The organism is Phenylobacterium sp. (genome assembly GCF_030698145.1).
In the GTDB taxonomy this organism is placed as follows: Bacteria; Pseudomonadota; Alphaproteobacteria; order Caulobacterales; family Caulobacteraceae; genus Phenylobacterium.
In genome coordinates this window covers 1-54,414 of sequence record NZ_JAUYNW010000080.1, presented here as the reverse complement: position 1 = coordinate 54,414, position 54,414 = coordinate 1, and the positions used below count along the sequence as shown (strand labels likewise).

56 protein-coding genes (1 of these 56 only partly in view) are annotated in these 54,414 nt (G+C 69.0%); 22 read left to right on the top strand and 34 right to left on the bottom strand.

The genetic code is table 11. The annotated features are described in order from the left end of the window. Together Q8Q77_RS11590 and Q8Q77_RS11585 are read right to left on the bottom strand one after the other, a co-directional pair. Nucleotides 1-747 carry the 5' portion of an NAD(P)-dependent alcohol dehydrogenase gene (locus tag Q8Q77_RS11590; protein ID WP_305583734.1) on the bottom strand. The gene continues 267 nt to the left of window position 1, outside the view, so the window shows 747 of its 1,014 coding nt (coding positions 1-747); it begins with the start codon at nt 745-747; the stop codon falls past the left edge of the window. 76 nt (nt 748-823) lie between these two features. Further along, nucleotides 824-1,984, bottom strand: a complete 1,161-nt coding sequence (locus tag Q8Q77_RS11585) for an MFS transporter (RefSeq protein WP_305583733.1) — start codon at nt 1,982-1,984, stop codon at nt 824-826. A 110-nt stretch (nt 1,985-2,094) separates the two neighbouring features. Here Q8Q77_RS11585 and Q8Q77_RS11580 point away from each other — a divergent pair, with 110 nt between their 5' ends. The 5 genes from Q8Q77_RS11580 (at nt 2,095) to Q8Q77_RS11560 (ending at nt 6,503) form a co-directional block, all read left to right on the top strand. After that, nucleotides 2,095-2,718 (top strand): exopolysaccharide biosynthesis protein, encoded by a 624-nt coding sequence (locus tag Q8Q77_RS11580; RefSeq protein WP_305583732.1) that lies wholly within the window; start codon nt 2,095-2,097, stop codon nt 2,716-2,718. Between the two features lie 67 nt (nt 2,719-2,785). Beyond that, nucleotides 2,786-3,301 (top strand): DUF1993 family protein, encoded by a 516-nt coding sequence (locus Q8Q77_RS11575; RefSeq protein WP_305583731.1) that lies wholly within the window; start codon nt 2,786-2,788, stop codon nt 3,299-3,301. A 111-nt stretch (nt 3,302-3,412) separates the two neighbouring features. Beyond that, nucleotides 3,413-4,690 carry an aminotransferase class III-fold pyridoxal phosphate-dependent enzyme gene (locus tag Q8Q77_RS11570; protein ID WP_305583730.1) on the top strand — a complete coding sequence of 426 codons (1,278 nt, stop codon included), beginning with the start codon at nt 3,413-3,415 and terminating at the stop codon, nt 4,688-4,690. A gap of 6 nt (nt 4,691-4,696) precedes the next feature. Next, nucleotides 4,697-6,127 carry an amidase gene (locus tag Q8Q77_RS11565; RefSeq protein ID WP_305583729.1) on the top strand — a complete coding sequence of 477 codons (1,431 nt, stop codon included), beginning with the start codon at nt 4,697-4,699 and terminating at the stop codon, nt 6,125-6,127. A gap of 1 nt (nt 6,128) precedes the next feature. Next, complete coding sequence (locus Q8Q77_RS11560) at nt 6,129-6,503, top strand: DUF423 domain-containing protein (protein WP_305583728.1); 375 nt, start codon at nt 6,129-6,131, stop codon at nt 6,501-6,503. On the opposite strand, the gene Q8Q77_RS11555 is transcribed toward Q8Q77_RS11560, so the two are convergent. Further along, on the bottom strand, nt 6,500-7,705 hold the full coding sequence (locus Q8Q77_RS11555; protein WP_305583727.1) for a multidrug effflux MFS transporter: 1,206 nt from the start codon (nt 7,703-7,705) through the stop codon (nt 6,500-6,502). The genes Q8Q77_RS11560 and Q8Q77_RS11555 overlap by 4 nt on opposite strands. Nucleotides 7,706-7,804: 99 nt before the next feature. On the opposite strand from Q8Q77_RS11555, the gene Q8Q77_RS11550 reads away from it, so the two are divergent. Beyond that, nucleotides 7,805-8,824, top strand: coding sequence for an alpha/beta fold hydrolase (locus Q8Q77_RS11550; protein WP_305583725.1), 1,020 nt, complete (start codon nt 7,805-7,807; stop codon nt 8,822-8,824). 9 nt (nt 8,825-8,833) lie between these two features. Continuing rightward, nucleotides 8,834-9,826, top strand: coding sequence for a prolyl aminopeptidase (pip, locus tag Q8Q77_RS11545; protein ID WP_305583724.1), 993 nt, complete (start codon nt 8,834-8,836; stop codon nt 9,824-9,826). Here pip and rodA read toward each other — a convergent pair. The 6 genes from rodA to Q8Q77_RS11515 all read right to left on the bottom strand — a co-directional run bounded on the left by rodA (nt 9,823) and on the right by Q8Q77_RS11515 (nt 17,301). Continuing rightward, nucleotides 9,823-10,977 carry a rod shape-determining protein RodA gene (gene rodA / locus Q8Q77_RS11540; protein ID WP_305583723.1) on the bottom strand — a complete coding sequence of 385 codons (1,155 nt, stop codon included), beginning with the start codon at nt 10,975-10,977 and terminating at the stop codon, nt 9,823-9,825. The two genes, pip and rodA, sit on opposite strands and share 4 nt — an antisense overlap. Further along, a complete protein-coding gene (mrdA, locus tag Q8Q77_RS11535) occupies nt 10,974-12,959 on the bottom strand; it encodes a penicillin-binding protein 2 (protein WP_305583722.1) in 1,986 nt (661 codons plus the stop codon). Before mrdA ends, rodA begins: the two co-directional genes overlap by 4 nt. A 10-nt stretch (nt 12,960-12,969) precedes the next feature. Then, nucleotides 12,970-13,485, bottom strand: a complete 516-nt coding sequence (locus Q8Q77_RS11530) for a hypothetical protein (RefSeq protein ID WP_305583721.1) — start codon at nt 13,483-13,485, stop codon at nt 12,970-12,972. After that, nucleotides 13,482-14,594, bottom strand: coding sequence for a rod shape-determining protein MreC (gene mreC / locus Q8Q77_RS11525; protein ID WP_371130448.1), 1,113 nt, complete (start codon nt 14,592-14,594; stop codon nt 13,482-13,484). The genes Q8Q77_RS11530 and mreC overlap by 4 nt, the downstream gene beginning before the upstream one ends. A 50-nt stretch (nt 14,595-14,644) precedes the next feature. After that, nucleotides 14,645-15,688 carry a rod shape-determining protein gene (locus Q8Q77_RS11520; RefSeq protein WP_305583720.1) on the bottom strand — a complete coding sequence of 348 codons (1,044 nt, stop codon included), beginning with the start codon at nt 15,686-15,688 and terminating at the stop codon, nt 14,645-14,647. Between the two features lie 209 nt (nt 15,689-15,897). Then, complete coding sequence (locus tag Q8Q77_RS11515) at nt 15,898-17,301, bottom strand: sensor histidine kinase (RefSeq protein ID WP_305583719.1); 1,404 nt, start codon at nt 17,299-17,301, stop codon at nt 15,898-15,900. Between the two features lie 217 nt (nt 17,302-17,518). Here Q8Q77_RS11515 and Q8Q77_RS11510 point away from each other — a divergent pair, with 217 nt between their 5' ends. Next, a complete protein-coding gene (locus Q8Q77_RS11510) occupies nt 17,519-19,045 on the top strand; it encodes an ABC-F family ATP-binding cassette domain-containing protein (RefSeq protein ID WP_305583718.1) in 1,527 nt (508 codons plus the stop codon). Here Q8Q77_RS11510 and modA read toward each other — a convergent pair whose 3' ends face one another. Continuing rightward, the gene (gene modA / locus Q8Q77_RS11505) at nt 19,046-19,807 is read right to left on the bottom strand and encodes a molybdate ABC transporter substrate-binding protein (RefSeq protein ID WP_305583717.1); all 762 of its coding nucleotides are present in this window, start codon (nt 19,805-19,807) and stop codon (nt 19,046-19,048) included. A gap of 49 nt (nt 19,808-19,856) precedes the next feature. After that, nucleotides 19,857-20,879 carry a hypothetical protein gene (locus Q8Q77_RS11500; protein ID WP_305583716.1) on the bottom strand — a complete coding sequence of 341 codons (1,023 nt, stop codon included), beginning with the start codon at nt 20,877-20,879 and terminating at the stop codon, nt 19,857-19,859. Nucleotides 20,880-20,946: 67 nt separating this feature from the next. Between Q8Q77_RS11500 and Q8Q77_RS11495 the strand changes: the two genes are divergently transcribed. Further along, nucleotides 20,947-21,567, top strand: coding sequence for a TetR/AcrR family transcriptional regulator (locus tag Q8Q77_RS11495; protein ID WP_305583715.1), 621 nt, complete (start codon nt 20,947-20,949; stop codon nt 21,565-21,567). Here the strand turns inward: Q8Q77_RS11495 and Q8Q77_RS11490 are convergent. The 4 genes from Q8Q77_RS11490 to Q8Q77_RS11475 all read right to left on the bottom strand — a co-directional run bounded on the left by Q8Q77_RS11490 (nt 21,564) and on the right by Q8Q77_RS11475 (nt 25,622). Continuing rightward, nucleotides 21,564-22,445: a DMT family transporter gene (locus tag Q8Q77_RS11490; RefSeq protein ID WP_305583714.1), complete on the bottom strand. Its 882-nt coding sequence runs from the start codon at nt 22,443-22,445 to the stop codon at nt 21,564-21,566. The genes Q8Q77_RS11495 and Q8Q77_RS11490 overlap by 4 nt on opposite strands. Before the next feature lie 38 nt (nt 22,446-22,483). Beyond that, nucleotides 22,484-24,061: a 2-isopropylmalate synthase gene (locus Q8Q77_RS11485; protein ID WP_305583713.1), complete on the bottom strand. Its 1,578-nt coding sequence runs from the start codon at nt 24,059-24,061 to the stop codon at nt 22,484-22,486. A gap of 211 nt (nt 24,062-24,272) precedes the next feature. Beyond that, nucleotides 24,273-24,893 carry a glutathione S-transferase family protein gene (locus tag Q8Q77_RS11480; RefSeq protein WP_305583712.1) on the bottom strand — a complete coding sequence of 207 codons (621 nt, stop codon included), beginning with the start codon at nt 24,891-24,893 and terminating at the stop codon, nt 24,273-24,275. Between the two features lie 3 nt (nt 24,894-24,896). Beyond that, nucleotides 24,897-25,622 carry a TVP38/TMEM64 family protein gene (locus Q8Q77_RS11475; RefSeq protein WP_305583711.1) on the bottom strand — a complete coding sequence of 242 codons (726 nt, stop codon included), beginning with the start codon at nt 25,620-25,622 and terminating at the stop codon, nt 24,897-24,899. Nucleotides 25,623-25,784: 162 nt separating this feature from the next. On the opposite strand from Q8Q77_RS11475, the gene Q8Q77_RS11470 reads away from it, so the two are divergent. Beyond that, nucleotides 25,785-26,816 carry a calcium-binding protein gene (locus Q8Q77_RS11470; RefSeq protein ID WP_305583710.1) on the top strand — a complete coding sequence of 344 codons (1,032 nt, stop codon included), beginning with the start codon at nt 25,785-25,787 and terminating at the stop codon, nt 26,814-26,816. Nucleotides 26,817-26,918: 102 nt separating this feature from the next. After that, entirely contained in the window at nt 26,919-28,121 is a 1,203-nt protein-coding gene (locus tag Q8Q77_RS11465; protein WP_305583709.1) for a pyridoxal phosphate-dependent aminotransferase, read from the top strand. Nucleotides 28,122-28,167: 46 nt separating this feature from the next. Here the strand turns inward: Q8Q77_RS11465 and Q8Q77_RS11460 are convergent, their stop codons facing one another. Next, nucleotides 28,168-28,404, bottom strand: coding sequence for a DUF2171 domain-containing protein (locus Q8Q77_RS11460; protein WP_305583708.1), 237 nt, complete (start codon nt 28,402-28,404; stop codon nt 28,168-28,170). A gap of 137 nt (nt 28,405-28,541) precedes the next feature. Here Q8Q77_RS11460 and Q8Q77_RS11455 point away from each other — a divergent pair, with 137 nt between their 5' ends. Both Q8Q77_RS11455 and Q8Q77_RS11450 read left to right on the top strand, forming a co-directional pair. Beyond that, entirely contained in the window at nt 28,542-29,129 is a 588-nt protein-coding gene (locus Q8Q77_RS11455; RefSeq protein WP_305583707.1) for a glutathione S-transferase family protein, read from the top strand. Then, entirely contained in the window at nt 29,129-29,305 is a 177-nt protein-coding gene (locus tag Q8Q77_RS11450) for a DUF4169 family protein (protein ID WP_305583706.1), read from the top strand. The genes Q8Q77_RS11455 and Q8Q77_RS11450 overlap by 1 nt, the downstream gene beginning before the upstream one ends. Nucleotides 29,306-29,307: 2 nt before the next feature. Here Q8Q77_RS11450 and Q8Q77_RS11445 read toward each other — a convergent pair whose 3' ends face one another. Beyond that, nucleotides 29,308-30,090: a Coq4 family protein gene (locus Q8Q77_RS11445; protein ID WP_305583705.1), complete on the bottom strand. Its 783-nt coding sequence runs from the start codon at nt 30,088-30,090 to the stop codon at nt 29,308-29,310. Between the two features lie 129 nt (nt 30,091-30,219). Between Q8Q77_RS11445 and Q8Q77_RS11440 the strand changes: the two genes are divergently transcribed. Continuing rightward, nucleotides 30,220-30,429, top strand: a complete 210-nt coding sequence (locus tag Q8Q77_RS11440) for a ribbon-helix-helix domain-containing protein (protein ID WP_305583704.1) — start codon at nt 30,220-30,222, stop codon at nt 30,427-30,429. Here the strand turns inward: Q8Q77_RS11440 and Q8Q77_RS11435 are convergent. Genes Q8Q77_RS11435 through Q8Q77_RS11425 form a run of 3 tightly spaced genes read right to left on the bottom strand, consistent with a single transcriptional unit; the run spans nt 30,426 to nt 31,041 of the window. Continuing rightward, nucleotides 30,426-30,629, bottom strand: a complete 204-nt coding sequence (locus Q8Q77_RS11435; RefSeq protein WP_305583703.1) for a hypothetical protein — start codon at nt 30,627-30,629, stop codon at nt 30,426-30,428. The genes Q8Q77_RS11440 and Q8Q77_RS11435 overlap by 4 nt on opposite strands. Before the next feature lie 3 nt (nt 30,630-30,632). Next, nucleotides 30,633-30,851: a hypothetical protein gene (locus tag Q8Q77_RS11430; protein ID WP_305583702.1), complete on the bottom strand. Its 219-nt coding sequence runs from the start codon at nt 30,849-30,851 to the stop codon at nt 30,633-30,635. Between the two features lie 4 nt (nt 30,852-30,855). Beyond that, the gene (locus tag Q8Q77_RS11425) at nt 30,856-31,041 is read right to left on the bottom strand and encodes a hypothetical protein (RefSeq protein WP_305583701.1); all 186 of its coding nucleotides are present in this window, start codon (nt 31,039-31,041) and stop codon (nt 30,856-30,858) included. Between the two features lie 103 nt (nt 31,042-31,144). Between Q8Q77_RS11425 and Q8Q77_RS11420 the strand changes: the two genes are divergently transcribed. Both Q8Q77_RS11420 and Q8Q77_RS11415 read left to right on the top strand, forming a co-directional pair. Continuing rightward, complete coding sequence (locus Q8Q77_RS11420) at nt 31,145-33,481, top strand: ATP-dependent helicase (protein ID WP_305583700.1); 2,337 nt, start codon at nt 31,145-31,147, stop codon at nt 33,479-33,481. Between the two features lie 76 nt (nt 33,482-33,557). Continuing rightward, nucleotides 33,558-34,460 (top strand): alpha/beta fold hydrolase, encoded by a 903-nt coding sequence (locus Q8Q77_RS11415; RefSeq protein ID WP_305583699.1) that lies wholly within the window; start codon nt 33,558-33,560, stop codon nt 34,458-34,460. Here Q8Q77_RS11415 and Q8Q77_RS11410 read toward each other — a convergent pair. Further along, complete coding sequence (locus Q8Q77_RS11410) at nt 34,457-34,864, bottom strand: hypothetical protein (protein WP_305583698.1); 408 nt, start codon at nt 34,862-34,864, stop codon at nt 34,457-34,459. The genes Q8Q77_RS11415 and Q8Q77_RS11410 overlap by 4 nt on opposite strands. 84 nt (nt 34,865-34,948) lie before the next feature. Here Q8Q77_RS11410 and Q8Q77_RS11405 point away from each other — a divergent pair, with 84 nt between their 5' ends. From Q8Q77_RS11405 to Q8Q77_RS11395, 3 genes are all read left to right on the top strand, one after another. Beyond that, nucleotides 34,949-35,449: a hypothetical protein gene (locus Q8Q77_RS11405; protein ID WP_305583697.1), complete on the top strand. Its 501-nt coding sequence runs from the start codon at nt 34,949-34,951 to the stop codon at nt 35,447-35,449. Nucleotides 35,450-35,491: 42 nt separating this feature from the next. Next, complete coding sequence (locus Q8Q77_RS11400) at nt 35,492-36,358, top strand: 50S ribosomal protein L11 methyltransferase (protein WP_305583696.1); 867 nt, start codon at nt 35,492-35,494, stop codon at nt 36,356-36,358. An 85-nt stretch (nt 36,359-36,443) separates the two neighbouring features. After that, complete coding sequence (locus Q8Q77_RS11395) at nt 36,444-36,893, top strand: hypothetical protein (protein WP_305583695.1); 450 nt, start codon at nt 36,444-36,446, stop codon at nt 36,891-36,893. Here the strand turns inward: Q8Q77_RS11395 and Q8Q77_RS11390 are convergent. The 4 genes from Q8Q77_RS11390 to Q8Q77_RS11375 form a co-directional block, all read right to left on the bottom strand. Continuing rightward, on the bottom strand, nt 36,890-37,447 hold the full coding sequence (locus Q8Q77_RS11390; protein ID WP_305583694.1) for a GNAT family N-acetyltransferase: 558 nt from the start codon (nt 37,445-37,447) through the stop codon (nt 36,890-36,892). The two genes, Q8Q77_RS11395 and Q8Q77_RS11390, sit on opposite strands and share 4 nt — an antisense overlap. 358 nt (nt 37,448-37,805) lie before the next feature. Next, entirely contained in the window at nt 37,806-38,294 is a 489-nt protein-coding gene (locus tag Q8Q77_RS11385; RefSeq protein WP_305583693.1) for a carbonic anhydrase, read from the bottom strand. Nucleotides 38,295-38,415: 121 nt separating this feature from the next. Beyond that, nucleotides 38,416-38,760 (bottom strand): GIY-YIG nuclease family protein, encoded by a 345-nt coding sequence (locus Q8Q77_RS11380; RefSeq protein WP_305583692.1) that lies wholly within the window; start codon nt 38,758-38,760, stop codon nt 38,416-38,418. Further along, on the bottom strand, nt 38,761-39,216 hold the full coding sequence (locus Q8Q77_RS11375) for an ABA4-like family protein (protein WP_305583691.1): 456 nt from the start codon (nt 39,214-39,216) through the stop codon (nt 38,761-38,763). A 116-nt stretch (nt 39,217-39,332) separates the two neighbouring features. Here Q8Q77_RS11375 and Q8Q77_RS11370 point away from each other — a divergent pair, with 116 nt between their 5' ends. The 3 genes from Q8Q77_RS11370 to Q8Q77_RS11360 are packed head-to-tail and all read left to right on the top strand — an operon-like array spanning nt 39,333 to nt 43,239. Beyond that, nucleotides 39,333-40,502: an MFS transporter gene (locus tag Q8Q77_RS11370; RefSeq protein WP_305583690.1), complete on the top strand. Its 1,170-nt coding sequence runs from the start codon at nt 39,333-39,335 to the stop codon at nt 40,500-40,502. Nucleotides 40,503-40,552: 50 nt separating this feature from the next. Then, entirely contained in the window at nt 40,553-42,367 is a 1,815-nt protein-coding gene (locus tag Q8Q77_RS11365; protein WP_305583689.1) for an aminopeptidase P family protein, read from the top strand. Nucleotides 42,368-42,393: 26 nt separating this feature from the next. Next, the gene (locus tag Q8Q77_RS11360; RefSeq protein ID WP_305583688.1) at nt 42,394-43,239 is read left to right on the top strand and encodes a class I SAM-dependent methyltransferase; all 846 of its coding nucleotides are present in this window, start codon (nt 42,394-42,396) and stop codon (nt 43,237-43,239) included. Between the two features lie 8 nt (nt 43,240-43,247). Here the strand turns inward: Q8Q77_RS11360 and Q8Q77_RS11355 are convergent, their stop codons facing one another. The 9 genes from Q8Q77_RS11355 to Q8Q77_RS11315 all read right to left on the bottom strand — a co-directional run. Then, a complete protein-coding gene (locus Q8Q77_RS11355) occupies nt 43,248-44,978 on the bottom strand; it encodes a hypothetical protein (protein WP_305583687.1) in 1,731 nt (576 codons plus the stop codon). A 21-nt stretch (nt 44,979-44,999) separates the two neighbouring features. Further along, the gene (locus Q8Q77_RS11350; RefSeq protein WP_305583686.1) at nt 45,000-45,380 is read right to left on the bottom strand and encodes a hypothetical protein; all 381 of its coding nucleotides are present in this window, start codon (nt 45,378-45,380) and stop codon (nt 45,000-45,002) included. A 28-nt stretch (nt 45,381-45,408) separates the two neighbouring features. Then, nucleotides 45,409-45,924: a YdcF family protein gene (locus tag Q8Q77_RS11345; protein WP_305583685.1), complete on the bottom strand. Its 516-nt coding sequence runs from the start codon at nt 45,922-45,924 to the stop codon at nt 45,409-45,411. 10 nt (nt 45,925-45,934) lie between these two features. Then, complete coding sequence (gene ligA / locus Q8Q77_RS11340; RefSeq protein WP_305583683.1) at nt 45,935-48,277, bottom strand: NAD-dependent DNA ligase LigA; 2,343 nt, start codon at nt 48,275-48,277, stop codon at nt 45,935-45,937. Between the two features lie 165 nt (nt 48,278-48,442). Then, entirely contained in the window at nt 48,443-50,140 is a 1,698-nt protein-coding gene (recN, locus tag Q8Q77_RS11335; RefSeq protein WP_305583682.1) for a DNA repair protein RecN, read from the bottom strand. Between the two features lie 58 nt (nt 50,141-50,198). Next, nucleotides 50,199-51,191: an outer membrane protein assembly factor BamD gene (locus tag Q8Q77_RS11330; protein WP_371130447.1), complete on the bottom strand. Its 993-nt coding sequence runs from the start codon at nt 51,189-51,191 to the stop codon at nt 50,199-50,201. A 120-nt stretch (nt 51,192-51,311) separates the two neighbouring features. Continuing rightward, nucleotides 51,312-52,205 (bottom strand): UDP-3-O-acyl-N-acetylglucosamine deacetylase, encoded by an 894-nt coding sequence (gene lpxC, locus Q8Q77_RS11325; protein WP_305583681.1) that lies wholly within the window; start codon nt 52,203-52,205, stop codon nt 51,312-51,314. A gap of 248 nt (nt 52,206-52,453) precedes the next feature. Beyond that, a complete protein-coding gene (gene ftsZ / locus Q8Q77_RS11320) occupies nt 52,454-54,013 on the bottom strand; it encodes a cell division protein FtsZ (RefSeq protein ID WP_305583680.1) in 1,560 nt (519 codons plus the stop codon). 216 nt (nt 54,014-54,229) lie between these two features. Further along, on the bottom strand, nt 54,230-54,414 hold a 185-nt coding region (locus Q8Q77_RS11315), incomplete at its 5' end, for a hypothetical protein (protein ID WP_305583679.1).

Sequence of the window (54,414 nt, the reverse complement as noted above, 5' to 3'; positions counted from 1 at the left end):
GCGCAGGCTTTGCTGAATGGTGCCTCCGCCGCCGACCTCCATGATGAAATCGGCGCCGTCCGGTACGATCTCGCGCACCGCCCTGCCCCACTCAGGCGTCGTGCGATAGTTGATCAGGTGGTTGGCGCCGAGCGCCTTGGCCCGCGCCAGCTTCTCGTCGGACGAGGAGGTGATGACGGTGCGGTAGCCGGCCGCCTTGGCGAACTGCAGCCCGAAGATCGAGACGCCGCCGGTGCCCTGCAGGACGACGGTGTCGCCGGGCTCCAGCCGCGCGTCCTCGAACAGGCCGCGCCACGCCGTCAGCGCCGCGCACGGCAGGGTCGCCACCTGCTGGTCGGTCAGGAAGTCGGGGACCTTGGACACGCCGTCCTGGCTGAACACCGCCAGCTCACGCCCGGCGCCCGGGATCGGGAATCCGAGGGCCGAGGACAGCTTCTCCAGCGTCGGTCGGCCCGAGTTCCAGGCCTGGAAGAACAGGCTCGCCACCCGGTCCCCCACCGCCGCCCGCGTGACGCCCGGCCCCACGGCCTCCACGATCCCGCAGCCGTCGGAAAAGGGCGTAATCACATCGTCCGTATTGGTCGATCCGCGGCCGTACATGCCGTTGATCATCAGTAAGTCGCGGTAGTTCAGCGACACCGCCTTCATGCGAACCAAGACCTGGCCTGGGCCGGGAGTCGGGTCGGCCACCTCGGCGACCTTCAGGTTGTCGGCGCCCCAGGGCGCGGCGGCTTGCAGGGCCCGCATGACTGATCTCCCAACCTATCCGTTGGGCGCATAGTCGCCGCTTCCCAAGAGCCCGCAAGACTGTCGTGGCGTAAGCTCAGGCGTCCAGGCGCCGGAGGCCGTAGAGCCGCAACGCCCCGATCAGCCCCAGGGCGGCCATGGCCGACATGGCGAGATAGCCCTTGGCTCCGGCGACGTCGAACAGCCAGCCTGAGCCGATGGTCGCCACGCCCATCAGGATCCCGCCCGACAGCGCCGAGTTGATGGTCTGGGCGGCCGAGGCGTTGGCCGGGGTCGACAGCCGCTCGACCAGCTGCATCGACGCCATGAAGGTGGCGGCGTAGGTGAAGGTGTGCAGCGCCTGCAGCGGGAAGACCATCCAGAGCGGCGGCGCGAAGGCCAGCGCGGTCCAACGCACCACGGCCGCGGCCCCGCCCATGACCAGCAGGTTGCGCGGCCCCATCCGCCGCCGCCAGGGCTCCATGAACCACAGGAACCCCACCTCGACCGCGACCCCGAACCCCCAGAGCGCGCCGGTCATGCTCTCGGGCACCCCTTGCTGCGTCCACGCCAAGGTCGAGAAGGCGTAGTAGAACGCGTGCGCCGACTGGATCAGGCCGACAGACACCACCGCCAACATGAAGTCCCCGTCCCGCAGCAGGTCCTTGAGGCCACCCATCCGCTCGGCCAACCGGCTGCCCGCGCCGCCTTCGCGCACGGGATCGGGCGGCAACAGCAGCCGCGCACCCAGGGCCGCCAGCAGCGCGGCGGCCGTGATCCAGATGAGCACCAGTTCCGGTGCGTGACGGACCAGCAGGGCGCCGACAGTCACATTGGCCACGATGAAGGCCGCCGATCCGATGCCGCGCGGCCAGCCGAAGTTGAATCCGTCCAGGCGGGCGCGGCTGAACACGATGACATCGGCCAGGGGGATGATGGTGGCGAACACGCTCGAGGCGAAGAACCAGACCCCGAACCACCAGGCGAAGCCGAACGGCGCGGCCAGCAAGCCATAGGCGCCGGCCACGGCCAGGGCCATCAGGACCATTGGCGTGCGCCGCAGCTTGAAGCTGTCGGCCCACATTGCGATGGCCGGCGCCGTCACCGCGCGCGCCAGCATGGGCGCCGACAGGATCAGGCCGATCTCCGCACCCGAGAGCCCTCGGCTGGCGAACCAGACCGGAATATAGGGCGAGCTCGCGCCGCTGCCGACGAACAGGGCGGCGTAAAACAGGCCAAGGCGGACGGGCTGGTTCATCTAGCGACGTCAGCTACTGCGAGTCGTCTGCGCCATTCTTGCGACATCTCCAAAGACTCGCGCTCTTTGTCTTCCGCAACGCCCTCGACGCATGGTAGCGCCAAGCTGCGATGTCCGAACCCTCCAGAGCCGCGCGCGTTTCCGAACTGCTCGAGCAGATCGGCCAGCGTTCGACGCGCAAGGTCAAGGTCGCCCACGTCATAGAGACCTTCGGCGACCGCGCCTTCGGCGCCCTGATGTTCGTCTTCGCCGCCCCCCTGGTCCTGCCCATGCCGCCGGGCGTCTCGGCCCTGCTGGGCGCGCCGCTGATCTTCATCACCGCCCAGTGGATGCTGGGCCATCGGACGCTCTGGCTGCCCAAGGCCCTGCTCGAGCGCGAGATGAGCATGGCCGACTTCCGCGCCCTGTCGGCCAAGCTGAAGCCCTATCTGGAACGGATCGAGCGGCGCCTGCGGCCCCGGCTGACCTTCATGTACAATCCGGTCGGCGACCGGCTGGTGGGCCTGCTCTGCTTCGTGCTCTCGCTGATCGTCTTCCTGCCGATTCCGTTCGGCAACATGCTGCCCTCCTTCGCCATCGCCGCCTTCGCCATCGGCGGGGCCGAGCGCGACGGGCTGGCGGCCATCATCGGCTGGATCTTCGCGGTCATCTCCATCGCCGTGTTGTGGATCTTCTCCAAGGCGATCCTCGCGGCGATCATCGCCTTCTTCACCACCCTGGTGGGCATGTTCTGAGGCGCCATGGCGAAGGTGCTCGCGCCGCCCTATCTGGCGTGCACAACCCCAGCCATCGGAGCCTGCCTTGTCCCTATCCCTCTACGACGCCTCGATCCCCGGCTACCTGCATATGCTGCGCAACCTCGCGGCCATGCTCGACAAGGCCCAGGCCCACGCCGAGGCCAACGGTGTCGCGCTCTCGACCCTCGCCGAGGCCCGGCTCGCGCCCGACATGCACAGCCTGGTCGGCCAGATCCAACTGGCCAGCGACGCGGCCAAGGGCGGCGGCGCGCGCCTGGCGGCCATCACCCCGCCCAGCTTCCCCGATGAGGAAACGAGCTATCCGCAGCTCAAGGAGCGGGTCGCCAAGACCATCGCATTCCTCGAGACCATCAAGCGCGAGCAGGTCGACGGCGGTGAGGACCGGACCATTGAGCTGAAGTTCCCCGGCCGCACCATGACCTTCACGGCGACGGACTTCCTGCTGCGCTTCTCGCTGCCCAACTTCCTGTTCCACGTGACCACCGCCTATGGCGTGCTGCGCAGCCAGGGCGTCCCGCTGGGCAAGATGGACTTCCTGGCCGGCGCTCAGCCGGTCTAACCTCCTCCGGGTCCGCCTCGCGCCTCGGCATGGTTGCCGAGGCGCGAGGTCGGGGTAAGGTCGACGACGCTTAGGGCCACAAGAAAACGCGCCGGGCGGAGGGAGACAGCGATGGATCGCGCCAACAGCCTCGACAGAGCCTTGCGGGACCGCGCCCAGGCCGTGATCCCGGGCGGCATGTACGGCCACCAGGCCGTGGGCCTGCTGCCCGACGACTATCCGCAGTTCTTCTCCAAGGCCGAGGGCGCCCATATCTGGGACGTCGACGGCAACCGTTATCTCGACCTGATGTGCGCCTACGGGCCCAACCTGTTCGGCTACGCCAATCCCGAGATCGACGCGGCCTATGTCCGCCAGCTCGGCCTGGGCGACACCCTGACCGGACCCACGGAGCTGATGGTCCGTCTGGCCGAGGAACTGACGGCCATGGTCACCCACGCCGCCTGGGCCATGTTCTGCAAGAACGGCACGGACGCCACCTCCATGGCGCTGGTCACCGCCCGCGCCCACACCCGGCGCAAGACCATCATCCGCGCCCGCGGCGCCTATCATGGGGCCGCCGCCTGGTGCACGCCCCGCCCGACCGGGACCATCGACAGCGACAAGGCCCATCAGGTGTTCTGCGACTACAACGACGTCGCCAGCCTGGAAGCGGCGGTGGCGGAGGCCGGCGACGACCTGGCCGCCATCTTCGCCGCCCCCTTCAAGCATGACGCCTTCATCGACCAGGCCGCGCCCGATCCGGCCTATGCCCGCCGCGCGCGGGAGCTCTGCGACCAGACCGGCGCCCTGCTGATCGTCGACGACGTGCGCGCGGGTCTGCGCATGGCGCGCGACTGCTCCTGGTCGCTGCTGGGGATCGAGCCGGACCTCTCCACCTGGGGCAAGTGCATCGCCAACGGCCACCCGATCTCGGCCCTGCTGGGCTCGGAAAAGGCCCGCAAGGCGGCGGCCTCGATCTATGTCACCGGCTCGTTCTGGTACCAGGCCGCGCCGATGGCCGCGGCCCTGGAGACCCTGCGCCTGGTGCGGGACACCGACTATCTGGAGCGCATCGAGGCCCTGGGCGACCGGCTGGCGCACGGCTTGACCGGGCGCGCGGCGGCGGCAGGCTTCGGCCTGCGCTGCTCGGGCCCGACCCAGATGCCGCTCTACCTGTTCGACGACGACCCTGACCTGCGCAAGGGCTTCTGCTTCGTCAGCCAGATGCTGGCGCGCGGCGTCTACATGCATCCTTGGCACAACATGTTCCTGTGCGCTGCGATGACCGAAGCCGACATCGACCAGGCCCTGGACGCCGCCGACGGCGCCTTCGCGGTGCTGAAGCGCGAGGCCCCCGGCCTGGCGCCGGTCGAGAAACTCGCATTCCTTTCCGCCGGCCAGAGGTAGGGCGACATGCCGATCAGCGACTATTCCGAGCACGACGGCCTCTCGCTCGCCGCCCTGGTGGCCAAGGGCGACGTCACGCCGCTGGAGCTCGTCGACGCCGCCATCGAGCGGATCGAACGCCACAACCCGACGCTCAACGCCGTGGTCTACAAGGCCTATGACGAGGCCCGCGAGACCGCGAAAGGGCCCCTGCCCGACGGGCCGTTCCGGGGCGTGCCCTTCCTGATCAAGGACCTGGGCATGCCGGTGGCCGGCTGGCCGCGCAGCTATGGCAGCAAGTTCGCCGCCAGCGTGGTGGACACCGACGACGGCGACCTCACCGCACGCTATCGCGGGGCCGGCGTGGTGCCGCTGGGCAAGACCAACACCCCGGAATACGGCATCACCGGCACGACCGAGGGCGCTCATCTGGGCGCCTGTCGCAATCCCTGGAACCCCAACCATATCTCCGGCGGCTCCTCGGGCGGCGCGGCCTCCTCAGTGGCCGCCGGCATCGTGCCCCTGGCCCACGCCAGCGACGGCCTGGGCTCGATCCGCATCCCGGCCGCCTGCTGCGGCCTGGTGGGGCTTAAGGTCACCCGCGACCGCAATCCCAACGGGCCGGACGACACCGCCTACGCCATGGGCTTCACCGTCGACCATGTGGTCACCCGCACCGTGCGCGACTCGGCCGCCATGCTGGACGCCACCGGCACGCCCCGCGCCGACGCCCCCTTCGCCGCGCCGCCGAAGGAACGGCCCTATGTGGAGGAGATCGAGCGGAGCCCTGGCAAGCTGCGCATCGCCTGGTCGTCGGAGACCCCGTCAGGTCGGCCTATTGAGCCGCAGATCCAAGCCGCCTTGGAGCGCACCGCCGATCTGCTGAGGCGCCTGGGCCACGAGGTGGTGGAGAAGGGCCTCGGCATCGACTACCGCGCCCTCTACGCGGCGCGCGGACCGGTCTCCGGCGCCAACTTCGCCGCCGACATGGCTCGGCTCATCGAGCAGATCGGCCGCGAGCCCGAGCCCGACGAACTGGAGCCCCTGACCTGGGCCTCGCTGAAGGGCGGACGTAAGGTCACCGGTGAGCAGGCGTGGCGTGGCTGGCAGGACCTGCGGGTGCTCAATCGCAAGACCCTGGCCTTCTTCGAGAACTGGGACGTCTATCTCTGCCCGGTCCTGGGCACGAGCGTTCCTGAGGTCGGGCATATCGATCCGGTGAACCTGGAGCCGCGCGAGGTGAACCGCCGCCAGGGCGCGGCCTTCCCCTACACCCCGCCGTTCAACTTCTCGGGCCAGCCGTCCATGTCTCTGCCGCTAGAGATGTCCGCCAACGGATTGCCCATCGGCATGATGTTCACTGCTCGTTTCGCCGACGAAGCGACCCTCTTCCGCCTCGCCGCGCAATTGGAGAAGGAAGCGCCTTGGAAGGATCGCCGGCCCCAGCTATGGGGCTGAGATGATCTGGACCCGCCGCACCTGGATGACGCTGGCCGCGGCCGGCGGGTTTGTCGCCGTCGCCGTCGGAGCCTTCGCCGCCCATGGCGTCTCCGATCCCAAGGCCCAGGAGTGGCTGCGCACCGGATCGACCTATGGCTTCATGCACACCATGGCCACCTTCGCCTGCGCCACCTTTATGAACATCGGCGCGAAGAACGCCCGGCGCGCGCCGGCCTTCTTTCTCTCGGGCGTGGTGGTGTTCTCAGGCTCGCTCTACGCCATGGCCCTGGGCGGGCCGCGCTGGCTGGGGGCGGTGACGCCGATCGGAGGCCTGCTGTTCCTGATCGGCTGGGCGACCTTGGCCTGGGCCGCCCGGGACGTGGACCGAGCCTAGGCCTTCTTCGGCAGCGCCAGGAACCGCAGCGTCAGCGCCGATCCCACCAGGGCCGCCAGCATCACCAGGGCCATCGGCCGCGGCGTCCCGTCGTGCATGGCGCCGGCCAGGCTGGCGGTAAGGGCGCCGACCCCGAACGAGGCCCCGCCGGTCAGGGCCGAGATCGATCCGGCGCGCTTCGGGTCGACGTTCAGCGCACCAGCCACGGTGTTGCCCTGCATGAAACCGTAGCTGCCCAGCAGCACGAACAGCAGGGGCAGCACGCTCCAGCGCTCGCCGAAGCCGGTGAGCGCCGCGGCGGCCAGCGCCACGGCCGCGGCGACGGCGACCACGCTCGCACGTTCCAGCACCTCGTCGGGCGTCCAACGCCGCAGGACGTAGCGATTGATCTGGCTGGCCCCGATCACCGCCGCGGCGTTGAGGCCGAACACCCACCCGAAGGCTGAGGGCGAGATGCCATAGGTCCCCATCAGCAGTTCCGGCGAGGCGGAGATGTAGGTGAACAGGGTCGCGCCGTTCAGGCTGCCGGCCAGGGCGTATCCCACCAGCCTCGGCTGGCCCAGCAGGGCGAGATAGGCCTGGACCGGGTTCTCGGAGGCGGCTTGGGCCGCGGTCTCGTCCGAACGGGACTCTTTGAGCCGGAAGAAGGCGGCCGCGCCGCAGGCTAGGCCGAACAGGGCCAGCACCCAGAAATTCCACCGCCAGCCGCCTAGGGCCAGGAGTACGCCGCCCAGCAGCGGGGCCAGGATCGGCGCCAGCCCCATGATCAGCATCATCAGCGACAGCATCCGCGCCGTCTCGGTGTGGTTGAATCGGTCGCGGACGATGGCGCGCGACACCACCCCGCCGGCGCAGCCGCCCAGGGCCTGGACGAACCGCGCGCCGATCAGCATCTCCGGCGACGTCGCAAGCGCGCAGACGATCGAGGCGGCGATGAAGATCGCGATGCCAACCATGATCGGAGCGCGTCGGCCGAACCGGTCCGAAGCCGGGCCGTAGAGGAACTGGCCGATGGCCATACCGGCGAAGAAGGCGGCCACCGTCGCCTGGGTCTGCGACGCGCTCGCGCCCAGCGACTCGCCGATGGCCGGCAGGCTGGGCAGGTACATGTCGATGGACATGGGCGCGAAGGCGGTCAGCGATCCCAGCAGGATCACCAGGCCCCAGGGCGTGCGTTCTTCGGCGGGGCGCTGGTCTGTCATGGCGCCCTTCTAGCGTGGTTCACGTCACAGCCAAGCCGAGCTTGCCTTCCGCGCAAGGAAGCCTGCCAGGCTGCCGCCAGAACCTCCACGGAGCCGCCCATGTCCGCCCTCGCCCGTCAGATGCCGCCCGTCCAGCACGCCACCGTCAACGGTGTCGACATGGCCTATTACGAGGTCGGGCCGCGCGGAGAAGGCGTTCCGATCATCTTCTGCCACGGCTTTCCGGAGCTGGCCTTTTCGTGGCGTCATCAGCTCGCGGCCTGCGAGGCCGCCGGCCGTTGGGCCATCGCGCCCGACCAGCGCGGCTACGGCCTAACCTCTGCGCCGGACGCGATCACCGACTACGACATGGATCACCTGACCGGCGACCTCGTGGCGTTGCTGGATCACCTGGGCGTGGAGAAGGCGGTGTTCGTCGGCCACGACTGGGGTGGCATCGTCGTCTGGGCCCTGCCCCTGATGCACCCTACGCGGGTCGCCGGGATCGTCGGGCTCAACACCCCCTTCATGCGCCGCCCGCCCATGGACCCCATCGCCGGCATGCGGATGATGTTTGGCGAGGACATGTACATCGTCTGGTTCCAGAAGCCGGGCGTGGCCGATGCGGCCCTGGGCGCCGACGTCGACAAGACCATGCGCTTCTTCATGCGCACCCCCGCAGCGCTGGAGGCCGCTATCGGCGAGGGTTCCGGGGCCGGCCTGGCCCTGAGCGGCGAACCGACCGCCGAAACCCCGACCTTCGCCTTCGGCGACGCGCTGAAGGCCTGGGACAAGTCCGACACCGCCAACCAGCTCCTCAGTTCCGACGAGTTGGCGGCTTTCGTCGAGTCCTTCGAGCGCACCGGGTTCACCGGCGGGATCAACTGGTACCGCAACTTCACCCGCAACTGGGAACGCTCGGCCAGCCTGCCGACCCGCGTAGACGGCATCCCCTGCCTGATGATCATGGCCGAGAAGGACGTGGTCCTCTCCCCCGCCATGGCCGACGGCATGCAGGAGGTGATCGGCGACCTAGAAAAGGTCTTGATCAAGGATTCCGGTCATTGGACGCAGCAGGAGAAGCCCGACGAGGTCAATCGCCTCATCCTGGGCTGGATGGATCGCCGCTTCCCGACGTAAACTCGGGAAATGGAACGCAACACGCCTTCGCCCGTCGTCTCGTCATCCGCGCACAGGCGGGGGCTTTTCCGGGAGAACGAGCCCTACGCCCAGGGCTGGCTGGCGACCGACGGCCCGCACGAGATCTTCTATGAGGAGTGCGGGGCCGCCGACGGGAAGCCCTGCGTCATCCTGCACGGTGGCCCGGGCGGGGCGATCAACCCCACCATGCGGCGGTTCTTCGATCCGTCGAAGTGGCGCATGGCCCTGTTCGACCAGCGCGGCTGCGGCAAGTCGCGCCCCAACGCCAGCCTGGACGACAACACCACCTGGTCGCTGATCGAGGACATCGAACGGCTTCGCGTCCATCTGGGCGTGGAGACGTGGACGGTGTTCGGCGGCTCCTGGGGTTCGACCCTGGCGCTCGCCTACGCCATCACCCACCCCGACCGGGTCGCGGGTCTGGTGCTTCGCGGCATCTTCCTGCTCACCGCGCGCGAGCTGAAGTGGTTCTACCAGGACGGCGCCTCGATCCTGTTCCCGGACGCCTGGGCGCGGTTCACCGCCCCGATCCCGGTCGAGGAGCGCCACGACCTGATGAGCGCCTATCACCGCCGCCTGACCCACGAAGACCGCCGGGTGCAGGCCGAGGCCGCCGCGGCCTGGAGCCAGTGGGAAGGCGACACCATCTCCATCCGCGGACCGGAGGCCCGGCCCTCGAAGTTCAACGAGATCGACTTCGCCATCGCCTTCGCGCGGATCGAATGCCACTTCTTCGCCAACGGCGGGTTCTTCGACGAGGACGGCTGGATCCTGAAGAATATCGAAAAAATACGGAATATTCCTGGATGGATTGTCCAGGGTCGGTTCGATGTGGTCACCCCGATGGAGAGCGCCTGGGCGCTCAAGACCGCCTGGCCCGAGGCCCGCTTCGACATCGTCTGGGACGCCGGCCACGCCTCGACCGAGCCCGGCATCGTCGACGGCCTGGTCCGGGCGACGGACCAGGCGTTGCGGGTCTAGAGCAGGGCGCCCTTGCCGCTGGTGACTTCCGAATAGCGGTGGACGCGCACGGCCTGGACCAGGCCGAAGCCGATCATCACCGTCACCATGACCGTCCCGCCGTAGGACAGCATCGGCATGGGCACGCCCACCACGGGCGCGAGGCCCATGACCATCGCCCCGTTGATCAGCACATAGAGGGCGAAGGTGGCGGTCGTCCCGGCCGCCGCCAGCCGGCCGAAGTGGGAGTGGGAGATGGCGGCGATGCGCAGGGCCATGAAGATCACGGCCCCGTAGAGGAACAGCACCGAGATGCAACCCAGGAACCCGAACTCCTCGGCCAGGGTGGCGAAGATGAAATCGGTCTGCTTCTCGGGCAGGAAGTTGAGCTGGCTCTGGGACCCCAGGCCATAGCCCTTGCCGAAGAAGCCGCCGGAGCCCAGCGCGATCTTCGACTGCATGATGTGATAGCCCGAACCCGACGGATCGCTCTCGGGATCGAGGAAGGTCAGCACCCGCTTGCGCTGGTAGTCGTGCATCACGAACAGCACGAAGGGTGGAATGGCCGCCGCGGCCAAACCCACCATGGCGCCGATCACCTTCCAGGACAGACCGGCCAGCATCACGATGGCGCCGCCGGTGAGCGCGATCAGCATGGCGGTGCCGAGGTCGGGCTGGTGAGCGACCAGGATGACCGGAGCCAGGATCATCGCCGCCGGGATCAGCAGCCACCAAGACAGCCTCGCGCTCTCGGCCGACATGCCGTGATAGAAGCGCGCCAGGGCCAGCACGATCCCCAGCTTCATCACCTCGGACGGCTGGAAGCTGAACGGCCCGATCGAGAGCCAGCGCGTGGCGCCCATCCGGGTGTCGCCGGCCACCTCCACGGCCACCAGCAGCAACAGCCCTATCCCGTAGATCGGATAGGCCAGGAACGACCAGACCCGCAGGTCGACCATCGCCAACACCACCATGGCCACGAAGCAGAGACCGAAGCGCAGCAGGTGGTTGCCCGCCCAGGGATCCCACGACGAGCCCGCGATGGAGAACATCATCAGCGACCCCACGCCGGCGATAAGGCAGAGCGCGAGGGCGAACAGCCAGTCGATTTCGCCGAACTTGACGATGGCCCGGTCGCGTTCGCCGGGGCGGGTCAGGGCGCTGACGGTCATGTGGGGCCTCCCGGCGGCAGAGGCGGCGGCGCGGCGACGACCGGCGCATCGGGCAGGTCGGCGAGGCCGGCCTCGGCGCCCATGTCGGGCATCGGCAAGGGCTTCTCGATCCGCGCGCGGATCTCAGGATCCTTCAGCAGGGCCACGCGCATGATCTCGCGGGCCTTGGGCGCGGCGTTGATCGATCCGCCCAGGCCGTGCTGGACGATCACCGCCAGGGCGTAGCGCGGCTGATCGATGGGCGCGAAGCAGACGAAGAGGCCGTGGTCGCGGAACCGCCAGGGCTGGCCCACCCCGCCGCGCGGCCCGCCCGAGGCGTAGGACCGCACCTGGGCCGTGCCGGTCTTGCCGGCCATCAGGACGTCGCCCAGCCCTAGCTGCGAGGCGCGGAAGCCAGTACCCCCGGCCTCGGTCACCGCGGCCATGCCGTCGCGGACATAGGCGATGTGCTCAGCCTTGAACGGCAGGTCTGGCACCGCAGCGCCGGAGGGCAGCTCCTTGCCGCCGATCGCGCGGACCAGGCGGGGGTTCAACGCCTTGCGGCCATTGGCCAGCCGCGCCGTCATGACGGCGAGCTGCAGGCAATTCACCTCGAGGGCGCCCTGCCCGATCCCGTAGCTCAAGGACTCGCCCGGGTACCATTTCTGGTTCGCCGGGTTCTTCTTGAAATAGCGGCGCTTCCACTCCGTCGAGGGCACGGTGCCCTTCTTCTGGCCGGAGATGCCGATGTCGAACACCTGCCCCAGGCCGAACGCCTCGGCGGTCTTGGCGATCTGGTCGGGACCGATGCGCAGGGCGGTCTGGTAGAAATAGACGTCGCAGGAGTTCTTCAGGGCGTCGCGCATGTTCTGCGCCCCGTGTCCGCCGCGCTTGTGGCAGCGGAAATAGCGGCCGCCGAAGAACCAGCCGCCGCCGCAGATGGTCTTCATCTCGGGGTCGACGCCGGCGTCCAGCGCCGCCAGGGCGGTCATGGTCTTGAAGGTGGAGCCCGGCGGGTAGGTGGCGGTCAGCGCCTTGTCCAGCAACGGGCGGCGTTCGTAGTTGGCCAGCGCCCGGTACTCGGGACCGGTCATGCCCCGGACGAACCGGTTGGCGTCGAAGCTCGGCGCCGAGGCCAGGCACAGCACGTCGCCGGTCCGGCAGTCGATCATCACCGCGCCGCCGCTCTCGTCGCCGAACACCTCGATGGCGCGGTTCTGGATGTCGACATCCAGGGAGAGGCGGATCTCCGCGCCGGGCTCGGCGGCGATGTCGCCGTTCTCGTCCTGGCGGACCTCGCGGCCGTTGGCGTCCACCTCGACCTTGCGGGCGCCTGGCTTGCCTCGGAGATCGAGATCGAAAGCTTTTTCAACGCCTTGCCGCCCAATCCTGAAGCCAGGATGCAGGAGAATGGGGTCGGAATTGGGACCAGTCGGGGCCAGGTCCTCCTTGTTGACCTTGGCCACGTAGCCGATCACGTGGGCGAAGGCGCCCCCGTGCGGATAGACTCGCACCTCGCCCATGTCGGCGGTGACGCCGGGCAGTTCCGGGGCGCGGATATTGATCGCCGAGAACTCCTCCCAGCTCATGTCCTCCATCACCGAGACCGGCGAGCGCTTGGGCGCATGGGCGATGTCCTTGGCCAGCCGCGCCTGGCGGCTGGCGTCCAGGGGCACGAAATCGGCCAGGGTCTTCAGGACCGCCTTGGCGTCGGTGTCCTCCTCCCGGCTGACCAGCAGGCGGAAGTTCGGGCGGTTGGAGGCCAGGATCGCGCCGTTGCGGTCGACGATGAGACCGCGCGGCGGCGGCACCAGGCGGAAGTTGAACTGGTTGGAGGCCGAAAGTTTCTCGTAGCGCTGGGTCTCGACGATCTGCAGGTGGGCGAGCCGCCCGCCCAGCGCCGCCAGGCCCAGGCCCGCGAACCCGCCCAGCAGGAAGGTCCGGCGATGGAAGACCCCCTGCCGTTCGTTCACCTCGGAGAAGAAGATGGACGGCTCGCTCATGGGCCCGATCCTAACGGAATCTCACGTCGGCGTCCTCGAACCGGTCGATCAGGTGATCGGCGAACGGAAAGAGGATGACCGTGGCCAGGAACTGCCAGCCGACCGCGACGAGGCTGGCCGTGCCCCCGGAATCGGCCATGGTGAACAGGTAGGCGGCGAGCTGGCTCAGGGCGCAGCAGGCGCCGAACCAGACCCACATCATCAGCCGGCTCTGACCCACGATCAGGGTGCGCCCAGCCAGGACCGCGCCGTAGCCGGTCAGCAGTGACAGGGCCCACAGCCCCACCGGTCCACCCCAGAACAGGTCCAGGAACAGGCCCATGGCCAGGACCCCGAACGGCGCGAGGATCGAGGGCCGGATCACCGCCCAGGCGAAGGCCGGAGCCAGCGCGAAGATCGGTTCCGGCGGTTGCAGTCCGAACACTCGGAACGGGATCGCGAACAGCATGGTCAGCGCCAGGGCCTGGACCATGGGCAAGCCCAGCCAAAGCACCGGATTGAGCGGTCGCGCGCCGGCCAGGCTCAAAACGGCACCTCCGCGGGCGGGGGCTGCGGCGGCGCCTGGGGCGGCGCGGCGGCTGGCGGCGGAGATGTGGCGGGCGCGGCGCGCCGCGGCGGCGCAGGCCGCGGCGCGGCGGGCCGGGGCGTCACCGCCCTGGCGGCAGGCGCCGGGATGGTGGCCGGCGCAGTGGCGCTCAGGACTGGCGCGGGCGTCACGCCGACCGAGGTCGCAGGACCCGTGGCCGGTGGCGGCGGCGGCGGGATGCGATTGAGTTCGGCGGCGTTGGCGAGTTGCGAGAAATCCTGGAACAGCAGGATGCGGACGAAATCGATGGGCGAGGAATCCGACGCCAGCGCCACCCGCCAACGGCCGTCCAGCCCCTTGACCGCCACGCCCACCGGCAGGCCGCGCGGCAGCACCCCGCCGTCGCCGGAGGTGACCACCCGGTCGCCCTCCTTCACGGGATCCTTGCCGCGCAGGTAGTCCAGCCGCGGATTGGGTCCGCCGTCGCCGGTCAGGATGGAGCGCGCATTGGTCCGGTCGACCATGACCGGGGTCCGCGAGGCGATATCGGTCAGCAACAGGATGCGGCTCGCCCCGTCGGTCACCCCGATGATCCGTCCGACCAGCCCGGTCTCGCTCATCACCGGGTTGCCGACCTTGATGCCCTTCTCGCGCCCAGCGTTGGCCAGGCGGGTGTTGGCGAAGGGCCCGCGCGAGCCGCTGACCGTGCGGGCCGCGGCCATGGGAATCGGCGGGTCGGTCTTGAGACCCAGCAGGGCCCTGTAGCGATCATTGGTGTCGCGCATCGCCAGGGCGGCGTCGCGCCATTCCTGGGCCACCACCAGCTCGGCTTTCAGCCGCCGGTTCTCGGAGATCGCGAAGAAGTAGCCGCGGACATAGTCGACGCCGTCGCCGATCCACTGGGTCGGGGTGGCCAGGGTCTGGGTCACCGGCGCGGCCACCGCGTCGCCGACCCGGCGGGTCGCGCCATAGGCCTCGGTCTGGAAGGTCTCGCGACGGTCCGACATCAGCAGCGCCACGGCCACGACGACAGCCACGGCCAAGGCCACCCCCGCTGTCCATGCCAGCGGGACCTTCAGCTCGCCGAACGGATTGTCACGAAAGGCCACCGGAACCTGCTCGCATGCGAGGGAGCGTTTTGCGCCCCGACTCGCGAAGTCTACGCCAGGGTGGACTCAAGAACGCCCTTCATCCACTTCGGATGTTCGAGCACCTTGCCGCAGCCCAGCGCGACGCAGGAAAGCGGGTCGTCGGCCACGGTCACCGGCAGGCCGGTATGGTCGCGGATCTCGGCGTCCAGGCCGCGCAGCAGCGCGCCCCCGCCCGTCAGCATGATGCCCTTGTCGGCAATGTCCGAAGCCAGTTCCGGCGGAGTCGCCTCCAGCGCCATCTTCACGGCGTCGACGATCTGGCTGACCGGCTCCGACAACGCATCCGAGGCCTGCTTTTCACTGATGCGCACTTCGCGCGGCACGCCCTGCATCAGGTCGCGGCCCTTGACCTCGATGGACAGGCCCTCGCCGTCGGCCGGAGCCCGGGCGGTGCCGATCTCCTTCTTGATCCGCTCGGCGGTGGTCTCGCCGATCAGCAGGTTATGATTGCGGCGCATGTAGCTGATGATCGCCTCGTCCATCTTGTCGCCGCCGACGCGAACCGAACGCGAATAGACGATGCCCGAGAGCGACAACACGGCGACCTCGGTGGTGCCGCCGCCGATGTCGACGACCATCGAACCGGTGGGCTCATGGATGGGCAGACCGGCGCCGATCGCCGCGGCCATGGGTTCGTCGATCAGGCCGACGCGACGGCCGCCGGCGTTGAGGCAGCTGTCGTTGATCGCCCGGCGTTCCACGGCCGTCGCGCCCGACGGCACGCAGACGATGACCTTGGGGTTCACGAAACCCTTGCGGTTGTGGACCTTGCGGATGAAGTACTTGATCATCTCCTCGGCGACTTCGAAGTCGGCGATGACCCCGTCGCGCATGGGGCGGATGGCTTCCATGTGGCCCGGCGTGCGGCCCAGCATCTGTTTGGCTTCTATGCCCACGGCGTGGACGACCTTGCGTCCGCCGACATTGCGCAGCGCCACGACGGACGGCTCATTCAGAACGATGCCCTTGCCCTTCATGTAGATGAGGGTGTTGGCCGTGCCGAGGTCGATGGCGATATCGTTCGAGATGGCGCCGAAGAGGGACGAGAACATGCAGTGCCCTGAGGGGGTGAAGGCGGAAGTTTGGTCCGGGGAGTCTAGGGCCTGCCGGCTTACCACGCCATGAATAGGCGCCCGGCCGCTCCAGCCTCCTTTTGTAGGACTGGAAGGTGCTGTGCCCTGCCATTGGGTTCATTTCAAGGCTTAATGACAGCCGTGTGGTTTCGCGCGGCAGGCAAGCCGCCAAGCTTGGCCGCATAAGGTCAAACCAGGGTCTGGGCCGGCGTCGCGATCATGCAAACCAGACCCTCCGCGGCGAAGTCCAGGGCGACGCCGCCGGACAGTTCCCGCTCCACCGCGCCCTTGATGAATCGCAGGCCGAAACCGGACCGCGACGGGGCCAGGACCGGCGGCCCGCCACATTCGCGCCAGCGGACGGCCAGGCCGTCCGCGCAGCGCGACCAGGTGACCTCCAGACGGCCCTCGGCGCTGGAAAGCGCCCCGTACTTCGCCGCGTTGGCGGCCAGTTCGTGCAGGACCATGGCCAAGGTCACCGCGGCCCGCGCCGACAGGTGGACAGGCGGTCCCGACAGCGAAAGCCGCGCCTCGCCATGAGGCGCGAGGGTCCCGGCGGCGAGGTCGCTGAACTCAGCGCCCTCCCAGGCGCGTTCGGCCAATCGATTGTGCGCGCCCGACAGCGCCATCAGCCGCGCCTCGAAGGCCTCGCGCATGGCGCGCGGATCGCCGGCTTCATGGAAGCTGTGGACCGCCAGGGACTGGACAGTGGCGAGCGTGTTCTTCACCCGGTGGTTCAGTTCGTCGACCAGGGTCTTCTGCAGGTCTTCGGAGCGTTTTCGCTCGCTGATGTCGACCAGCACGTTGATAGCGCCGACCAGTTCGCCCTCGGGGCCATGCAGCGGCGTGGGATAGGCCAGGAACGCGCCGCGCGTTCCGTCGGGCCGCTCGAAGATCGCCTCCGCGCCCTGGATCTGGCGGTCGTCACGAATCGCCTGGGCCATCGGGCACTGATCCAGCGGCATGGGAACGCCCAGTGGCGAGTAGAGCTTGAACGAGCCGCACCAGCGGTCCTCGCCGATCCTCGGCTCACGGCCCCACAACGCCGCCGCGGCGGCGTTGAAGCTCAGCACGAAGCCCTGTGCGTCTGTGTTGTAGACGGCGATCGGCGCGGACTCGAGCACCCGCCGCGTCCAGTCCTGCCGCGCCCGAAGCCGGTCGCGCGTCTGGCGAAGCTCGGTGATGTCCTGGATGCAGCCGACGGCCCCCAGCAAGGCGCCGTCGTCGTCCAGCAGAGGCTCCGCATTGGCCAGCAGATGCACCCGCCGGCCGGACGGCTGTTCGATGATCAGCTCACGGCCCGTCACCGAGGCGTAGGTGGCCAGCACTTCGGCGATAGCGGAACGATCCAGGGTCACGGGCGCGCCCTCGACGTCGAACGCCTTCCAGGCTCCGCAGTAACGGCCCGCGTCGCCGCTCGGCGACCAGCCCCAGATCTCCACGGCGCGGCGGTTGTGGTGGACGATCAAGCCATCGGCGTCGCAGACATAGACGCCGACCGGCAGGTGTTCGAGCAGGGACTTCCACGAGTGGAACAGCCGCTGGAGCGCCGGGCGTGTCGGCGCGACGTCGGCCACGCCGGCGTCAGACATCCGGGCGCCCTACCCCGGTTAGCATGTGCTGACAGAGAGTCATTCGGAGGCCCCAATTCCTGAACAGTCAGATTGTTCCGTCGAGTCGCCGACATTAGCCATGGCCATGAACGACAATGGCTCTGTGTGGCGTCGCCGCTACAGCCGCGATCTCCCGGGAAGCCTACGAAGGTCGCCCACCCTCCCTGTTCCCTGGCCCGGTCACGCGTGAATCGAGATGTCCACCCGTCAGGCCGTCCTGGGCGTCGAGAACGCCAGCTTCTTCTACGGCTCCAATAGGGTCTTCGAGGGCGTCTCGTTCCAGTTGGACGACGCCCGCACCGCCCTGGTGGGCGAGAACGGGGCCGGCAAGTCCACCCTGCTCAAATGCCTGCTGGGCGAACTGGTGCTGATGGACGGCCAGATCGTCCGGTCGCGGGGCCTGAAGATCGGCTACGTGCCCCAGGACGTTCCCGAGGGCCTGGCCGCCACGCCGCTGCGCCAGGTGCTGGAGGCCGCCCTCCCCGTGACCGACGGGTCGGAGGACTGGAAGGTCGACGTGCTGCTGGACGAGATCGGCGTCGCCTTCGAGACGGCCGAGCAGCCCTTCGGCGCCTTGAGCGGTGGCTGGCAGCGGCTGATGCTGATCGCCGCGGCCGCGCGGCTCTCCGAGCCCGACCTGCTGATCCTGGACGAGCCGACCAACCACCTGGACCTGTCGAACATCAACGTCCTGGAGGGCTGGCTGGAGGAGAACCAGCGCCTGCCGATGCTGATCGTCAGCCACGACCGGGCGTTCCTGCAGCGCACCACCACGCGGACCCTGTTCCTGCGCGCTGACGGCGCCCACAGCTTCGCCGCTCCCTTCGTCGAGGCGCGCCAAGCGCTGCTGCACCGTGACGCCGCCGACGCCGCGCGGCGTCATCTCGAGGGCAAGGAGATCGAGCGCCTCCAGAAGGTCGCGGCCCGTTACCGGGTCTGGGGCGTGAAGAACGACAAGTTCCACAAGCGCGCCAAGGCCACCGAGAAACGCATCGACCGGATCGAGGCTGAGCGCACCGGCTCCTATGTCTCCCGCGAACGCAAGCTGGAGCTGGCCGAGGGCGAGATCGAGGCCAAGGTGGCCCTGCGGATCGAGAACTACGCCGTCACCACGCCCGATGGCGGGCGCAAGCTGTTCCACATCGACAAGCTGTCGGTGCGGGTCGGCGACCGCATCGCCCTGCTCGGGGTGAACGGCGCTGGCAAATCCATGCTGCTGTCGGCCCTGGCGCGGTCCTGGGACCCCGCCCTGCAGCACTATGACGGCGGCGCCCAGCTGCGCTTCAATCCGCAAAGCCGGCTGGTCTATTTCGACCAACGCATGGCCGACCTGCCGCTGAAGGTGAGCCTGGTGGACTACCTGACCTCGGTCGAGGGCGCCACCAGCCGCGACGCCAACGCCATGCTGGCCAAGGCGGGCTTCCCCTATGTGCGGATCAAGGGACCGATCGGCGACCTCAGCCACGGCGAGCGCGCCCGGCTGGTCTTCCTGCGCATGACACTGGCCAAGCCCAATCTCTACCTGCTGGACGAACCCACCAACCACCTGGACATCGAGGGCCAGGAGGACCTGGAGGCGCAGCTTGAGGCGAGCGAGGTCGCGTGCCTGTTCGTCTCCCACGACCGCTATTTCACCCGCGCGGCGGCGACGCGGTTCCTGGAGATCCGCAAGGGCCGTCTGGTCGAGGTGGAAGGTCCCGAGGCGTTCTTCGAGGCCCAGTAGTCAGCGTCGCGGCAGGGCCTTGAAGCCGTACTTGCGGAACACGACCGCAGCCTGAGGTCCGCCGAGATAGCTGAGGAATTTCGCCGCGTCGGGGTTCCTGGAGCCGGCCACCAGGGCGGCCGGATAGACGATGTCGGGATGGCTGCCCACCGGGAACAGGCCGACGATCCGGACCTTGGGTTCCACCTTGGCGTCGGTGTCGTAGACCACCCCGAACGGGCTCTCGCCGCGGGCCACGTACTGCAGGGCGGTGCGGACGTTCTCGGCCTGGGCGAGCCTGCCCGAGACCCCGTCCCAGGCGCCCAGGGCGGTCAGCGCAGCCTTGGCGTATTTGCCGGCGGGCACTTCGGGGCCGGCCACCGCCAGCCGCCCGTCGCCCAGGGCGCGGGCGAGCGGCATGCCCTTGGCCACCTTCAGCGTCGACTTGGAGTCGGCCGGGGCGATCAGGGCCAGGCGATTGGTCAGCAGGTCGCGGCGGCTGGCCGCCACGATCAGCTTTCGCTCGGCCAGGTAGGTCATCCAGTCGCTGTCGGCCGAGACATAGATGTCGGCCGGGGCGCCCTGCTCGATCTGCCGGGCGATCGCCGACGAGGCGGCGTAAGAGAACCGCACCTGGCCGCCGGTCCTGGCGTATTCACGGCCGACCTCGTCCAGGGCGTTCTTCAGCGAGGCGGCGGCGAACACCGTGACGGGGGTGGCCTGGGCGGCGGTGGCCAACAGCCAGGCCGCGGCGACGGCGGCGATGCGGGAGATCAGCTTCATCGGCGCCGAGACTACGCAATCGCCCAGGCCGAGGGCGACCGAAAAAGCGTCAGCGCAGGGCGAAGACCTTGGCGATCAAGGGGGCGTCGACGACGGTGTGCGGCGCCACGGCGTGGTAGCCCAGGGCGTGGACCCAGGCGTTGCCGGTCCGCAGGGTGATGAAGCTCTTGATCATGCCTGGCCCCACATAGCTGAGCAGCACGAACAGCAGCGACAGCGCCGTGTCGCGGGGCGTGGCGAACACCGACCAGCCCTCGACCAGATGCATGGCCGCATAGGTCAGCCCGCCCAGCAGCACCGTGACCGTGGGCGACCCGGTGAGCTTCAGGTAGCGCGGCAGCAGGATGGCGTAGATCAGCACCATGGTGGGCAGCACGGTGCCGAAGAAGAACACCGCGAAGGCCACGGGCGCTGCGATGAGCAGTTGCTCCGCCGACAGCTTGAGGATGCCGGGAAAGGCGCCGAGCTCGAAGGCGCTCTCGATGGTGGCGACCACCAGGATGACGCTGAGGTCGTTCCACGGCGCCGAGGACTTCAGGCTGAGCTGCTCGGTCGAATAGCGGTGGCGGAACCAGAGGAAGGGCACGATCGCGAAGGCGACGAAATTGTAGATCATCCATGTCCACACCTCGCCCGGCGACGGCGGGACCGAACAGCCGACCAGCGTGCCGGCGATGTGGAAGCTGAACGGACGGTACCCGAGCACCGGGCCCAAGAGCCAGCCGCCCACCTGGGCCAGCATGGCGTAGGCCAGCAGCATGGCGGTCTCTCGCGCCGCGACGGGGCGGTCGGGGGCGCGCGTGGCGATGTCGACCTTCCGCCGTCGGGTCAGCCAATAGACCACGAGCATCAGACCAAGGATCTCGATCATGCCGATCGTGGGAACGGCCATCTGCATGGCGAAGGGTCGTCCCGCGAAGGCCGGCCGGTCGAAGGGCAGATAGCCCCCCGCCAGCCAGAGGACCGCCGCGTGCGCCACGACCCACAGGCCGATCGCGGCGGCCCCGGCCGGATGCAGGATCGTGGCGCGGGCGACTCTGCCCGCGAACGAAGGCTTCACTGCCTCGGCCATGTCGATCTCCATAAGTCTCTAGCGCGAGACTTGCATGAGACGACATCTCCGTCCAGAGACTTGAGTCATGCCCGCCGCCGAGACGAAGACAGCCCGCAACCGCCCGCGCACCGAGGCCAGGCTGCGCGAGGCCGTGGGCGCCGTACTGGTCAAGGGCGGCTTCGCCGCGCTGACCCCCAGCGCCGTGGCCCGTGAGGCCGGTGTCGATAAGATGCTGATCTACCGCTATTTCGGCGGCTTGCCGGGACTGGTGGAGGCGGTGGCCAACGGCCCGGATTTCTTCCCCACCTTCGAGGAGGTCTGCGACGGCGACCCGGCGGCCCTGCGCGCCCTGCCCCTTTCCGAACGCTCGGCGGTGGTGGTCGACAACTATGCGCGCCTGCTGATGGCCAGGCCCGTGGTGCTGGAGCTGATGGTCTGGGAGCTGGTCGAGCGCAACGAGCTCACCGCCATCATGGAGACGGCGCGCGAGGAGATGGGCCTGAGGCTCGCCCGCGAGATCTTCGCCGGCGGCGGCGGCCGGGCCGCCCAGATCAACGCGGTCTCGGCGCTGCTGGGCGCGGCGGTCACCTACCTGGCCCTGCGCCGCCGGAAGATCCGCTGGTTCAACGGCGTCGACCTGCGCTCCGACGAGGGCTGGGCCCAGCTCCGCGAGGCCGTGCGCCAGATGACCGCGGTGCTGGACTAGCCAAGCGCCGTCATCACCACGCCCACGCCGGTCGCGATCCCGCCGACGATCTGGCGCAGGCTCAGGCGTTCCTTGAACAACCGGCGGCCCGCCGCGGCGGCGATCGGACCCTCAATGACGCCGACCGCACGGACCTGGCCGGCGGGCGCCAGGGCCAGGGCCGAGAACCAGCAGGCCGAGGCCGCCGTGCCGCAGAGCCCCGCGCCCAGCGACTGACGCCAGGAGGCGGCGACGGACCGTAGGGCCTGGGGCCGGGTGACGGCCAGGATGGCGCTGAGAACCGCCGACTGCAGGGCCTGGGCGACGCAGAGCGAGGCCGTGGCCGAATAGATCGGGTGGCTGGGCTCGAGGGCCATGCCCGCTTGCCGGTAGCCGTTAAGCGCCACGGCGAAGGCCAGGCCTGAGGCGAGGCCGAACAGCGAACCACTGAGCACGCCGGCGACCGCGTCCGCCTTGGGCCAGGACAGGATCAACAGGCCGGCGGTCGCCGCCGCCAGGCCCATCCATTGGACTCCGCTCATCTGATCGCCGAACGCCACGTAGCCCAGGATCGCCCCTAGCGGCAGGGACGACTGCTGCATGAAGGTGGCGACGGCGAATCCGGAATGGCGCATGGCCATCATCAGGGCCGCGGTGGCCGAGACCTGGGCGATCGCGCCGGCCACGACGGCGATAGCGAACCGCCACGACAGGTGCGGCACGGCCTCAGGCGTCGCGAAGGCCACCACCGCGAAGATGGCCAGTGAGAACGGCAGGCCGAACAGGAACCGCACCAGGGTCGCGCCCCAGGGCCCGGCGTCGCCGACCAGGCCCCGCTGCAAGGCGTTGCGCGCGACCTGGAGCGGCGCGGCGGCCGCGGTCAGGATGATCCAGAGCATGGGAGCTGTCCCGCGCGCCGCAAGCGGCGCGCTTAGGATCAGAAGCCGCTGGCGATCGCGTCGGGCGCGCTCTTTTCCTTGCGGGCGAAGAGGTTGTTGAGCGCGTTGACATAGGCCTTGGCCGAGGCCGTCAGCGTGTCGGTGTCGGCGGCCTGGCCGGTGGCGATCCGGCCGTCCTCCTCGAGGCGCACCGAGACCTGGGCCTGGGCGTCGGTCCCTTCGGTCACCGCGTGCACCTGGAACAGGCGCAGGATGGCGGTATGGGGCACGGCCTCGTGGATGGCGTTGAACACCGCGTCGACCGGACCGTCGCCGGTGGCCGAGGCGGCCTTCTCGACGCCATCGACCGTGACGATCAGTTCGGCCTGCTGCGGACCTTCGGTGCCGGCGATGACCCGCAGGCTCTTGACCTGGATGCGGTCGGAACCCGAGGCCAGGGCGTCGTCCACCAGGGCCACGATGTCGTCGTCGAACACGTGCTTCTTCTTGTCGGCCAGGTCCTTGAAGCGCTGGAAGGCCTCGTTGAGCGCGTTCTGGCCCAGCTCGTAGCCCAGGGTCTTCAGCTTCTCGCGGAAACCGGCGCGGCCGGCGTGTTTACCCATCACCAGGTTCGAACCGCCCTGGCCGACACTCTCGGGCGTCATGATCTCGTAGGTGCCGCGGTCCTTGAGCATCCCGTCCTGGTGGATGCCGCTCTCGTGGGCGAAGGCGTTCTTGCCGACGATCGCCTTGTTGAACTGCACGGGGAAGCCGGTGATCGCCGAGACGTAGCGGCTGGCGCGGGTGATGTGCTGGGTCTCGATGCCGGTGAAGTAGGGCAGCCGGTCGCCGCGCACCTTCAGCGCCATGACGATCTCTTCCAGCGCCGCATTGCCGGCCCGCTCGCCGATGCCGTTGACCGCGACCTCGACCTGGCGCGCCCCGCCCTGCACGCCGGCCAGGCTGTTGGCGACGGCCAGGCCCAGGTCGTTGTGGCAATGGGTGGAGAAGATCACCGTGTCGGCGCCGGGTACGTTCTCGATCAAGTCGCGGAAGATCTCGGCGTACTCGCTGGGATAGGTGTAGCCCACGGTGTCGGGGATGTTGATCGTCTGGGCGCCGGCCCTGATGGCGGCCTCGACGCAGCGGCGCAGGAAGTCCTGCTCGGTGCGGGTGGCGTCCTGGGCCGACCACTCCACGTCGCCGCACAGGTTGCGGGCGTGGCCGACGGACTTGGTGACCATCTCCAGGATGTCTTCCTGGCTGGCCTTCAGGATATGGTCGCGGTGGCTGGGGCTGGTGGACAGGAAGGTATGGATGCGGCCGCGCTTGGCGGGGCGGATCGCCTCGGCGCAGCGCTCGATGTCGACCATGCCGGCGCGGGCCAGGCCGCAGACCGTGCTCTCGGTGACGATCTCGGAGATCTGACGGACGGCCTCGAAGTCGCCGTTGGAGGCGATGGGGAAACCCGCCTCGATCACGTCGACGCGCATGTCCTCCAGGATCTTGGCCAGCTCGAGCTTTTCGTCGATGGACATGGACGCGCCCGGCGACTGCTCGCCGTCGCGCATGGTGGTGTCGAATACGATGACGCGATCCCGGGAATCGCGGGCGGTGTCGTTGGAAACTTGGGTCATTTGCGAACTCTCTTCGCGGGGCGTTCTAAAGGGGGCGGGCGGCGGGTGAAATCCCCTGGGAGCCCGGCCGCGAAGTCGCGCAGCCTAAAGGGTGGCCCAGGGGCGACTAAGCCCCAGGTCGAGAAGAAGCAGGCTGTGCGACGACGTACGCATGGGAGACGACATACCGAAATGACGGTCTCGCCGCAACAGTCTTGCGTTGAATCAGGCTTCAGGTCGCTTCGGCGGCAAGAACGACCCTGACCGCGGGTCGGTCGTTCATGCGCTGGAAGTGTCCGAAAACCTTCGGAAATTGCGCGATCTCGACCCCGATGCCCGCAAGCCAGCCGCTGAAGGTGAACAAGTAGGGATCGCAGATCGTATAGGCCTCACCCATGACCCAGGGTCCATCGGGCAGATCGGCCTCGATCCTGGCGAAGCAGGCGGCCATGGTCTCGGGAACCTTGCGCTTCATCTCAGTGATCGCCGCGGGGTCGTCGGCCCAGCGCCCGGCGCGCCGACCATGGGCGTAGGCGACATGGACCGTGGAGGCGAGATAGGTGTTGAACGCCTGGACCTGGGCGAAGGCGTAGGGATCGTCCAGCGGCGCGAGGCTCGCCGCCGGATGGGTTTGCGCCACGAAGGCCAGGATCGCCAGGCTTTCCGTCAGGACGCCGCGGTCGGTGACGAGCGCCGGGATTCGGCCCTTTGGATTGATTGCCAGATAGGCCGGTTTCGTCTGCTCGCCGCTCGCCAAGTCGACGGGCACCGCCTCGTAGTCGGCTTCGGCCTCTTCCAAGGCGATGTGCGACGCCAACGAGCACGAGCCTCGGTAATAGAACAGCTTCAGCATCGATCAGTCCTTCCGGGGGCCGCTGATCGCGTCCTCGCGCGACTTCAGCCAACTTCGGGCGAACCAGCCGATGGCGATCCAGGCGACCACCATGAGCACCAGCCAGATCGCGTGGCCGCCGCCCTGCCCTTTAAGGACCTGGACGATGGAATTGCCGGCAAAGGCCGTGAGCGCGATCTTCGGGATGATGCCAAGCGCCGTGCCGGCGGTGAAATGGCGCATGCGCATGGGCGTCACTCCGGCGGCCATGTTGACCACGATGAAGGGCGCCGAGGGCACAAGCCGCACGATCAGGCTGGCCAGGAAGCCGTTGCGGCCGACCAGGTCCATGAACCGCTGCATGCTCTCGCCCGAAAGGGTCTTCAGGGCCCGCGCCCCGGCCATCCGCCCGACATAGAACCCGACCAGGGCCGAAACCATGGTGCCGATCCAGCTATATGCGAACCCGGTCCAGGCCCCGAACGCCACCACGGCGGCGGCGATCAGCACGAATTGCGGCACTCCGACAAAGGCCAGGATCGCGAAGGCGGCCACCGCGGCCGGCAGGGCCCAGGGCCCGTCCGAGGCCATGCCCAGCCACCGCTCCACCGTCGCCTCGCCGTCGAAACCCAGCACCTGGGCCCCGAACAGGAAGACCATACCGACCCCGCCGAACAGCACGAAGGACACCGCCAGCGTCCGCCAGGCCTTGGCGTCCATTTCGTTGATGAAGCGCAGGATAAGACGCATGCCCTCCCGTCGCCTGTTCGCTGGCGCGGGTCAAGGCGGGCCGGCCCCGTCGCGCCAGGGGCTGCTTTCAAGGCGTTGTAACCCTGAGCAAAATGCGGCACGACTCCGGTCGGACGGGAACCCATCGAGAGCGGCGCGCGCGCCGTTTGAAGGAGTTTCCACGTGGCCCACTACGCCTTTGAAGACATCGAGCCGCTGCAAGCCCTTGCGATCCGCGCCACGGACAGCCTGACCATGGCCTCGGCGCGCTACGCCTTGGTGCTGATCAATCCGCTCGGGTCCAGCCTTCCCGACCACATCTCGATCAGCACCGCGGATCGAACCGTGGTCTTCGGGGCCGAGGTCGGCGCCCTGGTGCGGGCCGGACGCCTGCAGACCGACGACGGCTCGCGCCTGTTCATCGGCGACGGGGCGCATGAGAACGTCGCGGGCGCGGCCGGCGCCGACGCCCTCTATGGCGGCGACGGGAACGACACGCTGTCGGGCGGCGGCGGCGACGACTTCCTGCAGGGCAACAAGGGCGACGACAGCCTGAGCGGCGGCGAGGGGATCAACCTGGTGTTTGGCGGCCAGGGCGACGACATGATCCGCGCCGCCGACGGCGCCCCGAACGGAACCTTCGCGCACGGCAATATGGGGCGCGACACGGTGATTGGCGGCGGCGGCGACGACATCCTGCTGGGCGGTAAAGACGATGACAGCCTGAGCGGCGGCGACGGGCGAGATTTCATCAGCGGCGATCTCGGCGACGACCGGATCGATGGCGGCGCGGGCTCCGACACCCTGATCGGCGCCGACGGGTCCGACACCCTGGACGCGGGCGGCGGCGTCGATCTGCTGCTCGGCGGGGCGGGAGCTGACCGCTTCTCGCTGGCCGACGGCGACCTGCCGGCCAGCGGCCGCCTGGCGGTGATCGGAGATTGGCAGGGCATCGACCGCCTCGACTTCGGCCTGGTCCACGCCCAGCAGGTGGGCCTCGACATCTACGCCGAGGATGTCGCCGGCGGCTATGCCGAGGCCCTGGTCAAGGCGACCGCCATCTTCCTGCAAGGCAAGACCTATGCCGGCGTCCAGGTCGGAACCGACGTGCTCGTCTTCGCCAACACCGACCTCAACGCCGCCGATGGCCCGGAGACCGCGGTCGTCCTGGCGGGCCGCACCCTGGCCGACATCGACGACGCGAACTTCTTCTAGGCCGGGAACGACCGTTCCGACTCCAAGCCGGCTTTGCCTTTCGGCCGCCTTCGGCTAAACCCGCGCCCGTTCCTTTCAACCCTGCCCGGGAGTCTCCCCGCCATGTCGCTCGAATCCGCCGCGCTGTCCCGCGTCAAGCCGTCCGCCACCCTGGCGGCCGACGCGAAAGCTCGTGAGCTGAAGGCGCAGGGCCGGAACGTGATCTCCCTGGCCGCGGGCGAGCCCGACTTCGACACGCCGGACAACATCAAGGAAGCCGCCATCAAGGCGATCCGCGACGGCAAGACCAAGTACACCAATGTCGACGGCATCGTTGAGCTCAAGGAAGCCATCGTCGCCAAGTTCCAGCGCGAGAACGGCCTGACCTACAAGACCAGCCAGGTGAACGTCTCGCCGGGCGGCAAGCCGGTGATCTACAACGCCATGGTCTCGACCCTGAATCCGGGGGACGAGGTGGTGATCCCGCGTCCCTACTGGGTCAGCTATCCCGACATGGTGCTGCTGGCCGGCGGCACGCCGACCTTCGTGGCCACGTCGGCCGAGACCGGCTTCAAGGTCCAGCCCGCCGACCTGGAAGCCGCGATCACGCCCCGGACCCGCTGGTTGATCCTCAACTCGCCGTCCAACCCCTCTGGGGCGGCCTACACCAAGGCTGAGCTGCGGGCCCTGGCCGACGTGCTGCTGCGCCATCCGCAGGTCTGGATTCTGACCGACGACATGTACGAGCACCTGGTGTTCGGCGACTTCGAGTTCTGGACCATCGCCCAGGTGGAGCCGGCGCTCTACGACCGCACCCTGACCATGAACGGGGTCTCCAAGGCCTATGCCATGACCGGCTGGCGGATCGGCTACGCCGCCGGCCCCGAACCGCTGATCAAGCTGATGGGCAAGGTGATGAGCCAGACTACCTCCAACCCCTGCTCGATCTCGCAGTACGCCGCGGTCGAGGCGCTGAACGGCCCGCAGGACTTCATCAAGCCGAACGCCAAGCTGTTCGAAGGCCGCCGCGACCTGGTGGTCTCGATGCTGAACCAGGCGTCCGGCATGAAGTGCCCGACTCCGGAAGGGGCCTTCTATGTCTATCCGTCGGTGGAGGGCCTGATCGGCAAGACCACCGAGGCCGGCAAGGTGATCGAGAACGACGGCGACTTCGCGGTCCAGCTACTGGAGCAGGAGGGCGTCTCGGTGGTGTTCGGGGCGGCCTTCGGCCTCTCGCCCTTCTTCCGCATCAGCTACGCCACGTCCAACGCGGTGCTGGAAGACGCCTGCACGCGCATCCAGCGCTTCTGCGCCTCGCTGAAATAACCGGCGCGGCGGAGACCGGACCCCGGCCTCCGCCCGTCCAGCGCCGCTAGTGCTTCTCGCGCCAGCTCGCCTTGGCCGCGTCCTGGGTGAGGTTCAGCCGCACCTTGTCGTCCTCGACGTCGTCGACCCAGGTGATCGGGATCAGGTGGTGCTTGAGACCGCCGCCCAGATCGAGCTTGGCCAGTTCGATCTCGTCGCCCAGCACGTGGTCGACGCGGCCGACATGGCCCCCGTCCGAGCCGATCACTTCCATATGTTCGCGAATGAGCGAGGCTTGGATCATCGTTCCATCTCCTGACTATTGGGGTGGCTGACAAACCCGCGAACCGCGCATCCTGTTTCCTGCGAAGTTGCGCCCCGAACTATGTTCTGCTTATGTTCCCGTCGCGTCTCGTCCACTCCATCCCAAGGATCCTCCCCGTGCTGACCCTGTTCCACGCCCCCAAGTCCCGCTCGACCCGGATGCTCTGGCTGCTGGAGGAGTTGGGCGCGCCCTATGAGGTGAAGGTCGTCGACATCGCCCGCCGCGACGGGGTCGGCGCCAAGGACCCGGCCAATCCGCACCCGCACAAGCAGGTGCCCGCCCTGTTGGACGACGGGGTGCTGATCAGCGAGTCCGTCGCCATCGCGCTCTATCTTACCGACAAGTTCCCGGCCGCTGGGATCGGGCCGGTGGTGGGCGATCCCCTCCGCGGCCCCTATCTCACCTGGCTCGCCTACTATGCCGGGGTGCTGGAGCCGGTGATCGTCAGCCATTTCGAGGGTCGCACCGCCACCGATCCCGCTCTGAAGGCCCAGTACGAGGCCCTGGACGCGAGACTCAAGAGCGCGCTCGAGGCCAGCCCTTACCTGCTGGGTGAGGCCTTCAGCGCCGCCGACATCATGTTCGCCAGCCTGCTGCAGTTCGCCCGCCAGATGCTGCCGGCGCACGCGGTCTATGACGAATGGTTGGCGCGGCTCAACGCGCGCCCGGCGCTGGCCCGCGCCATGACCAAGGACGGCGGCTGATGGCGGATCTGGTCAACTTCAACAAGGCCAGGAAGGCCAAGTCCCGCGATCAGGGCCGCGCCCAGGCGGCGCAGAACCGCGTCGCCTTCGGTCGGACCAAGGCCGAGAAGACTGTCACGACGGCCGAGCGCGAGAAGGCCGACCGCACGCTGGACGGCGCCAAGCGCGAGGACTGAGGCTACATCTGGCCAGGGACGGCGGCGTCGCGCGCCTCGGGCGGAATGGCGTTGTAGATGGTCGGCGGGGTGATCCCCAGGCGGCGGCGGGCGGCCTCGATCGGCTCATGGAGCAGCCGCTCATAATCCTCGCCCAGCAGCCAGGCCGAGGCCTTGCCGCGCTGATAGCCCTGCCAGATCGCCTTGGCATAGGGATGGTCGCCGCCGCGCGAGCGGATGGTGGCCCCGGCCGCCATCAGCGCCCAGCCCAGGCTCTTGGTCTGGGCGTAGGAGAAGGCCACGAGGCAGGCCTCGCCCAGGCCGTCGCGATGATAGCCCGACAGGATGTGCCAGATGTCGTGGACGTCGCGGGTCCGGCGGCCGAACCAGGCGTGCGGATGGCGCACGTCGATATCGTTGCTCTTGACCCGGCTGATCTCGGCCAGGCCCTCGGCCGACAGCTGCTCGCTGCGGATGAAGTCGCGATAGGCCGCGCCGACCGTGCCCGTGGCGAAGGCGTCGAGCCAGGCGTCGTCCATCAGCCTGTCGATAAGCTCGACCCGCTCATAGGCGATGCGGCCGCCCTGGGGCGTGGTCAATAGGCGCTGGTAGCCCTTGGGGACCGAGTCACCGCTTAGCGCGCGCATGATCTCGAACACCTGGCCGGTGTCTTCCTTGTCGTTCAGCAGCCGCTGGAGCGCCTTCAGCGCCACGCCCCACTGGAGCTTGGGCCTGGGCATGGGCGTCGTGGCCGGATCGGCCTGGCGCTGCATGGGGAGGTCGAAGGAGTCGGCGGTCATGGCCATGGGGAGCAGCCCTTATGGAACAGCGTTCGGATTAAAAATGACGCCTGCGTCATTTTTTTGCAAGAGGCAATCCGACATCGCCGCTCCGAGGTTGCGCCCGGGCTGTGCTTGGCCCCACAAGAGCACAACATGCCGCGCCTTCGTAAACGTTCCATCCTGCTGTCGGGCCACGCCACCTCGCTGGCGCTGGAGCCGGAGTTCTGGAGCGTGCTGGACGAGGTCGCGCGCCACGAAGCCATCAGCATGGCGGCGCTGATCGCCCGCATCGACGAGGGGCGCGGCGAGCGGCCACTGGCCTCGGCCTGCCGGGTGGCGGCCCTGGCCTTCGCGCGGCGCTAGTTCACGGGCTTCACATCCGGCAGGGGCGTGGGCTTCGGCGACGTGGGGACGATCACGTCGGGTTTCGGCGGGGCCCGCCCCGCCTCCGGCGGATTGGCGATCCGCAGGACGAGAATGAACGCGAGCACCACAGCGACCGCCAGCGCGGCCCACAGGACCAGTGGGATCGGCCGGCGTTCGCGGGGAGGCTTGTCGCCCATGAGCTATTTCGGGGTCGGGATCGGCGCGTTCGGCAGCTGGGGCGCGTCGGGGATCGGCGGCGCCTTGGGCAGGTTCACGTCCACCTCGACGCTGCTGGGCATTTGCGGCTTGGACATGCCGCCACCTGAATAGACAACGAACGCGATGACCGCGACCGCCACGATCAGCCCGCCGATCAGGAAGGCGAGCCAGGGTGTCGAGGAGCTGGAATCGTCGGCCATGGGGCTAGCCCGGCTTGGCGGGGGCGGAGATGTCGGGAGCCTTGATGTTCACGTCGACGGACTTGGTGTCGCCGCCGCCGAAGCCGCCGCCCGAGTACATGAAGAAGGCGATCACCGCCACGACGACCAGCAGGCCGCCCACGATGAAGGCCAGGACCGGGGTGGAGCCGCTTCCAGAGTTCTCAGCCACGTTTTCCTCCTACGTGTCACGGTAAAGGTCGCCGGAGAAACGAACCGCGTTCAGAGGGGTTCCGGGACTTAAGCCGGGCGAGGTTTGTGCTACATATGTTCCGATGTCGTCCTTTGAATCAGCTCCCCTGCCCGCGCCCCGCGTCAGCGACCTGGCCCGGGTCAGCGGCCCCGACTACCTCGAGGGCCTGAATCCCGAACAGCGCGCGGCGGTCGAGGCGACCGACGGGCCGGTCCTGGTGCTGGCCGGGGCGGGCACTGGCAAGACCCGCGTGCTGACCACGCGGCTGGCCCACATCCTGGCCACCGGCAAGGCCAAGCCGTGGGAGCTGCTGGCCGTCACCTTCACCAACAAGGCCGCGCGCGAGATGCGCGAGCGGATCACCCACATCATCGGCCCCCAGGCCGAGGGCCTGCGCTGGCTGGGCACCTTCCACTCCGTCGCCGCCCAGATCCTGCGCCGGCACGCCGATCTGGTGGGGCTGAAGTCGAACTACACGATCATCGACACCGACGATCAGGAACGGCTGATCAAGCAGGCGCTGGAAGCCGAGAACATCGACGCCAAGCGCTGGACGCCCAAGACGCTGGCCGGGATGATCGACCACTGGAAGAACCGTGGCTGGACCCCCGACCGCCTGCCGGCCGGCGAGGGCGCCGAGTTCGCCAACAACCGGGGAGCCGCGCTCTACAAGCTCTACCAGGACCGGCTGCGGGTGCTGAACGCCTGCGATTTCGGCGACCTGCTGCTGCACAACCTGACCATCTTCATGAGCCAGCCCGACGTGCTGGCCGAGTTCCACGACCGCTTCAAATACATCCTGGTCGACGAGTACCAGGACACCAACGTCGCCCAGTACCTGTGGCTGCGGCTGCTGGCCCAGAAGCGGCAGAACGTCTGCTGCGTGGGCGATGACGACCAGTCGATCTATGGCTGGCGTGGGGCCGAGGTGGACAACATCCTGCGCTTCGAGCGCGACTTCCCGGGCGCCACGGTCATCCGCCTGGAGCGCAACTACCGCTCCACCAGCCACATCCTGGCCGCGGCCTCGGGCCTGATCAGCACCAATAAGGGCCGCCTCGGCAAGACCCTGTGGACCCAGGCCAACGACGGCGAGAAGGTCGTGGTGCGCGGGGTCTGGGACGGCGAGGCAGAGAGCCGGCTGGTCGCCGAGGAGATCGAGCGCGCCAAGAAGGGCGGCACGGAGAAGAATCCGCGCAAATTCCGCGACATGGCCATCCTGGTCCGCGCCTCGTTCCAGATGCGCGCCTTCGAGGAGCGGTTCGTGCTGCTGCAGATCCCCTACACGGTGGTCGGCGGCCCGCGGTTCTTCGAGCGCGCCGAGATCCGCGACGCCCACGCCTATCTTCGGCTGATCCAGTCGCCGGACGACGACCTGGCCTTCGAGCGGATCGTCAACACGCCCAAGCGCGGCATCGGGGACACCACCGTCCAGAAGCTGCTGACCATGGCCCGTGTCGCAGGCGTCCCGGTGATGGAGGCCGCCCGCGAGGTGGTGCGCACCGACGAGCTGGCGGCCCGCACCCGCACGGCCCTGTCCAACTTCCTGCGCGACATCGACCGCTGGCGGGTCCAGGCCGGCGAGGCCCCCCATCCGCGCGTCATGGAGCAGGTGCTGGAGGAGAGCGGCTACACCGACGCCCTGCGGCTGGACAAGACGCCCACCGCCCAGACCCGGCTGGAGAATCTCAAGGAGCTGGTCCAGTCGATGGGCTCGTTCGAGACGCTGCAGGACTATCTGGAGCACGTCTCCCTGGTCATGGACCTGGACAAGGGTCCGCAGGCCGACGCCGTGCAGATCATGACCCTGCACTCCGCCAAGGGCCTGGAATTCCCCCTGGTCTTCCTGCCGGGCTGGGAGGAAGGCGTCTTCCCGTCCCAGCGCAGCATGGACGAGAAGGGCGAGAAGGGCCTCGAGGAGGAACGCCGCCTGGCCTATGTGGGCATCACCCGGGCCCGGGAAGAGGCCCGCATCTCCTTCGCCGCCAACCGCCAGGTCTATGGCCGCTGGACCAGCCAGCTCCCCAGTCGCTTCGTCGACGAGCTGCCCCTGGCCAATGTCGAGGCCACGTCCGAGACCGGCTACTACGGCGGCGGCCCCGGCATGCAGCAGCACGGCAGCCGCTGGGACGAGACCCCCGGTTTCGGCGCGGGCTACTCGTCGCCCGGCTGGAAGCGCGCCCAGGAACGCAACTACCACGGCAGCCACCCCGGCCGCGGCGCGGTCATCGAGGGCGAGGGCCGGCTCGTCGCCGTTTCCGACGCCTCGGCCGCCAGCGTCTACAAGCGCGGCGACCGGGTCTTCCACCTGAAGTTCGGCTACGGCGCGGTGAAGAGCGTCGACGGCAACAAACTCACCGTCGCCTTCGACAAGGCCGGCGAGAAAAAGGTGATCGACAGCTTCGTGGAGAAGGGCTGACGATTTTCTTCGTGCGCCGTGCGCGGAAGGCCTCCAAGGTGGCGGTCCATTTGCGCAACCAGCCCACGGGAAATTCATGCCCCAGATCACCGCCAACGGCATTCCGCTGCATTACGAAGCCCACGGTCCCGAGACCGGCGAGCCGCTGTTGCTGATCATGGGCCTGGGCGCCCAGATGACCCGCTGGCCCGCGGAGTTCGTCGCCGAGCTGGCCGGGCGCGGCTACCGGGTGGTGCAGTACGACAACCGCGACGTGGGCCTCTCGCACAAATTCGACGAGGCCGGCGCCCCGGACATGCCGGAGGTCTACAAGGCGCTGATGTCGGGCCAGAAGCCCCCCGTCCCCTACCTGGTCTCCGACATGGCCGCCGACGGCGTCGGCCTGATGGACGCCTTGGGCTTCGAGCGGGCCCATATCGTCGGCGCCTCCATGGGCGGGATGATCGCCCAGAACCTGGCCGCCGAGCATCCCGGGCGCGTGCTGTCGCTGACCTCGATCATGTCCAGCACCGGCAACCCCGCCCTGCCCCCGGCCAAGCCGGAGGCCATGGAGCGACTGTCGAACCGCGGACCGGACCCGCGCACGGACCTCGAAGGCTTCCTCGATCACGGCGTTAGCGGCGCGCGGATCATGAACGGGCCCAACTACCAGGCCGACGAGGCCGAGCTGCGCGCCAGCCTGAAGTCCGACTATGAGCGCAGCTTCTATCCGGTCGGGTTCGCCCGCCAGATGGCGGCCATCGTGGCCAGCGGCGACCGCAGGGCGACCATCGCCAAGATCACCGCCCCGACGGTGGTGGTCCACGGCGCCGACGATCCCCTGGTGCCGCCGACCGGCGGCGAGGACACCCACGTGACCATTCCGGGCTCGGAGCTGCACGTCCTGCCCGCCATGGGCCACAACCTGCCCAAGCCGCTGATCGCGACCCTGTGCGACCTGATCGAGCGGGCGACGGCGCGGGCGCGAGCCGAAGCCTAGGCGCGGCGGCCCTTCAGGAGCTTGGCGGCAAGCACGCCGATCCCGGCCGCGACGGCGACCCCGGCCCCGATCAGGGCCGCGGCGCCCATCGCGCGCTGGGTGTGGACCGTCTTGGTCGCGGCCTCCGATGCGGCCTTCAGCACCTCGGGCTGGACCTCGTGGGCGGCGGTGTCGCGGTGGAAGGTCACCGTGCCGCTCGCCCTGTCCAGGTCACCGGCGCGCCAGCCGTGATCGAGCCAGGCGCGGTGGTGTGGCTTCTCCGCGGCCCCGCCCCACCAGGCCGCCTGCTGGGCGGCCTTGGGCAAGGGGAAACCCAGCACCTCCTCGATCTCGGCCAGGGTCGGGCGCCACTGGTCGGCGATCTCGCGCGCCAGGCGGTCGGAGAGGGGAAGGTATTTGCTCATGACGCCTCCTCTACACCCAACGCCCCGTCCCTCGCGAGCCTGTGAGGCGAGATGACTTGAACCAAGGCCGCTTTCGAGCGCTTGTTGAGCGTGATGAAGTTCTCGACGCCCGTCATAGACCGCTCGGCCGCCATCGGGGTCGCCCTGTTCACCCTGGTCGGGGTGGGGGTGGGGCTGGCCATGAAGCCGGGCGCGCAGGAACTCATCGGCCCCGAAGGTCCCCAGTCCCTGATGCCGATCTCCGGCGCCAGGGCGCAGTTCGCCAGCAATCAATCGGCCTTCGCCGGCTATCGGTACGGCATACCGGACTATGTGATCGGCACCGACTGGCTGCAGCCGGAAGTCCCCGAGGCGCCGGCCGAGGATGTGGTCGCCGACGACGAGCCCGCGGCCTACCGGCCGACGCAGTTCGTCACCGTGGCCGACCGCGAGCCTGAGCCCGACTACGCCCCGCCGCCGCCCCGCTATCCCTCGGTGACGGGCGACATCTACGCCGAGGCGGCCGAGCCGCCTGAGGCGCTGGAGCCGCCCGAGCCGCCGGAACCCCCTGAGGCGTCCGAGGCTCCGCAGGCCCCGCCGGCCTGAAGCCCCCTCGCCTTTCGGAGCCGCGCGCTCTAAAGGGCGCGGATGACCGAAGACGCCCTCCAGATCATCGCCCGCGGGCCCCGCGCCGTCGCCGAAGCCGCCGCCGAGGCCGTCGACGCCGATCCCATGCTGGAAGGCGTGACCTATTCCATCCTGGAAGAGGACGAGGACCACGACGTCTGGCGGATCGACGCCTTCCCTACCTCGACCGAGGAGGCCGATGGCCTGGTCGCGGCCCTTGCCGGGTTTCCCAAGCTGAAGACCGTGGTCGAGAAGCTGGCCGACGCCGACTGGCTGGCCATGGCGCTCTCGGGCCTGCCCCCGGTCCGGGCCGGGCGGTTCTTCGTGTTCGGCGCCCATGACACTGGCCGCGCGCCGGTCAATGCCGTCAACCTGCGCATCGAGGCCGGCGCGGCCTTCGGCACCGGTCACCATGGCACCACGGTGGGCTGTCTTCAGGCCTATGACCAACTCATCAAGGCCAGGCGGTTCGAGCGGGTGCTGGACGTGGGCGCCGGCACCGGCGTGCTGGCCATCGCCGCGGCGCGCACCGGCAGCCGCAAGGCGGTCGGCACCGACATCGACCGGCCCTCGGTCCGCATCTCGCAGGAGAACGCCAAGCTGAACCAGGCGGACGCCCGCTTCGTCCACGCCTCGGGCCTGGGCCACCGGCTGGTGCGCGAAGCCGCGCCCTACGACCTGGTGTTCGCCAACATCCTGGCCGCCCCCCTGATCGCCCTGTCGCAGGACATAAAGGGCGCGCTGAAGCCGGGCGGAACTGCGATCCTGTCAGGCCTGCTGCGCACCCAGGAACGGCGCGTGTTCGCCGCCTACCGCTCGCGTGGTTTCCGCCTGCATCGGCGCATCCACCGCGACGCGTGGGCGACCCTCGTGCTGCGGCGGGCTTGAAGCGGATCGGAACCCTCGCGCCATCGTCACGTTTCTCCGACCGACAAGCGCGGCCTCGCGGCCCCGTGTCCCAGGAGGAAAGAAAATGGCTGATCCCAACGAACCGCATGTCGAGAAGACCATAACGGAGGGGCCCGCGACGGTCCGACGCGAGGAAGTCCGCACCGTTGGAGCGACCAGCAGCGGCAGCAACGCCGGCTGGTGGATCGCGGCCCTGGTGGCGATCGTCGCCATCGTCGGCCTGTTCTTCGTGTTCAACACCGGCACCACCGACGAGGGTGACCTGATGGCGGCCCGCGAGAGCGGCCGCAGCGAAGCCATGATCGACAGCGCCACGGCCGATGCCCAGGCGGCGGCTGTCGCCGCGACCGAGTCCTCGCGTCAAGCTGCGTCCGGTGTGGCCACCGCCACCCGCTCGGCGGCCGACAGCGCCAGCGCCGCGGCCGAACGTTCGGCCCAGGCGGCTGAGAGCGCCGCCGTCAGCGCCGGCGACGCCGCCGCCGACGCCGCCGCCACCACCGAACCCCCGCGCTAAACGGGCGGGCCACGGCGGGCCGCCCACTCCTGCGCCAGCACGGCGTAGAGGTGGGTGTCCCGCCAGCGGCCCTTGACCTGCGTGTCCTGCAGGAACGTGCCCTCCCGCCGCATGCCGATCTTTTCCATCACGCCGTATGAACCGGCGTTGCCCACATCGCAGGTCGCCCAGATCCGATGCAGGCCGAAGCGCTCGAACCCCAGCTCCAGCATCGCCGCGGCGGCCTCCGAGCCGTAGCCTTGCCGCCAGTAGCCGCTGTGCAGGCTGTAGCCGAGGTCAGCGGTCTCCTTGCCCTGATAGTCCATCCGGATCGAGCCGATCAGCCGGCGCTCCGCGACCACCTCGATCGCCAGGTTCACGCCCAGGCGCACGACCTGGGCCTGCTCGGCGAACCAGCGGTCGAGCGCCTCCTGGGTCTGCTGGGGCGTGTTGGGGCCCCAGTCCATGAACCGCACCACCGCCTCGTCGACGGCGTATTCATGGATGGCGTCGAAATCGTCCGCGCGGAAGTCCCGCAGCAGCAGCCGTTTGGTTCGTATGGGGAAGTGGGTCATCTGAGCTCTCCGTGGGTCACGCCAGCGGACGGGCTCGTTTCCTCGACCCCGGCCGGCTTGGGCAGGGGTCGTGGGTCTTATCGAAGCAGGCGGTCAGCCCACGCGAAGACGCACGGCCCCGAGGGGACCGCAGGAATTCGAGAGAGTGGCGGCGCTGCGCATGGGCGGACTGTGCCACAGGCCAGCTAACCAGGTCCAGATAGACCATGATGCTCCCCTCCTGGGGGAGCTGTCGGCGAAGCCGACTGAGTGGGACTTTGGCCCTTGTTTGTGGGCTTCAGCCCCCACCGTCACGTCGCCGATAGAGGCGACGCGCCACCTCCCCCTAGCCGCGCTGCGCGCTGGGGGAGGATCTATTCTAGACGATCTGGGTGACTTTGCCGTCGAGGCCCATCAGGCCGATCTCGACCTCCAGGTGCGGATGGCGGCCGGTGACCTGGGACCGCAGGGCGTAGAGCTGCTTCACGTGGCTCTTCCACTCAGTCTCGGTGTCCTTCACCGCGTCGGGGCCCAGGATCAGCTTGTAGGCGCCGCAGTCGCGGTGATCGACGACGATCAGCCGATGCACCTCGTGCAGCTGCACGGCCAGGTCCAGATGGGCCCAGAAGATCTCGTTCCAGGCCGGATACTTGTCGTTGAGCGCGCCGAGCGACGCGCCCGCCAGGATCATGTGGTCGTACTTGTCGCGTAGACCGCGCGCCGCCATGTAGCCCTCGACCTCGTTGGCCAGGCGATAGTCCATGCAGGTGAGCAGCAGTGCCTCGGCATGGCCGGCCGCGCGGGCGACACCGGGCGTCAGGCTGGACAGCAGGGCCACCCCACCGCCGAGCGCGATCGAGCTTAGCATGGTCCGCCGGGACATCTCCGGCCAGGTCGCGTGCCGCGCGCAGCAAGTCATGAGAGCCCCCGCTCGTTAACCAGGGCGAAGCTTCACCCGGGGCAGCTTACCAAAGCGATACCGTTGAGCGTCAGGCGATCGCCGACTTGGCGTCCAGGGCCGCGGCCCAGTGGCGCAGGCGTTCCTTCAGCCAGGTGTCGCGGCCGATGGCGGTCATGTCCGCGTCGTCCAGCGCCTCGACGATCGCATAGACGACGCCGGCCTCGCCGTGGGCGTTCCAGGCGGCCTGCAGGTCGCGATTGCGGTGCGAGCCGTGGCGCAGGGAGAACATGACGCTGTTCACCTGGCTGTCGATGGCGCGTGAGTTTCCCACCCAGGTCTGCCCGGTCGCTGCGCAGGTCAGGCTGTACACGCCCGGGCGGCTCTTAATCTCCTTGTAGTCACGGACCGCCGCGCGTCTGGCCGACTTCTCCATCTAGGTTCTCCGACCTTGTCTGAAGGCCAGGCCGACGCCCAGGAAAAGGAGCAGCCCGATCGGCCCGAACAGGAAGGTGAGCGCCAGGCAGGGCAGCAGCGCCCAGTGAGGCACGCCCCACTTCGGCGCGACATCCGCCTCCCAGGCCCCGACCCAGAGGTCGAAGGCCAGATAATGCACCCAGCCCACCAGCATGATCTCCGGCTGAGCGAAGGCCGCGCTGAGGCCGGTCAGGCTGGTGAAATCCGCACCCTCTCCACCATTGATCCACCGCGTGACCATCAGCGCCGTATAGAGCGCGGCGAGGATCGCGGCGCTCGCCCGGGCGGCCAGGATGATCGGCTGGCGCCGCACCGGCGCGAACGCGAGCAGCAGCCAGGGCGCCAGGACGCCCATGCTCGCCGCCGTGAAGAGTTGTTCGGTGGTCATCAGCAGCCCCTCCGCCTTGGTCGACATCTAGCCAAGCTGGCCCTCAATGTCAATTATACCCGGATAAAATACTTCGCGCCGGCTTTGGTCCGTGAGCGGATCGGCGCATCCTCCAGCCTTTGGGATTCGGGAGGCAAGACCAGATGGCGGCGCAGAGCATCAGCCCCCGCCGCGCCGTCCTGACGCTCGGAACCACGCAGACCATTGGCTATGGCTGCTCCAGCTACCTGCCCGCCTCGCTCGCGGGTTCCATGGCCGACGGGGTCGGGACATCCAGCGCCTTTGTGTTCGGCGCCTTCTCCGGCGCCCTGCTGATCCACGCCTTCGCCGGGCCGGCCGCCGGTCGGGCGGTCGACCGCAGCGGCGCGCGCCTGCCGCTGTCGGCGGCCAGCATCATCCTGGCCCTGGGGCTGGCGGCGTTGTCGCTCTCCCAGACGCCCCTGCACCTGGCGCTGGCCTGGCTGGTGGTGGGACTGGGCATGGCGCTCGGCCTCTATGACATCGCCTTCGCGGGCCTGGTCGGCTGGTTCGGGACCGACGCCCGGCGCTCGATCACCGGGGTGACCTTGATCGCCGGCTTCGCCTCGACGATCGCCTGGCCGCTCACCGCCTGGCTGGATCATGAGATCGGCTGGCGCGGCGCGTGCCTAGTCTGGGCCGCGGCCAATCTGGTCATCGCCCTGCCCCTGCACCTGACCCTGCCCCGCGACGCGCCCCAGTTGGTCGCGACGGCCGACGAGGCGGCGGCCCAGGTCCCGGACGATCCCGCGCCGGTCGCGCTCCAGATGGTCCTACTGGCCACCGCCCTGGCGATCATGGCCGGCATAGGCTCGATCATGGGCGCCCACCTGCCGCCCCTGCTGATGGCGATGGGCGCCAGCGCCGCGGCTGCGGTGGCGGCGGGCATGCTGGTCGGCCCGGCCCAGGTAGCCGCCCGGTTCGCCGAGTTCATCCTGGTCCGCCGCATCCACCCCTTGGCGTCCGGCCGCGCGGCCGTCGTCGCCTTCCCGGTCGGCGCGGCCATGCTGCTGGCGATGGGCCCCGTCGCCGCCGCGCCGTTCGCGATCCTCTATGGCGCCGGCAACGGGCTCTTCACCATCGTGCGCGGGACCCTTCCCCTGGCCCTGTTCGGGACGCGGAACTATGGCGGACGGCTGGGATCCCTGAACGTTCCGGCCCGGATCGTCGGCGCCATCGCACCATTCCTCTTCGCCCTCGCCCTGGCGCGTTCTGTGGAGCTGGCGCTGGGCGTGCTGATCGGGGCCAGCGTGCTGGCCTTCCTCTGCCTGCTGTTGCTGCGTCGTCCCGAGTGAGGCCGCGCGCGAAGGTGGCGAAAGCCGGCGACCTTCCCTAAGTTCGCGCCATGCGCCAGACCTTCGACGAAAGCACCGACCCTTCCTTCGGCCCCAGGCATGTCCCGCTGATCCGACAGGCCATGTCGGCCCAGGGGCTCGACGGCCTGCTCGTGCCCCACGAGGACGAGCACCAGAACGAGTATCTGCCGCAGGCCAATGACCGCCTGGGCTGGGCCACCGGCTTCACCGGCTCGGCGGGCGCGGCGGTGATCCTCAAGGACAAGGCCGCGATCTTCGTGGACGGCCGCTACACGCTCCAGGTTCGCGACCAGGTGGACCAGGACGTGTTCGAGATCCGCGATCTCGTGGAAGGCGGCGTGCCGGCCTATCTGGAAACCGCCACCGGTCAGGGCCAGACCATCGGCTATGACCCGCGCCTGCACTCGCCCGACGCCCTGGAACGCCTGAAGGCCGCCGCCGCCAAGGCCGGCGCCACGCTCAAGCCCGTCGCCCCCAACCCCCTCGACACCGCCTGGGGCGCCGCGCGTCCCGCCCAGCCGACCGCGCCCGTCGTGCCCCAGCCGCTCGCCTATGCCGGCGAGGAGGCCGCCGCCAAGCGCGCCCGGGTCGGCGAGGCCCTGGCCGGCAAGAACGCCGACGCCGCGGTGCTGACCGCGCCGTCGTCCATCGCCTGGCTGTTTAATGTCCGCGGCGGCGACGTGATCCGCTCGCCCCTGCCCCTGGGCCAGGCGATCCTCAATCGCGACGGGACAGCCCGTCTGTTCCTCGACCCCGTAAAGGTCGGCGATGACCTGCGCGCCTGGCTGGGCAACGAGGTGCGGCTGGAGGCCCCCGACGACCTGCCCGCCGCCCTGGCCGAGCTGAAGGGCAAGAGGGTCCTGGTCGACCCCGGCCAGTCCTCGGCCTGGTACTTCGACGCCCTTGCCAGGGCCGGCGCCGAGGTGGTCCGCGGCGACGATCCCTGCGCGCTGCCCCGCGCCTGCAAGAACGCCGTCGAGATCGAGGGGACCCGCGAGGCCCACCGCCGCGACGGCGCGGCCGTCACCCGGTTCCTGCACTGGCTGGCCACCGACGCCCAGACCCGCACGGTCGACGAGATCGAGGTGGTGACCCAGCTTGAGGCCTTCCGCCAGGCCACTGGGGCGTTGAAGGACCTCTCCTTCGACACCATCGCCGGGGCGGCCTCCAACGGCGCCATCGTCCACTACCGCCCGACCAACCGCCTAAACAGGGCGACTGAGCAGGGCTCCCTGCTCCTGGTCGATTCCGGCGCCCAGTACCTGGACGGCACCACCGACATCACCCGCACGGTCGCCATCGGCGAACCCAGCCAGGAGATGACCGAGCGCTTCACCCTGGTCCTGAAGGGTCACCTGGCCTTGGCGGCGATCCGCTTCCCGGCCGGCACGACCGGCTCGGCTCTCGACGCCCTGGCCCGCGCTCCGCTCTGGATGATGGGCCTGGACTACGACCATGGCACCGGCCACGGCGTCGGCTCCTATCTGGGCGTCCACGAGGGGCCGCAGCGGATCTCCAAGCTGCCCAATTTCGTGGCCCTGCGGCCGGGGATGATCGTCTCCAACGAGCCCGGCTACTACAAGGAAGGCGCCTACGGCATCCGTATCGAGAACCTGCAGTACGTCACAGAGGCCGCGCCGATTCCCGGCGGCGAACGGGCGATGCACGGTTTCGAGACCCTGACCCTGGCCCCGATGGATCGCCGCCTGGTGGCCGTCGAGAAGTTGACCCCCGCCGAGCGCGACCAGCTCAACGCCTACCATGCCCGGGTCTGGGCCGAAATCGGACCACGCGTCGACGGCGATGTGCGGACCTGGCTCGAGGCGGCCTGCAAACCCATCTAGCCGAACGCTCCGGGAGGGGCCGCCCAATGACCACGACAGACGAAACGGCCGCCAACGCCGCCCAGATCGAATACTGGAACGCCGGGGCGGGCGACACCTGGGCGAGCCTGCAGGACCGCATGGACGCCCAGCTCGAGCCCCTGGGCCAGGAGGCCACGGCCGCCTTGGCGCCCAGGCCCGGCGAGCGGATCCTGGATATCGGCTGTGGGTCCGGCCAGACCAGCCTGGCGCTGGCGGAGGCCGTTGCGCCGGGCGGGTCGGTGCTCGGCGTCGACATCTCACGGCCCCTGCTGGAGGTTGCCCGCCGCCGCGCCGGCCCGAACGGACCGGACTTCCTCGAGGCCGACGCCCAGACCTATCCCTTCGAGCCGGGCGCCTTCGACGGCGCGTTCTCGCGCTTCGGCGTGATGTTCTTCGCCGATCCCGTGGCGGCCTTCAGCAATATCCGCCGCGCCCTCAAGCCGGGCGGTCGTCTGGGCTTCGTCTGCTGGCGCAGGCCCGACGAGAACCCGTTCATGACCCTGCCGATGGCCGCCGCCCTGTCCCTGCTGCCGCCGCCGCCGCCCAACGATCCGCTCGCCCCGGGCCCCTTCGCCTTCGCCGATCCGGCGCGGGCGCGCGACATCCTCGCCCAAGCCGGGTTCGACGCCATCGAGACCACCCCGCACGACCGCAAGATCGGCAGCGGCGACCTGGAACAGACGCTCGGCGTGGCGCTGAAGGTCGGCCCGCTGGGCGCCATGCTCCGCGAGCACCCGGAGCAGCGGGACAAGGTGATCGGCGCCGTGCGCGAGGCCCTACGGCCCCACGCAGGCGAGGATGGCGTCAAGCTGCCGTCCGCCAGCTGGATCGTCACGGCCCGCTCGGCGTGAAGCGCACCTCAGCTGTCGCAGACTCCCGGCAGGCTCAAGATGTTCGCGCCCGCGGCCAGGACGAAGGGCGACTTGTCGATCACATTTGCCGCGCGCGCGTCATGTCCACGCTGGGCCGTCAGATAGTCGCCCAGCGCCTTGCCAGTCTCATAGTTGAACACCAGGCGCAGCTGTCCCGAAGGTTGGCGAAGCGCCGCCATTAGCCCATAGGCGGCCGATCCGTTGGGCTGCAGGGTCCGCGGCGGCCGGATCGCGCCCACCACCTGCTGACCGTTGAACACAAATCTCTTGGCGTCCAGCCAGACCTTGTCCGCCTGCACCTTGGCGATAGCCGCCTCGCGCGCGCCGGCCTTTTCGAAGGTGAAGGTATAGGAATTGAGGATCAGCATATTCCGCCACGCCTCCGCGGGGCGGATGTAGGACGCGCTCCAGGTCAGGCCCGAGACGCCTCCCGCCGCTGGCCGAGGCGCCACATCGCGGAAGGCCACATAGTCGAGCCGCGCGACGCTGGTGCGTCCCTTGCCGCCGTCCTCCAGCAGGGGCGTGAGGCTGACCTCGACGTCCTCGCACCCTCGCCGCGCCCCGTCGAAATTGAGGGTCTGCAGGGCGAAGCTGTAGTTGAACGCCTCTCCGGCCCGGTTCCCGACCGGCCGGTATTCCGGCGGAACCCCGTCCTCGTTCACGGTGATCCCGTTGACCCGCAGCCCCACCTCGACCGAGGTGACGGCGGGCTGGTTCTTGAACGCATCGGTCTCCAGGCGGAAAATCGTATAGCCAGTTCCGGCTCCCTTTCGTTCGATCAGGGCTTCCAGCGAGGGAACGTTCCATGTCGGTTTCTGCGCTGCGGCGCCCTCTGCCCCGCCTGGCTGGAGCCTATGGCTGGCCCGCCAGACCCGGGCCGGCGGGTTCGCCTGGACGATGGCTGGGGCCGGGCAAAGGCGCAGCATCTTGGTGGACTGGGTCGAGGGGCGGCAGTCCTTGCCCTCGACGCACTGGAAATGATCGTAGTCGATCCCGGTGGGCGGCGGCGCGGGCGCCCGCTCGACACAGAACGAGGTGAGCGCCGGGTTCGCGCCGCCCAGGGCCGAACTCGCCGCCTCCGGCGCGATCCAGCCCTTGATCGGCTTCCCGGCCGCCGGATAGGCGAAGTCCTGCACGAAATAGGGAATCCCCGTGGGATCCTGCACCGAGATCCAGTTCTTCACCTGACGCGAAGGGGTCGTCGCGTGCAGCACCAGGCGATCGGTGAAGCGGTTCCGGTCAAGCGGCCCCGAGCGCTGAAATGCGAACCGGAAGCTGATCTCGGCAAGGCCGCTCACCCCGGTGATGCGTTCGATGGCGCGCGCATAGTTCACGAAGGCCGGGTCCACCCGTTCCTGCATGCACTTGCGGACCTTGTCGTCCTGGATCGACCATAGGGACTTCGGCAGGTCCCGCGCCGAGGAGCGGACGATCTGCTCCTTCTGTTCGGCGCTGGCCCCGAGCGAGCCGAAAGCCACCAACTTGACCCAGCCCTGCGACAGGTTCGCCAGGAAGCTTTTCTGCTGCGTCTTGGTGTAACTCGCCAGGCAGACCCGCTCGGCCGCCGCCGTAACGCGGTTCAGTTCCGCCCCGACCGCGTCAAGGGTCTTCAGATCCTGTGCGGAAACTTGCGCCCGGGCTGCCGGCCCCGCCACGGCCAACGCGCCGGCGGCGGCCAGACCACGGATGATCCTTAGACCTCGTCGCGGAGCCGGCATGATCGTTCCCTGCCTCGCGTTCTATCCGGCTCGCATCGCCAGGTCGGCGATCTTCCGCATCTGTTCTGCGAAGGGCTCCATACAGGCGCGGGCCGCCGCCATTTCCGGAGCCTTCAGCTTTTCCGGGAAATCGATGGCGCCGCGCAGCGCGACCTCGCGGCGCTCTGCGGTCGCCGCGGCCTTGACGCCCTTGATCAGTTCGATCTGAGACGTGACGCTGGCCGCCGTCCGCGTGTCAGTGCCCACTAGGCAGGTCCGCTCCGCAGTCTCGGCCAGGAGCACCAGTTGCCTGCCATAGGGATCGTCGGGGGCCGGCGGCTTCGGGATCAGTTGCGGGATAATCAGGATTCCCAACACCACGACGACCAAGGCCGCCACGCCGATCAACAGGTATTTGGTCATCGCCCCATCCTGTGCCGCCGAGGGCGGGTCAGGTCCTATAGAGCCGCCTAAATGCCACCGTGTGCAAGAGCAATATACAATCATAAGGAGTCGAAATGAACTCCTTTGCGACATAGGTCAGCCACTTCGCCGGGCCCAGGGACGGCAGGTCCCGCGCCATCGGCGGTCGGCGGGTTCGATAGCCGAGTATCGCAAACAGCAGGGCGCAGCGCGGCTGGTGGTAGCCGCTGGTGCAGACCAGGATCTCATCTGCGTCGCCGCGGGCCTCAAGCAGGGCGTGGCAAAGGCGAACGGAAGCCAGGGTGTCGCTCGCCTGGCCCTCGACCACGATCCGGCTGGCGGGAACCCCCGCGGCGCGCAGGATTCTCCCGATCACCTCGGCCTCGACGAATCCTGCCTTGCCCAGCCCGCCAGTGGGCATGAAGCAGCAGTTGTCGAGATCGCTGGAGGCCTTGAGCGCGCCCTCAATCCGCCTCTGAAGGCTGCCGCTTGGCTGCCCGTCCGGGCGAACCGCTGCGCCGAAGATGACGAGGTAGGTCGCCAATCCCGGGGCCTCAGCCTGCGCCGACGAGGGCCAGCCACTCGTCCTCGGTCATTACCGGGATGCCGAGGTCGGTGGCGGCCTTCAGCTTCGAGCCCGCGCCGGGGCCCGCCACCACCAGGTCGGTCTTCTTCGACACCGAGCCGGAGACCTTGGCCCCCAGGGCCTCGGCCTGGGCCTTGGCTTCGTCGCGGGTCATCTTCTCGAGCGCGCCGGTGAAGACGATGGTCTTGCCGGCCACGGCGGTGTCGGTCTTCGGCCGCTCGGCCGGAATGACCTCCAGCTCGTCCCACAGGCTCTGGACCAGCCCGCGATTGTGTTCCTCGGCGAAGAAGTCGGCGATCATCCGGGCGGCCACCGGCCCCACGGCGTCCACCGAGGCGATCTCGCGAAAGTCCTCGCCCGGGGTCTCGGCCAAGGCCGCCAGGGCCGCCGCCTCGAAGCTCGTCCAGTCGCCGAACCGTTCGGCGAGGGAGGCGCGCGCCTTGCTGTTGAGGCGAGGGATCGCAAGGCGCAGGTGTTCCTCCAGCGAGGCTCCGGCCGGGATCAGCATCGGCTGGCGGCCGCGGGCGAAGGCCATGATGGCGTCCACCGCCGTCGGCCCCACCCCGTCGAGATCGGCCAAGGCGCGCGCGCCCTCGCCCGGCCGCTGTTCCGAGGCCCTGATCGCGGTGGAGACGCAGGCCTCGACTGTCTCGAAATGCCGCGCCAGGGCGATCGAGGTGCTTTCGCCGATATGGCGGATGCCCAGGCCGAATATGAATCGGTCCAGCGGGATCGCCCGCTTGGCCTCGATGCCGGCGACCAGGTTGCGGACCGAGGTCTCGCCATAGCCGTCCGTCTCGCGCAGTTCAGCAAGCTTCTCCTGGTCGCGGGCCAGCTTGAAGATGTCGGCGGGCGAACGGATCCAGCCGCGCTCGTAGAAGGCGGTGAGCTGCTTCTCCCCCAGGCCCTCGATGTCGTAGGCGCGGCGGGAGACGAAGTGGCGCAGGTGCTCGATACGCTGGAACGGACAGGCGAACTCGCCGGTGCAGCGCCGCACCACCGTCTCCGCCCCCGAGGCCGTCGTCTCGCGCGCCAGGGGCGTGTGAAGCGGGCACGGGCAGTGGGTCGGGAACTCGTAGGGTTCCGGCCCGCGGGGCTCGTCCTCGACCACCCTGACGATCTGGGGGATCACGTCGCCGGCCCGCTGCAGGATCACCGTGTCGCCGACCCGCAGGTCCTTGCGCGCGATCTCGTCGGCGTTGTGCAGGGTGGCGTTGACCACCACCACGCCGCCGACCGTTACCGGACGCAGCCGCGCGACGGGCGTCACCGCCCCGGTGCGGCCGACCTGGATGTCGATGGCCTCAAGTACGGTGCGGGCCTGCTCGGCCGGGAACTTGCGCGCGATCGCCCAGCGGGGGGTGCGGGTGATGAAGCCCAGCCGCTGTTGCCAGTCCAGCCGGTCGACCTTGTAGACCACACCGTCGATGTCGTAGCCAAGCTTCGGGCGGGCGGCCTCCATGTCGGCATAGGCGGCCAGCAGGCCCTTGGCGTCGGTGACGCACTGGCTCTCCGGCGTGGTCTGGAAGCCCCAGGCCTTCAGCAGACCAAGCGCGTCCCACTGACTCTTGGCGAAGGAAGCGCTGTGGAAACCCCAGGCATAGGCGAAGAACCGCAGGGGCCGGGTCGCGGTGATCTTCGGGTCGATTTGGCGCAGGGAGCCGGCCGCGGCGTTGCGGGGGTTGGCGTAGGTCTTCTGGCCGGCCGCCTCGTTGGCGGCGTTGAGCCGGGCGAACTCCTCATGGCCTAGATAGACCTCGCCTCGGATCTCGATGACGTCAGGCCAGCCGGACCCCGACAGCCGCTTGGGGATTTCCGACAGGGTGCGCAGGTTCTCGGTGACGTCCTCGCCCACCCGGCCGTCGCCCCGCGTGGCGCCCTGGACCAGCACGCCCTTCTCGTAGCGCATGGAGGCCGACAGGCCGTCGATCTTCGGCTCGGCGGTATAGGCCACCGGCTCGCCGGCCGAGAGCCGCAGGAACCGCCGGATCCGCGCGTCGAACTCCACCGCGTCCTCGTTGGAGAAGGCGTTGTCGAGGCTCAGCATCGGCACGCCGTGCTCGACCGGCGAGAACTGCTCGTTGCGCGCCGCCCCCACACGCAGCGACGGCGAGTTCTCGCGAATCAGGTGTGAGAACGCCGCCTCGAGCTCGAGATTGCGGCGCTTGAGCGCGTCATAGTCGGCGTCGGTGATCGTCGGCGCGTCGTCGCGATGGTAGCGCAGGTCATGCTCGGCCAGTTCGTCGGCGAGCCGGGTCATCTCCTCGGCCGCTTCGGCCTCGGACGGCGTAGGCGCAAGCTTGTCCGCCATCAGATCCTCCCCCAGCGCGAAGCGCGGTTTGGGGGAGGTGGATCGTCGCCTCTTCGCGACGAGACGGAGGGGGTTGAAGCCCCCGAAAAGGAGTCAAAGCCCCCCTCAGCCAGCTTTGCTGACAGCTCCCCCAAAGGGACAGCATCTTGGAGCTCCAGCGGCATCTCAGGCATGCATCAGGGCCCTGGCGGCAGCTCTTGCTGCATCAGTGATCTGGGCGCCGGCCAGCATGCGCGCGATCTCTTCCTCACGCTCGGCGGCCGACAAGGTCTCCACCGCGGTGCGCAGCCGCTCGCCGTCCCCAGCCTTGGAAATCCGCCAGTGGGCTTCGGCCCGGGCGGCGACCTGCGGCGAGTGGGTGACCACCAGCACCTGGGCGGCGGAGGCCAGGCGCTTCAGACGCAGGCCCACGGCGTCGGCCACGGCCCCGCCCACGCCCTGGTCCACCTCGTCGAAGATCATCAGCGGCTGGGGCCCCTCGGCCCGGCCGGCCAGGGAGGCCTTCAGGGCCAAGGCGAATCGGGCCAGTTCCCCGCCCGAGGCGATGGCGCCCAGGTCGCCGAACGGCGCGCCGGGATTGGTGGCGATCTCGAAGGCCACGCGGTCCTGGCCGCTCGGGCCGGCGCGATCCTCCGGCAGGGGCTCCACGGCGACCCGGAATCGGGCCTTGTCCAGCTTCAGCGGTGCGAGTTCACCCATGACCGCGGTGGCCAGGCGCTCGCCGGCGGCGCCGCGGGCCTCGGTGAGCTTCCCGGCGGCTTCGAGATAGGCGGCTCGGGCAGCGGCCACGGCGGCCTCGGCGGCCTTCAGGTCGTCCTCAGAGGACTCCATGGCCCGCAGCCGTGCGGCGAACCGGACCCGCAGGATCGGCAGTTCCTCGACGCTGACCGTGAGTTTACGGGCCATGCCGCGCAGCTCGAACAGCCGCTCTTCGGTCTTCTCCAGCTGGTCGGGGCGGAAGTCGAAGGCGCCGGCGGCGGCATCGACGGCGGCCTCGGCCTCCTGGGCCTCGCCGAACACCCGGTCGATGGCGGCGCTGGCGGCGGCGAGGCGCGTGACGGCTGTCCCCTCCTCCGTCGCGCCCGCTGCGATGGCGCGGGTGCGGGCGTGCTCCACGGCCCGGATCGCCTGAGCGAGCTTGCCCGAGAGCCCGTTGAAGGCCTCCCGCGCGTCGGAGATGTCGGAGAGCGCCTTCTCCGCGGCGCCCAGTATGGCGCGCTCCTCGGCCAGCACCGTCTCCTCGCCCGGCTGGGGATCGAGACGGTCCAGTTCGGAGAGCCGCAGGGTCAGCTCCTCGCTCTCGGCGGCGGCGCGCCCGACGATCTCGCGCAGTTCGTCGGCGCGGGCGCGGGTGGCGCGCCAGTCGGTCCATCGCGCGGCGACCGCGCCGCCCAGGCCGGCCAGCGAGCCGTAGGCGTCCAGCAGAGGGCGATGCGTGCGGGCGTCCAGCAGGCCCACCGTCTCATGCTGTCCGTGGACTTCGAGCAGCAGGTCGCCCAGTTCGCGCAGCACGGTGGCGCTGGTGGCCTGGTCGTTGACGAAAGCGCGGCTGCGGCCGTCCGCCGACAGGGTGCGGCGCAGGACCAGGTCCTCGTCGCGGGCGTAGGAGAGACCCTTGTCCTCCAGCACGTCCCAGATCGGGTGGTCGGGAGCCGGGGCGAATACGGCCGACACCGCCGCCTGGGCCGCGCCCTGGCGCACCAGGCCCGCCTCGGCGCGGACGCCGACGGCCAGTCCCAAGGCGTCGAGGATGATCGACTTCCCGGCTCCGGTCTCGCCGGTAAGCGCCGTGAGGCCCGGGCCGATGGAAAGGTCCAAGGCCTCGATCAGCACCACGTCGCGGATCCACAGTCCGATCAGCATGTTCGCAAGATCGCCTGGAATCACGCGGGCCGGAAGCCCGTGCGTTCGCTTTAGGTTCCTATTTGTCCGAACCGCCCAGGAACGGGATGCGCGAGAGCAGGCCCTTACGCTTGCGAGGGGCCGGTTTCGCCTGCGCCGGTTCGGCCACGGGGGTCGCCTCGGTGGTCGCCGACGGCGCGTCTTGCGCCTCCGGCGGCTTCACCGTCTTGGACTTGTCCCTCACGAACGGCAGGCGCGACATGATGCCCCGGCGCTGGCCGGTCGGTTCCACGGCGGGACGCAGGCCCTTGTCGGTGAGCAGCTTGTAGGCGTCGCCGTACCAGGCGTCGCCAGGATAGTTGTAGCCCAGCACCGCGCCGTTGCGCTTGGCCTCCTCGGCCAGGCCCAGGGTCAGATAGGCCTCCACCAGGCGGTACAGCGCCTCGGGGGCGTGGCTGGTGGTCTGGTAGCGGTCGATGACGGTCTTGAAGCGGCCGATGGCGGCCAGGGTGTCGCCCTGGCGCAGATAGTAGCGGCCGATGGTCATCTCCTTGCCGCCGAGCTGGTCGTTGACCATGTCGATCTTCAGGCGGGCGTCGGCGGCGTATTCGGTGCGCGGGAACCGCTGAACGATTTCCCGCAGACTGTTCAGCGCCTGGCCGGTCGCGGCCTGGTCGCGACCCACGTCGACGATCTGCTCGAAATAGCAGATGGCCTTCAGATAGTGCGCATAGGCCGCCGCCGGATTGCCGGGATAGAGCGAGATGAAACGCTCGGCGTCGCCGATCGCCTCGGCGTAGTCGTTGCCCTGGTAGTGCGCGTAGGCGGTCATCAGGATCGAGCGCCGCGACCATTCCGAATAGGGATGCTGGCGTTCCACCTCGCCGAAATACTGCACCGCCTGGTTCCACAGCCCGCGATCCAGGCGGTCGGCGCCGGTGGCGTAGAGCAGCTCGACGGGCCGCTCCTCATAGGCGATGCGGGGCTTCTTCTCTTTACCGGCGCAACCGGCCAGGGCGAGGACAGCGATGCCGGCGACGAGCGCCACGCGAGTCCGGGAATGACGAAGCAAGGACACCTTCACCTCAAAGAGACCAACGCGCGCCCCCGCGCCGCGAGTCCCCGCTTCTACAGCATGAGATGCGGGGCGCAAATGCGGCGGTGACGTCCGATTGGAGAAGGCGACGAAGGGTCAGACCGCTTCGGCGAGATCGGCCACCAGGGTGCGGTGACGCCAGGCCTGCGGATTGGCCAGCAGGGCCCGGACCAGCATGTTGTTCACGCCGTGGCCGGCGAGCACGCCCTCGAACCGGCCCAGGATCGGGGCACCCAGGACATAGAGGTCGCCGATGGCGTCGAGCGCCTTGTGGCGCACGAATTCGTCCGGGCGGCGAAGGCCTTCCGGATTGAGGATGCGGTCGCCTTCGATGACGACGGCGTTCTCCATGGAGCCGCCGCGGGCCAGGCCGATGCTGCGGAGATACTCGACCTCGTGCAGGAAGCCGAAGGTGCGGCAGTCGGCCAGTTCGCGGCGAAAGGCCTGCTCGTCCATCGGCAGGTCGACGCGCTGGCGGCCAATGGCGGCCGAGGCAAAGGCGATCTCGAAGGCGACTTCGAACTGGTCGGACGGGCTCAGGGTGGCGCGCTTGTCGCCGTCCACATATTCGATGACGTCGAGGATCTCGATGAAGCGGCGCGGCGCGTCCTGGCCCCGGCGGCCGGCGCGGTCGAGGATCTGCACGAACGGAAGGGACGAGCCGTCCATGATCGGCATCTCGGGGCCGTCCAGCTCGACCACGGCGTTATCGATGTTCAGCATGACCAGGGCGGCCATCAGGTGCTCGATGGTCGCGACCGTCACGCCCGCGGCGTTCTCGATCACGGTGCCCAGCTGGGTCTTGGTCACGGCTTCGCCCGAGACCGGCACGCGGTTGTCGCGGTCCAGCACATCGGTGCGTACGAAGACCACGCCAGCGTCCACCGGCGCGGGGCGGACCGAGACGCGGGTATAGGCGCCGGTGTGGACGCCAACCCCGGCGAAGATCGCGGGGCCTTGCAGGGTCTGTTGGAACACCGATGCGGGCAAGCTCTTCGCCTTCCTAAACGAGCGCCTGGTCGGAGATGACCACGTAGCGCCCCAACAGCCGGATACGGGCCATGCTGCGGCGCGGCAAGACACTTCCTGTTTCGCAATGTTTCGATTTGGGACGGTTAAGAATCCCTTAGGATTCAAGGGCCAGCGGCCTGCCGCCACATCGCCCGGAATCCCCGCCGGAAACGCGACATGGCCGGGACAGGCCCGGCCATGCGTAGGTCCGAATTGTGGTCTCTAGGTCAGTTGGCCAGACGACGCAGGAAGGACGGGATCTCGAGGTCTTCCTGGCTCTCTGCCTGGGCCTCTTGCACCGGCTGCTCGACCGGCAGGGCGCCGCCGCGGCTGGCGGCCGGGCGAGCGGCCTGGGGCGCGGGCGCCGGGGCGTCGTAGCGGGGGCGGCTGCCGAACAGGCTGAGGAAGCCGGTCCGCTGAGGACGGCGATCCTCGAAGGCGGCCTCGCCGAACAGCGGCTCCTCCTCATGCTCCTCGACCGACGGATCGACGATCTTGGTCATCGGGCGAACGATCTGCGCTTCGGGCGCGGAGGGAGCCGGAGCCGCGGCGTAGAGGTCGCCCTGCTCATCTTCTTCGTCGAAGGACGCGGTGACGGGCTCGGGCGCCGGCGTGACGGGCGCATAGGCGGTGGTGACCTCGGGACGCGGAGAGAGCGGCGATGGCGTGTAGGCGGCCGGGCGTTCATAGCTGGGCGCCGGGGTCGGGGCGCGCATCACCGGCTCGGGGACTGGCGGCGTCACGGGGCGCTGGGTCTCGGCACGCAGCGGCGGGGCGGTCAGGGGCCGGCGCTCGACCTTTGGCTCGATGGCGGCGATCGAGGCGCCGTCCATGCCGGTGGCGACCACCGAGACGCGGATCATGCCGTCCAGCGACGGATCGAAGGCCGCGCCGAAGATGATGTTGGCTTCCGGATCGACCTGCTCGGAGATGGCGTTGGCCGCCTCGTCGACTTCCAGCAGGGTCATGTCCAGGCCGCCGGTCACGTTGACCAGCACGGCCTTGGCGCCCTTCAGCGAGACCTCGTCCAGCAGCGGGTTGGCGATGGCGTTCTGGGCGGCCATCAGGGCGCGATCGTCGCCGGTCGCCTCCCCGGTGCCCATCATCGCCTTGCCCATCTCGGTCATGACCGTGCGGACGTCGGCGAAGTCGAGGTTGATCAGGCCCGGCAGGACCATCAGGTCGGTGATCGAACGCACGCCCGAGTGCAGGACCTGGTCGGCCATGCCGAAGGCCTCGGCGAAGGTGGTCCGCTCGTTGGCGACCCGGAACAGGTTCTGGTTCGGAATGACGATCAGGGTGTCGACATAGCGCTGCAGTTCACCGATGCCGGCGTCGGCCAGACGCATGCGGTGGCGGCCCTCGAAGTGGAAGGGCTTGGTGACCACGCCCACCGTCAGGATGCCGCGCTCACGGGCGCACTTGGCGATGATCGGCGCGGCGCCGGTGCCGGTGCCGCCGCCCATGCCCGCGGTGATGAAGATCATGTGGGCGCCGTCGAGGTGCTCGCCGATCTCCGGTATCGACTCCTCGGCCGCGCTCATGCCGACCTCGGGGTGGGCCCCGGCGCCGAGGCCCTGGGTCACCTGCACGCCGAGCTGGATGCGCCGGTCGGTCTTGGAGAAGGAAAGCTGCTGAGCGTCAGTATTGGCGACGACGAACTCGACGCCTTCCAGTCCAGCCTCGATCATGTTGTTGACAGCGTTGCCACCGGCGCCGCCGACGCCGAACACAACGATACGCGGCTTGAGTTCGGTCGCGCGCGGCGCGGAAAGTGCAATAGCCATTGGGACCCTGTGTCTCCGTACCGTGGTCTAGGGAACACTTGGCGACCCGCCCGCCTGGTTCCCGCGACGGATGGCGTTAAGGAAACGCCCACCATCGTTAATTGGCGGTTAACTGCATAAGGCGAGTCGGATGCGCGTCGACCCGTGTGGATAACAATTTTCTTGCTGGGTAAGGGATACGCGTTAACCACGTTGTCGAAACTGCGACGCGATGACTCAGGCGCCCGCTGTTTGAGCTAAGACACTCGCCGAACAAGACATTAGGCGGTAGTGACGATTTAGGATTCCCTGACTGGCGCTGTTCTGATTCAACGCTTCTCTTTGGAGGGTGTGTTGGAAGGCGAGGTTCTTCGGGACGATCAGTGGGCGCGGATCGAGCCGTTCGTGCCGGGCGGTCGCAA

What these genes read in the sequence shown, in the direction of transcription:
- Q8Q77_RS11445 (WP_305583705.1), bottom strand. Translation starts at nt 30,090, where the DNA reads ATGGCCATGACCGCCGACTCCTTCGACCTCCCCATGCAGCGCCAGGCC.
- Q8Q77_RS11350 (WP_305583686.1), bottom strand. Translation starts at nt 45,380, where the DNA reads ATGACCAAATACCTGTTGATCGGCGTGGCGGCCTTGGTCGTCGTGGTG.
- Q8Q77_RS11555 (WP_305583727.1), bottom strand. Translation starts at nt 7,705, where the DNA reads ATGACAGACCAGCGCCCCGCCGAAGAACGCACGCCCTGGGGCCTGGTG.
- Q8Q77_RS11465 (WP_305583709.1), top strand. Translation starts at nt 26,919, where the DNA reads ATGTCGCTCGAATCCGCCGCGCTGTCCCGCGTCAAGCCGTCCGCCACC.
- Q8Q77_RS11355 (WP_305583687.1), bottom strand. Translation starts at nt 44,978, where the DNA reads ATGCCGGCTCCGCGACGAGGTCTAAGGATCATCCGTGGTCTGGCCGCC.
- Q8Q77_RS11515 (WP_305583719.1), bottom strand. Translation starts at nt 17,301, where the DNA reads ATGTCTGACGCCGGCGTGGCCGACGTCGCGCCGACACGCCCGGCGCTC.
- Q8Q77_RS11475 (WP_305583711.1), bottom strand. Translation starts at nt 25,622, where the DNA reads ATGCGTCTTATCCTGCGCTTCATCAACGAAATGGACGCCAAGGCCTGG.
- recN (WP_305583682.1), bottom strand. Translation starts at nt 50,140, where the DNA reads ATGCTGATCGGACTGTGGATCCGCGACGTGGTGCTGATCGAGGCCTTG.
- modA (WP_305583717.1), bottom strand. Translation starts at nt 19,807, where the DNA reads ATGAAGCTGATCTCCCGCATCGCCGCCGTCGCCGCGGCCTGGCTGTTG.
- Q8Q77_RS11490 (WP_305583714.1), bottom strand. Translation starts at nt 22,445, where the DNA reads ATGCTCTGGATCATCCTGACCGCGGCCGCCGCGCCGCTCCAGGTCGCG.
- Q8Q77_RS11440 (WP_305583704.1), top strand. Translation starts at nt 30,220, where the DNA reads ATGCCGCGCCTTCGTAAACGTTCCATCCTGCTGTCGGGCCACGCCACC.
- Q8Q77_RS11395 (WP_305583695.1), top strand. Translation starts at nt 36,444, where the DNA reads ATGGCTGATCCCAACGAACCGCATGTCGAGAAGACCATAACGGAGGGG.
- Q8Q77_RS11420 (WP_305583700.1), top strand. Translation starts at nt 31,145, where the DNA reads ATGTCGTCCTTTGAATCAGCTCCCCTGCCCGCGCCCCGCGTCAGCGAC.
- pip (WP_305583724.1), top strand. Translation starts at nt 8,834, where the DNA reads ATGGAACGCAACACGCCTTCGCCCGTCGTCTCGTCATCCGCGCACAGG.
- Q8Q77_RS11480 (WP_305583712.1), bottom strand. Translation starts at nt 24,893, where the DNA reads ATGCTGAAGCTGTTCTATTACCGAGGCTCGTGCTCGTTGGCGTCGCAC.
- Q8Q77_RS11570 (WP_305583730.1), top strand. Translation starts at nt 3,413, where the DNA reads ATGGATCGCGCCAACAGCCTCGACAGAGCCTTGCGGGACCGCGCCCAG.
- Q8Q77_RS11375 (WP_305583691.1), bottom strand. Translation starts at nt 39,216, where the DNA reads ATGTCGACCAAGGCGGAGGGGCTGCTGATGACCACCGAACAACTCTTC.
- Q8Q77_RS11385 (WP_305583693.1), bottom strand. Translation starts at nt 38,294, where the DNA reads ATGCTAAGCTCGATCGCGCTCGGCGGTGGGGTGGCCCTGCTGTCCAGC.
- Q8Q77_RS11495 (WP_305583715.1), top strand. Translation starts at nt 20,947, where the DNA reads ATGCCCGCCGCCGAGACGAAGACAGCCCGCAACCGCCCGCGCACCGAG.
- Q8Q77_RS11430 (WP_305583702.1), bottom strand. Translation starts at nt 30,851, where the DNA reads ATGGCCGACGATTCCAGCTCCTCGACACCCTGGCTCGCCTTCCTGATC.
- Q8Q77_RS11580 (WP_305583732.1), top strand. Translation starts at nt 2,095, where the DNA reads ATGTCCGAACCCTCCAGAGCCGCGCGCGTTTCCGAACTGCTCGAGCAG.
- Q8Q77_RS11370 (WP_305583690.1), top strand. Translation starts at nt 39,333, where the DNA reads ATGGCGGCGCAGAGCATCAGCCCCCGCCGCGCCGTCCTGACGCTCGGA.
- Q8Q77_RS11400 (WP_305583696.1), top strand. Translation starts at nt 35,492, where the DNA reads ATGACCGAAGACGCCCTCCAGATCATCGCCCGCGGGCCCCGCGCCGTC.
- Q8Q77_RS11485 (WP_305583713.1), bottom strand. Translation starts at nt 24,061, where the DNA reads ATGACCCAAGTTTCCAACGACACCGCCCGCGATTCCCGGGATCGCGTC.
- rodA (WP_305583723.1), bottom strand. Translation starts at nt 10,977, where the DNA reads ATGACCGTCAGCGCCCTGACCCGCCCCGGCGAACGCGACCGGGCCATC.
- Q8Q77_RS11360 (WP_305583688.1), top strand. Translation starts at nt 42,394, where the DNA reads ATGACCACGACAGACGAAACGGCCGCCAACGCCGCCCAGATCGAATAC.
- ligA (WP_305583683.1), bottom strand. Translation starts at nt 48,277, where the DNA reads ATGGCGGACAAGCTTGCGCCTACGCCGTCCGAGGCCGAAGCGGCCGAG.
- mrdA (WP_305583722.1), bottom strand. Translation starts at nt 12,959, where the DNA reads ATGAGCGAGCCGTCCATCTTCTTCTCCGAGGTGAACGAACGGCAGGGG.
- Q8Q77_RS11410 (WP_305583698.1), bottom strand. Translation starts at nt 34,864, where the DNA reads ATGAGCAAATACCTTCCCCTCTCCGACCGCCTGGCGCGCGAGATCGCC.
- Q8Q77_RS11510 (WP_305583718.1), top strand. Translation starts at nt 17,519, where the DNA reads ATGTCCACCCGTCAGGCCGTCCTGGGCGTCGAGAACGCCAGCTTCTTC.
- Q8Q77_RS11390 (WP_305583694.1), bottom strand. Translation starts at nt 37,447, where the DNA reads ATGACCCACTTCCCCATACGAACCAAACGGCTGCTGCTGCGGGACTTC.
- Q8Q77_RS11435 (WP_305583703.1), bottom strand. Translation starts at nt 30,629, where the DNA reads ATGGGCGACAAGCCTCCCCGCGAACGCCGGCCGATCCCACTGGTCCTG.
- Q8Q77_RS11550 (WP_305583725.1), top strand. Translation starts at nt 7,805, where the DNA reads ATGTCCGCCCTCGCCCGTCAGATGCCGCCCGTCCAGCACGCCACCGTC.
- Q8Q77_RS11380 (WP_305583692.1), bottom strand. Translation starts at nt 38,760, where the DNA reads ATGGAGAAGTCGGCCAGACGCGCGGCGGTCCGTGACTACAAGGAGATT.
- ftsZ (WP_305583680.1), bottom strand. Translation starts at nt 54,013, where the DNA reads ATGGCTATTGCACTTTCCGCGCCGCGCGCGACCGAACTCAAGCCGCGT.
- Q8Q77_RS11365 (WP_305583689.1), top strand. Translation starts at nt 40,553, where the DNA reads ATGCGCCAGACCTTCGACGAAAGCACCGACCCTTCCTTCGGCCCCAGG.
- Q8Q77_RS11560 (WP_305583728.1), top strand. Translation starts at nt 6,129, where the DNA reads ATGATCTGGACCCGCCGCACCTGGATGACGCTGGCCGCGGCCGGCGGG.
- Q8Q77_RS11415 (WP_305583699.1), top strand. Translation starts at nt 33,558, where the DNA reads ATGCCCCAGATCACCGCCAACGGCATTCCGCTGCATTACGAAGCCCAC.
- Q8Q77_RS11520 (WP_305583720.1), bottom strand. Translation starts at nt 15,688, where the DNA reads ATGTTCTCGTCCCTCTTCGGCGCCATCTCGAACGATATCGCCATCGAC.
- Q8Q77_RS11500 (WP_305583716.1), bottom strand. Translation starts at nt 20,879, where the DNA reads ATGGCCGAGGCAGTGAAGCCTTCGTTCGCGGGCAGAGTCGCCCGCGCC.
- Q8Q77_RS11585 (WP_305583733.1), bottom strand. Translation starts at nt 1,984, where the DNA reads ATGAACCAGCCCGTCCGCCTTGGCCTGTTTTACGCCGCCCTGTTCGTC.
- Q8Q77_RS11450 (WP_305583706.1), top strand. Translation starts at nt 29,129, where the DNA reads ATGGCGGATCTGGTCAACTTCAACAAGGCCAGGAAGGCCAAGTCCCGC.
- Q8Q77_RS11565 (WP_305583729.1), top strand. Translation starts at nt 4,697, where the DNA reads ATGCCGATCAGCGACTATTCCGAGCACGACGGCCTCTCGCTCGCCGCC.
- Q8Q77_RS11460 (WP_305583708.1), bottom strand. Translation starts at nt 28,404, where the DNA reads ATGATCCAAGCCTCGCTCATTCGCGAACATATGGAAGTGATCGGCTCG.